The 57,671-nt window shown below is 49.7% G+C and carries 56 protein-coding genes; 18 read left to right on the forward strand and 38 right to left on the reverse strand.

From position 1 onward, the window contains the following. Positions 1-529: 529 nt before the first annotated feature. From AC4IE8_RS05315 to AC4IE8_RS05330, 4 genes are all read right to left on the reverse strand, one after another. Positions 530-796, reverse strand: coding sequence for an RNA recognition motif domain-containing protein (locus AC4IE8_RS05315; protein WP_068990257.1), 267 nt, complete (start codon positions 794-796; stop codon positions 530-532). A gap of 123 nt (positions 797-919) precedes the next feature. Next, on the reverse strand, positions 920-1,129 hold the full coding sequence (locus AC4IE8_RS05320; protein WP_068990254.1) for a cold-shock protein: 210 nt from the start codon (positions 1,127-1,129) through the stop codon (positions 920-922). 242 nt (positions 1,130-1,371) lie between these two features. Further along, positions 1,372-1,557: a hypothetical protein gene (locus AC4IE8_RS05325; protein ID WP_490790492.1), complete on the reverse strand. Its 186-nt coding sequence runs from the start codon at positions 1,555-1,557 to the stop codon at positions 1,372-1,374. Positions 1,558-1,877: 320 nt separating this feature from the next. Then, the gene (locus AC4IE8_RS05330; protein ID WP_490790493.1) at positions 1,878-2,336 is read right to left on the reverse strand and encodes an Lrp/AsnC family transcriptional regulator; all 459 of its coding nucleotides are present in this window, start codon (positions 2,334-2,336) and stop codon (positions 1,878-1,880) included. Positions 2,337-2,481: 145 nt separating this feature from the next. Here AC4IE8_RS05330 and ald point away from each other — a divergent pair, with 145 nt between their 5' ends. After that, complete coding sequence (ald, locus tag AC4IE8_RS05335) at positions 2,482-3,600, forward strand: alanine dehydrogenase (RefSeq protein ID WP_068990249.1); 1,119 nt, start codon at positions 2,482-2,484, stop codon at positions 3,598-3,600. Between the two features lie 209 nt (positions 3,601-3,809). Here ald and AC4IE8_RS05340 read toward each other — a convergent pair whose 3' ends face one another. Continuing rightward, the gene (locus tag AC4IE8_RS05340; RefSeq protein WP_068990247.1) at positions 3,810-4,193 is read right to left on the reverse strand and encodes a CBS domain-containing protein; all 384 of its coding nucleotides are present in this window, start codon (positions 4,191-4,193) and stop codon (positions 3,810-3,812) included. A 438-nt stretch (positions 4,194-4,631) separates the two neighbouring features. Between AC4IE8_RS05340 and AC4IE8_RS05345 the strand changes: the two genes are divergently transcribed. Beyond that, entirely contained in the window at positions 4,632-5,393 is a 762-nt protein-coding gene (locus AC4IE8_RS05345) for a TIGR02117 family protein (RefSeq protein ID WP_490790494.1), read from the forward strand. A 49-nt stretch (positions 5,394-5,442) separates the two neighbouring features. Here AC4IE8_RS05345 and AC4IE8_RS05350 read toward each other — a convergent pair whose 3' ends face one another. Next, positions 5,443-8,289: an AMP-binding protein gene (locus AC4IE8_RS05350; protein WP_490790495.1), complete on the reverse strand. Its 2,847-nt coding sequence runs from the start codon at positions 8,287-8,289 to the stop codon at positions 5,443-5,445. Positions 8,290-8,896: 607 nt separating this feature from the next. On the opposite strand from AC4IE8_RS05350, the gene AC4IE8_RS05355 reads away from it, so the two are divergent. Next, positions 8,897-10,120 (forward strand): winged helix-turn-helix domain-containing protein, encoded by a 1,224-nt coding sequence (locus AC4IE8_RS05355; protein WP_490790496.1) that lies wholly within the window; start codon positions 8,897-8,899, stop codon positions 10,118-10,120. A 254-nt stretch (positions 10,121-10,374) separates the two neighbouring features. On the opposite strand, the gene AC4IE8_RS05360 is transcribed toward AC4IE8_RS05355, so the two are convergent. Genes AC4IE8_RS05360 through imuA form a run of 3 tightly spaced genes read right to left on the reverse strand, consistent with a single transcriptional unit; the run spans position 10,375 to position 15,605 of the window. Next, positions 10,375-13,461, reverse strand: coding sequence for an error-prone DNA polymerase (locus AC4IE8_RS05360; RefSeq protein ID WP_068990244.1), 3,087 nt, complete (start codon positions 13,459-13,461; stop codon positions 10,375-10,377). An 11-nt stretch (positions 13,462-13,472) separates the two neighbouring features. Next, positions 13,473-14,981, reverse strand: a complete 1,509-nt coding sequence (locus AC4IE8_RS05365) for a Y-family DNA polymerase (protein WP_490790497.1) — start codon at positions 14,979-14,981, stop codon at positions 13,473-13,475. Positions 14,982-14,993: 12 nt separating this feature from the next. Further along, entirely contained in the window at positions 14,994-15,605 is a 612-nt protein-coding gene (gene imuA / locus AC4IE8_RS05370) for a translesion DNA synthesis-associated protein ImuA (RefSeq protein ID WP_490790498.1), read from the reverse strand. A 77-nt stretch (positions 15,606-15,682) separates the two neighbouring features. Between imuA and lexA the strand changes: the two genes are divergently transcribed. Further along, positions 15,683-16,270, forward strand: coding sequence for a transcriptional repressor LexA (gene lexA / locus AC4IE8_RS05375; protein ID WP_068990235.1), 588 nt, complete (start codon positions 15,683-15,685; stop codon positions 16,268-16,270). Here lexA and AC4IE8_RS05380 read toward each other — a convergent pair whose 3' ends face one another. After that, positions 16,271-17,731 carry an MbnB/TglH/ChrH family RiPP precursor modification enzyme gene (locus AC4IE8_RS05380; protein WP_068990232.1) on the reverse strand — a complete coding sequence of 487 codons (1,461 nt, stop codon included), beginning with the start codon at positions 17,729-17,731 and terminating at the stop codon, positions 16,271-16,273. It abuts the gene before it with no gap. Continuing rightward, entirely contained in the window at positions 17,728-17,973 is a 246-nt protein-coding gene (locus AC4IE8_RS05385) for a hypothetical protein (protein ID WP_068990229.1), read from the reverse strand. Before AC4IE8_RS05385 ends, AC4IE8_RS05380 begins: the two co-directional genes overlap by 4 nt. 332 nt (positions 17,974-18,305) lie before the next feature. On the opposite strand from AC4IE8_RS05385, the gene AC4IE8_RS05390 reads away from it, so the two are divergent. Continuing rightward, a complete protein-coding gene (locus AC4IE8_RS05390) occupies positions 18,306-18,620 on the forward strand; it encodes a hypothetical protein (protein ID WP_068990227.1) in 315 nt (104 codons plus the stop codon). Positions 18,621-18,815: 195 nt separating this feature from the next. Continuing rightward, complete coding sequence (locus tag AC4IE8_RS05395; RefSeq protein WP_068990224.1) at positions 18,816-19,265, forward strand: ABZJ_00895 family protein; 450 nt, start codon at positions 18,816-18,818, stop codon at positions 19,263-19,265. 214 nt (positions 19,266-19,479) lie between these two features. Here AC4IE8_RS05395 and AC4IE8_RS05400 read toward each other — a convergent pair whose 3' ends face one another. Then, entirely contained in the window at positions 19,480-20,373 is an 894-nt protein-coding gene (locus tag AC4IE8_RS05400; protein ID WP_068990221.1) for an AraC family transcriptional regulator, read from the reverse strand. Positions 20,374-20,573: 200 nt separating this feature from the next. On the opposite strand from AC4IE8_RS05400, the gene AC4IE8_RS05405 reads away from it, so the two are divergent. Further along, a complete protein-coding gene (locus tag AC4IE8_RS05405; protein ID WP_490790499.1) occupies positions 20,574-21,026 on the forward strand; it encodes a YHS domain-containing (seleno)protein in 453 nt (150 codons plus the stop codon). A 115-nt stretch (positions 21,027-21,141) separates the two neighbouring features. Here the strand turns inward: AC4IE8_RS05405 and AC4IE8_RS05410 are convergent, their stop codons facing one another. Then, a complete protein-coding gene (locus AC4IE8_RS05410) occupies positions 21,142-21,636 on the reverse strand; it encodes a thioredoxin family protein (RefSeq protein WP_490790500.1) in 495 nt (164 codons plus the stop codon). Between the two features lie 721 nt (positions 21,637-22,357). Here AC4IE8_RS05410 and msrA point away from each other — a divergent pair. After that, complete coding sequence (msrA, locus tag AC4IE8_RS05415; protein ID WP_490790501.1) at positions 22,358-22,954, forward strand: peptide-methionine (S)-S-oxide reductase MsrA; 597 nt, start codon at positions 22,358-22,360, stop codon at positions 22,952-22,954. A 399-nt stretch (positions 22,955-23,353) separates the two neighbouring features. Continuing rightward, positions 23,354-24,019 carry a c-type cytochrome gene (locus AC4IE8_RS05420; RefSeq protein WP_068990211.1) on the forward strand — a complete coding sequence of 222 codons (666 nt, stop codon included), beginning with the start codon at positions 23,354-23,356 and terminating at the stop codon, positions 24,017-24,019. Between the two features lie 5 nt (positions 24,020-24,024). On the opposite strand, the gene AC4IE8_RS05425 is transcribed toward AC4IE8_RS05420, so the two are convergent. The 15 genes from AC4IE8_RS05425 to AC4IE8_RS05495 form a co-directional block, all read right to left on the reverse strand. After that, a complete protein-coding gene (locus tag AC4IE8_RS05425) occupies positions 24,025-24,534 on the reverse strand; it encodes a hypothetical protein (protein ID WP_490790502.1) in 510 nt (169 codons plus the stop codon). A gap of 43 nt (positions 24,535-24,577) precedes the next feature. Next, positions 24,578-25,405 (reverse strand): ABC transporter permease, encoded by an 828-nt coding sequence (locus AC4IE8_RS05430; protein ID WP_068990204.1) that lies wholly within the window; start codon positions 25,403-25,405, stop codon positions 24,578-24,580. A 16-nt stretch (positions 25,406-25,421) separates the two neighbouring features. Then, positions 25,422-25,919 (reverse strand): nitrous oxide reductase accessory protein NosL, encoded by a 498-nt coding sequence (locus tag AC4IE8_RS05435; RefSeq protein ID WP_490790503.1) that lies wholly within the window; start codon positions 25,917-25,919, stop codon positions 25,422-25,424. A 37-nt stretch (positions 25,920-25,956) separates the two neighbouring features. Then, on the reverse strand, positions 25,957-26,838 hold the full coding sequence (locus AC4IE8_RS05440) for an ABC transporter ATP-binding protein (protein ID WP_068990198.1): 882 nt from the start codon (positions 26,836-26,838) through the stop codon (positions 25,957-25,959). A 4-nt stretch (positions 26,839-26,842) separates the two neighbouring features. After that, positions 26,843-27,817 (reverse strand): NapH/MauN family ferredoxin-type protein, encoded by a 975-nt coding sequence (locus AC4IE8_RS05445; protein WP_068990197.1) that lies wholly within the window; start codon positions 27,815-27,817, stop codon positions 26,843-26,845. Position 27,818: 1 nt separating this feature from the next. Continuing rightward, positions 27,819-28,709, reverse strand: a complete 891-nt coding sequence (locus AC4IE8_RS05450; protein WP_068990195.1) for a 4Fe-4S binding protein — start codon at positions 28,707-28,709, stop codon at positions 27,819-27,821. A 14-nt stretch (positions 28,710-28,723) separates the two neighbouring features. Next, positions 28,724-30,094 carry a nitrous oxide reductase family maturation protein NosD gene (gene nosD / locus AC4IE8_RS05455; RefSeq protein ID WP_490790504.1) on the reverse strand — a complete coding sequence of 457 codons (1,371 nt, stop codon included), beginning with the start codon at positions 30,092-30,094 and terminating at the stop codon, positions 28,724-28,726. Positions 30,095-30,209: 115 nt separating this feature from the next. Continuing rightward, entirely contained in the window at positions 30,210-31,403 is a 1,194-nt protein-coding gene (locus tag AC4IE8_RS05460; RefSeq protein ID WP_068990194.1) for a hypothetical protein, read from the reverse strand. Further along, positions 31,393-31,569, reverse strand: a complete 177-nt coding sequence (locus AC4IE8_RS05465; RefSeq protein WP_490790505.1) for a hypothetical protein — start codon at positions 31,567-31,569, stop codon at positions 31,393-31,395. The genes AC4IE8_RS05460 and AC4IE8_RS05465 overlap by 11 nt, the downstream gene beginning before the upstream one ends. A 4-nt stretch (positions 31,570-31,573) precedes the next feature. Continuing rightward, positions 31,574-32,323, reverse strand: coding sequence for a c-type cytochrome (locus tag AC4IE8_RS05470; RefSeq protein ID WP_490790506.1), 750 nt, complete (start codon positions 32,321-32,323; stop codon positions 31,574-31,576). A gap of 173 nt (positions 32,324-32,496) precedes the next feature. Then, positions 32,497-32,820, reverse strand: coding sequence for a c-type cytochrome (locus AC4IE8_RS05475; RefSeq protein ID WP_490790507.1), 324 nt, complete (start codon positions 32,818-32,820; stop codon positions 32,497-32,499). Positions 32,821-33,006: 186 nt separating this feature from the next. Continuing rightward, on the reverse strand, positions 33,007-35,304 hold the full coding sequence (nosZ, locus tag AC4IE8_RS05480; protein WP_068990190.1) for a Sec-dependent nitrous-oxide reductase: 2,298 nt from the start codon (positions 35,302-35,304) through the stop codon (positions 33,007-33,009). Between the two features lie 321 nt (positions 35,305-35,625). Beyond that, positions 35,626-37,077, reverse strand: a complete 1,452-nt coding sequence (locus tag AC4IE8_RS05485; protein ID WP_068990187.1) for a metal ABC transporter solute-binding protein, Zn/Mn family — start codon at positions 37,075-37,077, stop codon at positions 35,626-35,628. After that, positions 37,077-37,415 carry a hypothetical protein gene (locus AC4IE8_RS05490; RefSeq protein WP_490790508.1) on the reverse strand — a complete coding sequence of 113 codons (339 nt, stop codon included), beginning with the start codon at positions 37,413-37,415 and terminating at the stop codon, positions 37,077-37,079. Before AC4IE8_RS05490 ends, AC4IE8_RS05485 begins: the two co-directional genes overlap by 1 nt. A 251-nt stretch (positions 37,416-37,666) precedes the next feature. Continuing rightward, positions 37,667-38,419: a pentapeptide repeat-containing protein gene (locus AC4IE8_RS05495; protein ID WP_071891799.1), complete on the reverse strand. Its 753-nt coding sequence runs from the start codon at positions 38,417-38,419 to the stop codon at positions 37,667-37,669. 412 nt (positions 38,420-38,831) lie between these two features. On the opposite strand from AC4IE8_RS05495, the gene AC4IE8_RS05500 reads away from it, so the two are divergent. Then, complete coding sequence (locus AC4IE8_RS05500) at positions 38,832-39,671, forward strand: MipA/OmpV family protein (protein ID WP_068990185.1); 840 nt, start codon at positions 38,832-38,834, stop codon at positions 39,669-39,671. A gap of 818 nt (positions 39,672-40,489) precedes the next feature. After that, positions 40,490-41,389, forward strand: a complete 900-nt coding sequence (locus AC4IE8_RS05505) for a rhodanese-like domain-containing protein (RefSeq protein WP_068990179.1) — start codon at positions 40,490-40,492, stop codon at positions 41,387-41,389. An 83-nt stretch (positions 41,390-41,472) separates the two neighbouring features. On the opposite strand, the gene AC4IE8_RS05510 is transcribed toward AC4IE8_RS05505, so the two are convergent. Both AC4IE8_RS05510 and AC4IE8_RS05515 read right to left on the reverse strand, forming a co-directional pair. Then, positions 41,473-41,904: a hypothetical protein gene (locus AC4IE8_RS05510; RefSeq protein ID WP_490790509.1), complete on the reverse strand. Its 432-nt coding sequence runs from the start codon at positions 41,902-41,904 to the stop codon at positions 41,473-41,475. A 238-nt stretch (positions 41,905-42,142) separates the two neighbouring features. Then, positions 42,143-42,403, reverse strand: a complete 261-nt coding sequence (locus AC4IE8_RS05515; protein WP_490790510.1) for a hypothetical protein — start codon at positions 42,401-42,403, stop codon at positions 42,143-42,145. Between the two features lie 880 nt (positions 42,404-43,283). Here AC4IE8_RS05515 and AC4IE8_RS05520 point away from each other — a divergent pair. Next, complete coding sequence (locus AC4IE8_RS05520) at positions 43,284-44,516, forward strand: right-handed parallel beta-helix repeat-containing protein (protein WP_490790511.1); 1,233 nt, start codon at positions 43,284-43,286, stop codon at positions 44,514-44,516. A gap of 561 nt (positions 44,517-45,077) precedes the next feature. Continuing rightward, positions 45,078-45,989, forward strand: coding sequence for a sensor domain-containing diguanylate cyclase (locus AC4IE8_RS05525; RefSeq protein WP_068990164.1), 912 nt, complete (start codon positions 45,078-45,080; stop codon positions 45,987-45,989). A gap of 60 nt (positions 45,990-46,049) precedes the next feature. Here AC4IE8_RS05525 and AC4IE8_RS05530 read toward each other — a convergent pair whose 3' ends face one another. The 4 genes from AC4IE8_RS05530 to AC4IE8_RS05545 all read right to left on the reverse strand — a co-directional run bounded on the left by AC4IE8_RS05530 (position 46,050) and on the right by AC4IE8_RS05545 (position 49,735). Further along, on the reverse strand, positions 46,050-47,225 hold the full coding sequence (locus AC4IE8_RS05530; protein ID WP_083226008.1) for a mechanosensitive ion channel family protein: 1,176 nt from the start codon (positions 47,223-47,225) through the stop codon (positions 46,050-46,052). 222 nt (positions 47,226-47,447) lie between these two features. Next, positions 47,448-48,386: a DUF535 family protein gene (locus tag AC4IE8_RS05535; protein ID WP_490790512.1), complete on the reverse strand. Its 939-nt coding sequence runs from the start codon at positions 48,384-48,386 to the stop codon at positions 47,448-47,450. Positions 48,387-48,664: 278 nt separating this feature from the next. Beyond that, the gene (locus AC4IE8_RS05540; RefSeq protein ID WP_068990159.1) at positions 48,665-49,228 is read right to left on the reverse strand and encodes an outer membrane beta-barrel protein; all 564 of its coding nucleotides are present in this window, start codon (positions 49,226-49,228) and stop codon (positions 48,665-48,667) included. Positions 49,229-49,345: 117 nt separating this feature from the next. Beyond that, positions 49,346-49,735 carry a DUF302 domain-containing protein gene (locus AC4IE8_RS05545; RefSeq protein ID WP_068990155.1) on the reverse strand — a complete coding sequence of 130 codons (390 nt, stop codon included), beginning with the start codon at positions 49,733-49,735 and terminating at the stop codon, positions 49,346-49,348. A gap of 500 nt (positions 49,736-50,235) precedes the next feature. On the opposite strand from AC4IE8_RS05545, the gene AC4IE8_RS05550 reads away from it, so the two are divergent. Beyond that, positions 50,236-50,556, forward strand: coding sequence for a hypothetical protein (locus AC4IE8_RS05550; protein WP_068990154.1), 321 nt, complete (start codon positions 50,236-50,238; stop codon positions 50,554-50,556). Between the two features lie 15 nt (positions 50,557-50,571). Here AC4IE8_RS05550 and trhA read toward each other — a convergent pair whose 3' ends face one another. From trhA to AC4IE8_RS05565, 3 genes are read right to left on the reverse strand one after another with little or no spacing between them, the layout of a single operon-like run. Next, positions 50,572-51,240 carry a PAQR family membrane homeostasis protein TrhA gene (gene trhA / locus AC4IE8_RS05555; protein WP_068990151.1) on the reverse strand — a complete coding sequence of 223 codons (669 nt, stop codon included), beginning with the start codon at positions 51,238-51,240 and terminating at the stop codon, positions 50,572-50,574. Between the two features lie 56 nt (positions 51,241-51,296). Further along, positions 51,297-51,797, reverse strand: a complete 501-nt coding sequence (locus AC4IE8_RS05560; RefSeq protein WP_490790513.1) for a GlcG/HbpS family heme-binding protein — start codon at positions 51,795-51,797, stop codon at positions 51,297-51,299. 15 nt (positions 51,798-51,812) lie between these two features. Then, positions 51,813-52,220, reverse strand: a complete 408-nt coding sequence (locus AC4IE8_RS05565; RefSeq protein ID WP_068990149.1) for a PilZ domain-containing protein — start codon at positions 52,218-52,220, stop codon at positions 51,813-51,815. 301 nt (positions 52,221-52,521) lie between these two features. Between AC4IE8_RS05565 and argE the strand changes: the two genes are divergently transcribed. From argE to AC4IE8_RS05585, 4 genes are all read left to right on the forward strand, one after another. Continuing rightward, a complete protein-coding gene (gene argE / locus AC4IE8_RS05570; protein ID WP_490790514.1) occupies positions 52,522-53,667 on the forward strand; it encodes an acetylornithine deacetylase in 1,146 nt (381 codons plus the stop codon). Between the two features lie 27 nt (positions 53,668-53,694). Further along, the gene (gene argA / locus AC4IE8_RS05575; RefSeq protein WP_068990141.1) at positions 53,695-55,023 is read left to right on the forward strand and encodes an amino-acid N-acetyltransferase; all 1,329 of its coding nucleotides are present in this window, start codon (positions 53,695-53,697) and stop codon (positions 55,021-55,023) included. A 149-nt stretch (positions 55,024-55,172) separates the two neighbouring features. Next, entirely contained in the window at positions 55,173-55,313 is a 141-nt protein-coding gene (locus AC4IE8_RS05580; RefSeq protein ID WP_490790515.1) for a hypothetical protein, read from the forward strand. Between the two features lie 556 nt (positions 55,314-55,869). Next, a complete protein-coding gene (locus AC4IE8_RS05585) occupies positions 55,870-56,337 on the forward strand; it encodes a bacteriohemerythrin (RefSeq protein ID WP_068990138.1) in 468 nt (155 codons plus the stop codon). A 122-nt stretch (positions 56,338-56,459) separates the two neighbouring features. Here AC4IE8_RS05585 and AC4IE8_RS05590 read toward each other — a convergent pair whose 3' ends face one another. Then, a complete protein-coding gene (locus tag AC4IE8_RS05590) occupies positions 56,460-57,623 on the reverse strand; it encodes a GGDEF domain-containing protein (protein WP_068990135.1) in 1,164 nt (387 codons plus the stop codon). Positions 57,624-57,671: the final 48 nt, after the last annotated feature.

Raw genomic sequence — 57,671 nt, forward strand, 5'->3', positions numbered from 1 at the left:
CTTCTTTCAATATCCGGACAATCTGTGTCTCAGAATATTTTGATCGTTTCATTTTCATTCCCCCGTTGGTCATAGTTTAACCGGAGAACTCTAATTATCGATGGACCAATTATCGGGGAGGATTACAGTTTGTCTCTATATTGGGATGTATAACCCCAATTCCGAGTTCCTTCATCGTGGTAAATATTGGGGTTTATTAGCACATTGGCTGCGGAATATTACGCGGTAAACCGGTGGCGGATATACCGGGACAGGCATCATTTGGAAGGAGTAAGTACGGGGAGAGTAAGTGCGAAGTACGGGGACAGTCACCATTTTTATGTGCAAATATGGTTGTCCATTTTCCCACACTCAACGGTTTGATTGTTTAATCGAAGATCTGTCTTTTTGATGCCTCATTACGAAAGCGCTAAGCCAGCTATCATCGATAAATGACAAAACGATGTATTTAATTAAACTGAGGAATCAGATGTATTTTCTACCACAGGTGAATTGATAAAAGCCTCTTTTTTCGTCACTTCAGACAGAACTAACGTCGTTTACCGCCACGTCCTTTTTTACCTCGATCGGGTCCCACACGTAGTAGACTTCCATTGAGATCGCTGTTGTCGAGTGCGGCAATTGCTGCACGAGCCTCATGACCTTCCATGTCGAGGGTTGCGAAGCCTTTGCATTCGCCGGAGAAGAGGTCTTTTACCAGTTTGAGGGAACGAACGGTTCCGTATTCAGAAAAGAGGCTGGTGAGAGAGGCTTCGGTCGTCGATCTTGGCAGTCCGCGTACTGAGAGGGTGATCAATGTGCATGGCCTTTGTTGAATGAATATTGTTCAATCCAACTCGAAAAGAAGGGATTGATGGGATTCTGAGAGAGGAGGTTGAACTTGCCTCGTGAGTGAGGCAAGCTCTTTTAAGACAGCAGTTTACAGTGGGACGACGTTTTCCGCCTGTGGCCCTTTGGGACCCTGTGTCTCGGTAAATTCAACCTTCTGACCGTCCATCAGATTACGGTGGCCTTCGCCGACGATGGAGCGGAAATGGACGAACAGGTCTTTACCAGATTCCCGTTCAATAAATCCAAAACCTTTGCCACTATCGAACCACTTGACGGTTCCGGTTTGTTTTTCAGACATTACTATATACCTCAAATTTACTAAAATTTATCCGGCTTTAAGGCGGACGTTCACCACAAATCTTGGTAAAAACTGTACAACATGATTCGGGTGTATCTAACGAGGAGACAGCGAATATCAGGTTTTAAAGGAAGGACTAAGATCTTGCAGATCCTCACACCATATAGAACCTGACTGTAAAATGCAAATATTGCCGGTAAACTGCAGCAGGATGTCGGTAAACCGCGGTAAACCGGGAACAATTACCAAACACCATGACAGGCACCATTTGAAAGGATCAACACACCCCCTAAACTCCAGCCTCCATTTATTTCTGTTGGAATAAAATTATGGCCGCCACCGATTTTTCCAGGGGGCTTTGCCAAAAACAAATCAGGACACCCATCAATTATCGCAAAAGAAACTTTACTAACATCACCTTTTTCCACTGATTTCTTTATAGTTAATAGATACAGGAAACGAATACTCTAAAAAGAAATCGCCCATATTCGGGCCAAGTCAGTCAAAGCTCAGCTAAGCGGCTCTGCGGATGAAAGCCGAGAAGAGATTCTCACTGAAATCAATGATCGAGCAGAAATTAGTGGGAAATTATAGGCTTTCGAGCGAAACAAAAGCAGACTTCGAACGAATCTGCTTAGGCGGCCTTAGGGAGTATAGCTTGGAGCAAGCTGACCAATACTACGACGCACTCTTTAAATGATTTGAAGAGCTCTTTGAAAAGCCTTACCTCTTTCAAACCCTGCCCCAATCAAAACTCAAACGCTGTTTTCTTACAAATGGTACGCAGCGCAAAACTGGTCTTGATATGCGCCACGTGCGGCAGACGGCTCAGCTGGCTCTTATGAATACGCTCGTAATCTTTTGCATCGGCAACAGCCACTCTCACAAGATAGTCGAAATCCCCCGCCATCAGATGACACTCCTGGATGTCGGGGCTCTCGGCAGCCTGGCGCTCGAACGCTTCCAGTGCCTCCTCGCTCTGGCGATTGAGGGAAATCTCCACGAACACGTTGCTCGGCTTGCCCGCCGCTTCCTGGTTGACCAGTGCGGTGTAGCGTTCGATGACTCCACGATCTTGCAGTGCATGCACCCGGCGCAGACAAGCTGAGGGGGACAGATTGATCCGCTCCGCCAGCTGGGCATTGGTGATGCGTCCGTCCGCCTGGAGCTGGTTCAGGATGGCGCGATCTATACGGTCAAATGCCATTTTTCGAATATTCTTTCAATAATTAGAGTTGAAATAGTATTTTCTACGATTATTAAAGGTCTTCACCGGTGATTTTGCAATCCAATTCAATCGGTTTTTCACTACAGTTGCCATCATCAGCCCAACAATTGATGAGGAGAGTGAGATGCTTGTCGGTGTACCCAAAGAGATCAAGAACCATGAATACCGAGTCGGCATGACCCCTGCCAGCGTGCAGGAGATGGTGGCCCATGGACATCCGGTTATCGTAGAGACACAGGCCGGTGCAGGCATCGGCTGCAGTGATGAAGATTATGCAAAGGCAGGCGCCAGAGTGGTTGCGGATGCGGCCAAAGTGTTCGCCCAGGCGGATATGATCGTCAAGGTCAAGGAGCCCCAGGCCATCGAACGGCAGATGCTGCGTGAGGGTCAGATCCTCTTCACCTATCTGCATCTGGCACCCGATCCGGAGCAGACCCGTGACCTCATCGACAGCGGTGCAGTCTGCATCGCCTATGAAACTGTCCTCGATGGTCATGGTGGCCTGCCTCTCCTGGCTCCCATGTCCCAGGTGGCAGGTCGCATGTCGATCCAGGCCGGGGCCAGCGCTCTGGAGCGCGCCCATGGGGGTGAGGGTATTTTGCTGGGCGGTGTTCCCGGGGTAGCGCCAGCCAAGGTGGTTGTGATCGGCGGTGGTGTGGTAGGTGAGAACGCCATCCAGATGGCCCTGGGCATGGGTGCTGACGTGACGGTGCTGGATCGCAACATCGAGGTACTCAACCGCCTAGCAGGTCGCTTCGGCACGGCACTGAGGACCGTCTACTCCACCCGTGCCGCACTGAATGATCATGTACTTGGCGCCGACCTGGTTGTGGGTGGTGTGTTGGTCAAGGGTGCGGCGGCACCCAAGCTGGTAACCCGCAAGATGCTCAAGTCGATGAAAGCCGGTTCGGTGTTGGTGGATGTCGCCATCGACCAGGGTGGCTGTTTCGAAACCTCCAGACCCACCACCCACGCCGAACCCACCTATGTGGTGGATGGTGTGGTTCACTACTGTGTCGCCAATATGCCGGGGGCGGTACCGCGCACCTCCACCTATGCCCTCAACAACGTCACCCTGCCCTATGCCCTGTCACTGGCGGACAAGGGTTACAGTGCGGCGCTGCTGGAGAACCCCTCTTTCCTGGAAGGGCTCAACATCTATCGTGGCAAGGTGACTTGCGAGGCAGTGGCTCATGATCTGGGATACGACTATGCTGTCCCCACGGAGGCATTGGCCGCTTAAGCAGCAACATCTGGACGTTGAGGCTGTAACCACACCCCTGAAGACTCGACGACCGCATCTTGCGGTCGTCTCATTCCTCGAGTAATTGAATATTCAGGAGACCTATCATTGATAGATAGAAAGAATCAAAGAGATACGAACAAGTAGTACAACATGGTTCTGTTATCAAACATGAGACGCCCCAGGATTCGCATTTCTAACCTGGCTTTTTAGGTTTTCAATAGATCGGTCAATGCACGAAACAGATCCGTTTCAGTCAGCATGCCGGCTACATGCTGATCGTCGCTTAAAACCGGTAAGCAACCGATTCGATTGTCATTCATCTGCTGTGCTGCAATGGCAAGTGAAGTGCCTGCCGAGGTTGTTAATACAGGCGTATGCATGACTTCTGAAATTTCCACGGGCGCTTCTTTGAAATAACGTGCGGCCAACTGTAAATCGCGCCGGGTTACGATGCCAACGACCTGGTTTCCTTCATCGACAACCGGTAGATGATGCATGTTCTTTTTTTCCATGATCTCAAATGCCAGATCATAGTTGTCTTCCTGCTGAACTGTAACGGGCGATGAACTCATGTAGTCACTTACCAGCATTGGATTCTCCTCTGGGGAATAGTTATTTTGACTAGCCATAAACTATGGTTATTGAATTAGAATAAAAGCAACCTACCATCATATCAAGGGAGCAAAAAACAAGTTTAGAGAGTAATTTTTTAATAATTTTCTAATAACCTGTCCGGTATATCTCACAGAATTCTGCAGTATTACTCTTGGCCTCTATGATTATTTACAGCATATTTCATCTTTATCTTGTCGTTTTATATGACATTTACAGATTTCAGACGAAACGGATGCCATAAATCCACCTATGAAAACCCCATCTGTAATTGACACACTTCCGTGAAAAAACCGGATAGCCAATATTGAGTATTAATAACGTAACGATCATTAGCATGAACTCAATAATTAAAAAAGATATTTTAAATGATTATGATGTTGGTTATACCCAACTTTTTTCACTGTAAACCACTTATGATTAAAGCGACGGCAATCAGCGCAGACAAGCTGACTGGAGCATTGATCCACCAAGACATAGTGACATCGCTGTCACTTGCCTGTCTATTATTCCTGTCCGCCTGTTCAGATAAGCCCAATGTCATTCAACACGCTGATGACTATAGCTCAAGCGGACATCATCATGTCTATGTCGTAAGTCACGATTGGCATACCGGCTTTGTTATTCCTTCGACTAAAGTCTATGAGTCCATCCCCGCTTTACAGGAGCGTTTTGAACAAAGCAGAAATATCGAATTCGGCTGGGGTGATAAGAAGTTTTATCAGGCTGAGGAGATCACCACCAGTCTCGCACTAAGAGCAATCCTGTGGCCAACCGAAACCGTGGTTCATGCGGTGGCCGTGCCTGAAAACGTCAGAGGTTATTTCAGCAACAGCGAAGTAGAACGGCTCTGTTTGAATGACAAAGAGATCACCACATTGGTGGCGTTTATTTCAAACAGCTTCAGCAAGAGCAGTTTGGCTGAAGTGGAACCACTCAGCGAAGGCATTTATGGCGACAGTCAATTCTATAAAGGTGCCGGCACCTATCATCTGTTGAACACTTGCAACGAGTGGACAGCAAAAGGCTTGAAGAGCATCGGCATGGATATTGTGCCCACGAGCAAATTCACAGCAGAAAGCATTATGAATTACCTTCACGACAGGCAAATAACGAAGCGCGATCCATTAGCAACCATGGCAGATTCAAAGTGTTTGCCTGGTAGAGAGACACGATGAATAGTCAATAGAGGTTTACGGCTCTCATAGATGGCTTATTGGTAGAGTATTAGCCTTTCAAATCAACCTGATCCCCCAACCCAAGATTCCTCTCGCTACAATTACACGCAATCACCTCTCTGGCTGCATCTTTGAGGCGAACCGCCTCGGCCCAATCATCACTTCTTGGTTCAATTGTAGGTGCTATGATGATCCGCACTGCGCCGTGGTGAGGATATTTGGAATCGTCTTGTAATATGGCGCGGGTTCCTCTGATCGTAACCGGCACGACAGGTATCCCATTCTGGGTCGCAGCGACAAATGCCCCCATACGGAACGGCAACAGCCCCGGTTCAGCCCGGAAGGTACCTTCCGGGTAGAAGGCCAGCGACCGTCCGGCAGAGAGTTGGCTGGCAAATTCCTCAACGGCCATAACACTGCGCCGACTGTCGATGCGCTCGACAAACAGTGTATCAAGCCGTTTCAGGAATAGCCTGACATAGGATTTTCTTGCCAGCTCCTGTTTGGCCACATAGATAAAATCCCGTGGTAAGCCATCGATCAATGCCAGCGTATCGAGATAACTTGAGTGGTTGGCTACCAGAATGACAGGATGATTTGCTGATGGGAGGTTTTCAACCCCCTCCACACTGAGTGGTGTGGCAGTAAGCCCTCGCAGGATGCGAATTGCCTTACGCACCACAGCCCAACGCCAGGAGAGGCGTGGCAACAATATGACACTGGTCCATACCAGTGGCGCCAGGATATAAAACATCATCCAGGCATAGGTTGCGAAGAGGCGGCTTTTTGCACGGCGATAGAAACCGCCCAGCCCACGCGCCATGCTTGATATCAACAGACTCATCATCTGCAGCACCAGCGGACGTGGGCGACGCCCCAGGTCTCCCCGCTCATAAAGTTCACGCATCGCGCCTCGTCGCAATTTTCCGCTCGATGTCTTCAGCACAGTGTGCGGTGGCGCCAACAACAGATCATCCGGCGGCATCCCCAGTAGATCGGTCGAGTGTTCCAGGATTGCCTGTCGCAGGTGCGCTTTGCGTTCTGGGTCTGTCTCTCGAGTCTCTGCCAGAACGATCAGACGCTCACTTCCCGTGGTGGGGTCGTTACTGGGAAACAGTGCCACACACCCCTTACGGATGCCATCCAGCTCTCCCAACTGCTGCTCCAATTCATAGGGATAGATATTGCGTCCGCCACGGATGATCATCTCCTTGAGGCGTCCCGTAATAAAGATCTCCCCATCCGCAAGATAGGCACGATCCCCGGTATCCAGCCAGCCGTCGCGGTAGAGCTTGGCCGTGGCTGGCGGGTTGTCGAAGTAACCACTTGTGGCCGATGGCCCCTGAAACTCCAAGCGTCCCTCCATGCGGTCAGGCAGAGGCATGTTGTTACCATCAACAACCTGAGCCCGATAGCCATCAAGCACTCGACCACAGCCTACGACAGCCATAGGTTCAGGATCGTTTTCCGCCGCCGTAACCGCTTCCCCATCGAGCATAAATCGATCTCTGTTGATTCGATCGATGACCGGACCGCGTTGGGGTGGCGGGAAAGCCAAACCCACGGCCGACTCCGCCAAACCATACACCGGAGCCAGTGCGCCCGCATCAAAACCATAGGGTGCAAATCGCTCGGTAAATCCTTGCAAGGTCGCTGCAGTAACTGGCTCTGCACCATTGAATGCGAAGCGCCAGCTGCTGAGATCGAGACCGGCAATCTCTTCTTCCGACACCTTGTTGAGACAGAGTTCGTAACCAAAGTTAGGGGATGCGGAGAGAGTGCCCCGGTGATGGTGGATCGCCCACAACCAGCGGGAAGGCCGCGCCAGGAAGTGCAACGGGGACATGACTACCAGCGGTACACCGTAGTAGAGACTGCCGAGCCAGGCGCCGATCAGCCCCATATCGTGATAGAGGGGGAGCCAGCTGATGAACACATCATCAGGGGTGACCTTAACCGCCTCTCCCATGGCGCGGATGTTAGCGAGAAGATTGGCATGGGTGAGCATGACCCCTTTGGGATCACCTGTACTTCCCGAGGTGTATTGCAGAAAGGCAATGTCATCCGCCTGTCGGATTACGGATGGCGGCGTACTCGGCCCACTGTCGAGTTCGCTCCAGTCGACAATATGCCGCAAAGATGGCACTTGGATCTTGAGTAACCGCGCCACCTTATTTGCCGCTGGTATGGTAATCAGCAGGCGCACACCCGCATTCTCAAGTATGCGACTGTGGCGAGTCAGATGCTCTTCCAGTTGGGAGGGGCGAGTCGGTGGATAGATGGGTACCGGCACGGCGCCCGCCAGCAGGGTGCCTAAAAAACTGAAAAAATAGCTCTCTCCGGTCGGTAGCATCAAGGCGACCCGGTCGCCCGGCCTGATCGATCGTTGCCATAAACTGGATGCCACCCTCGCCGCACCCGACCAGAGAGCCTGATAGCTCAACTCAACGGGGTTTTCATCACTGCCGTAGTAGAGTATGTGAACACGCTGAGGCTGATGATCCAGATGCCATGACAATACCTCCATCAGGGTTGATGCTTTGATCGGAGCAGGAACATCGCTATCCGGGAGTGACGGTCTCGCCTCTATCACTTGGTTTCCCGGCAAACCAGCAACTTGCGTCGTCAGGATCAATAGGGCGCGGGGTGTTTCCGCAAGCAGCGCTTCATCAGGCATGACCAGGTTGAATTGCCCATTGATCCGGCCAATTAACTCAGTACGCGCCAGACTGTCCAATCCCAGGTCGCGCTCCAGTCGACAATCCAGATCCAACCTGGATCGTTGATGTCCGACAGTGGGCATTTCATCAATCAACCCTTGAATCACATCCAACAGAGCATCTGCCGTCACCTCGGCTTCACGCTGGACCATCTCATCGGGGAGTCTATTATTCATAGGCTTGAACCCTTTGATTCTGCCTTATAAAAGTTGCGATAACGTTGAGCCAACAGGTTTGGCAAACTCATCGCCATAAAGTTCTGAACCAGCCACCTGAGTGGCCACTAACTTACTCCTGACAATCAATTCTCCTTGATAACACAAGTATAGGAAGTCACTGCAGTCCCGTTAACTCAAAATTAGCCAAGATGATGCATAAAAGCCCCTCTACCTGGGTGGGAGGGGGGTTGGGAAGCGTGTGTGCATCTTGCGGCTAATAGAAATCCATTGGTTTCCGGGTTAATAATGCACCAATCCTTATATTGTGGATTAATTTAAGAACTATGAGGGTGTTGCTGGGTGCTCCCCCTCTACCGCAGGGGAGAGGGGAGCTACTGTTTCTGTCTATTTGGCACACTGATACTGGGTGCTTTTTCAGGTACAACAGAAGGTATTGAATTCGTATTAACAAGCCCTGGAGAAACCGGCTGAACTCACCAGTTTGTATCCTATCGATCAAAGTTAATGGGATAGAAATGAATAAGAAGTAATAAACCTGTCAACATAAATCGGGACAGTTAGCGTTTGATATTGATCTGCTGCTGATACGGTGGATTGGACAAGTATGACCATAATTGAAATTAAATCCTCACAAGCGTTGGCGCGTTTACGCCGACTTGCCTTAACTGCCCAAGGGTTACTGCAGGTTAAGCCCTATGGAAGCGGTTTGTCGGGCGCTCGTAATGCGATCAACCACATCGGCTATGTGCAGATCGACACCATATCGGTGGTGGAAAGAGCACACCACCACGTGGTTCACTCCAGAGTACCCAACTTCAAGCCGTCCATGACGAATCAAATGTTGATCGATGGCGACATTTTTGAGTATTGGGCACACGCCGCAGCTTTTTTCCCCATCTCCGATTTTCGCTTCTCTTTACCCTATAAACACGCCATTAAGAACGGTCAAACCCATTGGTATAAAGATCGTGATAATAAGCTCATGCGTGAACTGTTAGCCCGAATACGTTCAGATGGCCCGCTACGCTCCCGAGATATAAAATCGAATACCACAAAACGTGCAGGCTGGTGGGATTGGAAGCCCGCCAAAAAAGCACTCGAACAGTTGTATATGGAAGGCGACCTGATGGTAAGCAGTCGGGAAGGCTTTCAAAAAAGCTACGACCTAACCGAGCGAGTAGTGCCACCCAACGTAAACACGCAAATGCCCAGCATGGAAGAGTTTGCGGCACACGTTTTGGATAGACAGTTGCAATGCCATGGCTTGATTTCGCTCAAGGGGCTGACCTACCACCAGCGCCGAAATAGCGAATTACGCAAAACAGTACATGATCTGGTTAAGGAGAGGTTGGCACAGCACACTTTGGAACAAGTCAAACTAGCCAGTGGTGAAGACTATGTATTGGACAAGAGTAGGCTCGAACACCGCCCTCCCCGACTGAACAATCGCATGCTGATTCTTTCACCGTTTGACAACAGCGTCATCCAGCGTGAGCGTTTGAAAACACTGTTTCAGTACGACTATCAGTTGGAATGCTATCTACCCGCATCAAAACGGAGGTATGGCTACTTTTGCTTACCGCTACTTTTCCGCGATGAATTTATTGGACGAATGGATTGTAAAGCCCATAGAAAAACCGGTCAGTTGGAGATTAAATCACTCCATTTCGATCAGCACAATTTTGAGGAAGATTTAATCATTGCCGAATTTGTAAAAGCCATTAAAAAATTCTGTCATTTTCAACAATGTAACTCAGTGTTTTTGACGAAACCTCATCCAAAACATATAACACAGAATTTACGCCGTGCGTTAAAGGCTATCGAATGACGCCGAGTTCAAGTTAGTGAAATAAATCTAGGCCTCTAACATTGAGTTACCGTAGTTAAATAATAATAACGATCAGTACTTAATTGTCTTATAGCTTTGAATTGCTGAATTTTTTTTCAAACCGCACGTTTGCTCCTTTTCTAATCTGCTGGACGAATAAGGTATAGAGAGCGTGAGTAACCGTCAGTCTTTACCCCTATTCTTCCTGGCACAGGCTGCAACGGAAGTCTGAAAATTTTTATAATCACATACATTCAATGAAAATCTCTCGATTTTGTCTGCAGATCTCCCAGCCAGTCAGTACGATCCTCCAACCGCCCGGCGACTAAATGCAACACCCCATCTTGCTGTTGCACGATACCGCTGACGATCAATAATTGTGACTGCAATAACGGTTTACGTTGCGCTTCGGCGATCTTCGGCCAGACGATGACATTGGCTTGACCGGTTTCGTCTTCCAAGGTGACAAAGATGACACCGGAGGCCGTGCCGGGGCGTTGACGACCGATGACCAGTCCGGCGGTACGGGCGACGGCGCCGTTGCGCACCGACCAGAGTGCCTGTGCCGTATGCACGCGCCTTTTATTCAGGCGGGGCCTCAGCAAAGCAACAGGATGGCGCCGAAGGCTCACACCGCTACTGGCATAATCGGCAATGATCTCCTCCTGTTCGTCGGGTTTGGGCAGCATGACTTCGGCACTTTCGGCGTTGTACTCCTGGAACAGGGGCAAGGGTTCTTCCACACCACTGACCTGCCACTGGGCACGATAACGATCCCCTGAAAAACCCTGCAGCGCATCGGCACTGGCCAAGGCTTGCAGGTCGGTGCGATGGAGTTTGGCACGATTGGCGAGTTCACCCACATCGACAAAAGCTTTCCGCTTACGCGCATCGATCAGGTTTTGTATACCCTCCTCTGAGAGGCCTTTGACCATATTCAAACCCAGCCGCAAAGCAGGCTGGGGGCTGGGTTCTTCGCTCTGCTCCCTGGGGGTATCGTATTCAAGGGTAGAGTCCGCTTCACTAAATCGCACATCGATAGGCCGCACTTCCACGCCATGCCGTTTGGCATCCTGTATCAGTTGCGCCGGGGCATAGAATCCCATCGGTTGACTATTTAAGAGTGCGCAAACGAATACAGCCGGGTGATAGAGTTTCATCCAAGCCGAGGCATAGGCCAGCAACGCAAAGCTGGCTGAGTGGGACTCGGGAAAACCGTAATCGCTGAAACCGCGAATTTGGCGAAAGATCTGCCGCGCGAATTCATCGCTATAACCTCGTTTACGCATGCCGCTGTGCAGTTTTTCCTCGAAGGGCTCCAGCCCCCCTTTGCGTTTCCAGGCCGCCATAGCGCGACGTAACTGGTCTGCTTCACCGGCACTGAAACCGGCGGCTACCATGGCGATCTGCATCACTTGCTCTTGAAAAATCGGCACTCCCAGGGTGCGTTCTAATACCGAACGAATGGCCTCGCTGGGATAGGTGACAGGTGCCTTACCGCTGCGACGCAAGAGATAGGGATGCACCATATCACCCTGTATGGGGCCTGGACGAACAATGGCGATTTGAATCACCAGGTCATAGTAATTCCGGGGTCGCAACCGGGGCAGCATCGACATTTGTGCCCGTGATTCGATTTGAAACAGGCCCACGGTATCGGCACGACTGATCATTTCGTAGACTTTGGGATCTTCAGCGGGAATATCAGCCAGAGAGAGTTCGCATTTTTGCGGCGCGCCGATGTAACCCAATGCCTTGCGCAGTGCGGTCAGCATGCCAAGCGCCAATACATCCATTTTCAGTAGCCCAAGGGCTTCGACATCGTCTTTTTCCCACTGGATTATGGTTCTCTCCTGCATCGCCGCATTTTCAATGGGGACAAGTTGGGTCAACGGTCCGGCCGAGATGATAAAACCGCCGACATGCTGTGAGAGATGGCGAGGAAACCCGAGCAGCATCTCCACCAGGGTGATCAGTCGTTTGATCAAAGGGCTCTCCGCAGAAAAGCCCATTTCAGCCAGGTGGCCGGGGATCAAGACCTGACTGTCCCACCAGCGGGTGGATCTGGCCAGACGCTCTACCTGCACCCGGCTAAATCCCAACGCTTTGCCTACGTCGCGTATGGCGCTACGTGGCTGGTAGGTAATCACGGTGGCAACCAGGGCAGCTCGGTCACGTCCATATTTTCGATAGATGTATTGAATCACCTCTTCACGCCGGGCATTCTCAAAATCCACATCGATATCCGGCGGTTCGTTGCGCTCCTTGGAGATGAACCTTTCGAACAACAGCGCCATGCGGGCCGGGTCGACAGCGGTAATGCCGAGACAATAACAAACCGTGGAATTGGCCGCTGAGCCACGGCCCTGGCAAAGAATCTTCTGGCTGCGCGCAAAACAGACGATGTCGTAAATGGTGAGGAAATAGGGTTCGTATTTCAGTTCGGCGATCAATGCCAGCTCATGTTCGATCGCTTTTCTGACTTTATCCGGTACCCCTTGCGGCCAGCGCTCTTTGGCTCCGGCTTCAACCTGGATGCGCAACCAATCAGTGGCGTTGTAACCTTCGGGTACCAGTTCACTGGGGTATTCGTATTGCAACTCATCCAGCGAGAAGGTGCAACGATCGGCAATGGCCAGGGTTTCATGCAACAGGGCCTGAGGATAGATTTGTGTCAGGCGCTGGTAAGAGCGCAGGTGACCTTCTCCATTAGCGGCCAATCGATTACCCAGTTGTGCCAGGGGTATGTTCAAACGAATCGCAGTGAGGGTATCGTGCAGGATGCGACGATTGCGCTGGTGCATCTGAACATTACCGCTAGCCGTTAGGGGGATATCGTGGCGCTGAGACAGACACCGCAGATGTTCCAGGTGCGCCCCATCCTTGCCTGTCAGCGACAGCTCTGCAGCGATCCATAACCGCTTGGGGAAAAGCTCATTGAGAAAGACCACCTCCTGCGCTTCTCCCGGTAGCCACAAAGCAAGGCAGTCACTCAGGCAATGCCGGGTTAGATCGACTCGGGTCATATGGTAGTCGCCTTTATCGGCATTACGGCGTGCCTTTGAGATCAATGTGGATAGCTGACCATATCCCTTGCGGTTTGTCGCCAACAGTACAAACGACAGACCGTCCTCCAGCCTGAACCGGCTGCCGATGATGAGGTGGAGTTGCTGACGCTTGGCCTCGACATGGGCGCGCACAACACCGGCCAGGGAGCATTCGTCGGTGATGGCCAGGGCACGGTAGTTGAGCACCGCCGCGCGTGCGACGAGTTCCTCCGGGTGTGAGGCACCCTGTAAAAAGGTGAAGTTGCTGATGCAGTGGAGTTCGGCATAGGACATGTCCACACCCCTTACCCGAATAAACCCTGCAGATACCACGCTCCATCCTGTAGATTACGAAACAGCCACAATCGCCGGCCATGACGATCGCGTGCCTGATAATAATCGCGCCGGATATCAAAACCATCCCACCAGCCACCCTCGATACGTTCCGATTCGGATGTCAATTGAATCTCTTTCAATCTACTGCCTAATCGTTGTGGCTGTGACAACAGCCAAAGTGGGCGCCTCTTCAATAACCCGTGAGTCTGTGGCTCTGCATGATCGGTCAGGGTATAGGCCCAGGCGTATTCGGGTCGGTGTTCGTCCCGCAGTTGCAGATGGCACACCGCCTCTTCTCCCAAGCGGGTCTGTAGCTGATCCAACACCTGCTGCCAATCGGTGTCCTGTTCCTCACCCGGCGCAAACAGCGCTTGATTGCCGATAGCGGCGGGATGAAATTCAGCTGCGAGCAGCACCAACTCCAATACAGGTGCCGACAGTTTTTCCTGATTAAACCGTTCTCGTATCAGTGTCGATAGGTGCGTTTCGTCACGGCATAGCTGCCGTGTGCCCAGATGCAGACACGACGTCTCTTTGTCCGCATGATAAAAGATCACCTGTAGGCGGTTCAGCGCCAATTCCCGCAATCGCATGAAGTGCACCAAACGCGGCAGGAGCTGTTCAATGCCGTAGAGAATGAAGGTCAAGTTTTCTGTCTCTTGAGGGAAGTGCCAGGAGGCGGAAAAAATCGGTGCGCTCTTATGGGATAAGCGAAGTTCGGGTTTATCGCACAACAACCGATCAAGATAATCGATAAACTCCAGCCCTAAACGCTTTATCAATCCCGCTCTGGGAAGACGCCAAAGATCGCGCAGTTCGCGCAAACCCATTCTGACTAGCAGGCTTGCCTGTTTCTCAGAAACAGGCAGTACGGCAAGTGGCAGTTTACCCAGCTCTGCACGCAGGGCAGCGCTTTCGGTGATGCAGGCCTGCATACCGCAACGCGCCAGCAGCAAGGCCGCCTGTGGGGAAGGAGCAACAGCAATCTCCACCCGATAGGGTTGCTGTCGCAGATCCCCTGCCACGCGCGCGTGCAATGCCTGCAGGCCGCCAAACAACTTCAAGCTGGCGCCCACCTCCAGCAGTAACGCCTGCGGTTCCAGGCTGACCATGGAGCTGTACTGCATAGCCTCGTCGGCCAGATCGGTTAAGCGGGCCTGTTCAGTCGGGAGATCGCGCTGCTCGGTCGCCAACTCGGGACACAGGGCATAAGCTGCCGTAAGCGCCATGCCGGTCTCCACGCCCTTCTTTCGAGCCGGTTGCGACGCAGCGTGGATAATCTGTTTCCCATGCGCTTCATCGATGACCGCCCATGGCCTGGCATCCACATCAGCATCCAGTACTTCCAGGGACAAACGGGGGAAAAAGAGACTCATCCACAGTGAAGAGCGCCCCGTCGCAGACGGCTTGGGAGCCTGCGGTGACTGGGACGGAAACAGGGTATGCTGAAGGGGGGCGGCAGCGGCGGATTCGGACATGACAGCGAAGCATCAGTTAAGTGCAAGATCGACCGTCTGGCGGCCACGACTAGCGCGGCTTTTCAGAATGGTGACCTGTAAGCCAGACGTTCCTGGTGTGAGCAGCAGACGTGTTGCTGCAAAAGAGCTATCCTGATGTTCCGACCGAAACAGCACGCCCACCCCACCCCCTGCCTCGGCGGCTAATTGTAGGCGCCGCACTGTTTTCGCTAGCAATCGGCCAGGCCAGGCCAACACCATGGCACAACGACGCTGGCGCAGCACCGTCTCCATCGCCCAGGGGATCTCCTGATGCTGAGGTGGACGCAGCAGCAGCAGATGGCGTAATGAAATACCGCCGCTTACCAGGGCGGGTGGGTAAGGGATATAGGGTGGAGCGATCCATGCCAACTGCTTGTTCGCCTGCGTGGCAGCGGCCATGGCCGGCAGAAAGAGCTCTATTTCACCGATACCCCATTGAGGCGAGATCACCTCGATCAACGCGCCTCGCAGCCATCCGGCTTCAGGCAGAATGGCGTCCAATGCGGCATGGCCGGTAGACACACCCTGCCCAGGGGGAGCGCATCTTTCTCCACACCATATCAACTGATTGTTATTTAAAAGTTTTTTTAAGGATTCTTTCACAAAACAATCCCAAAAAGGAGTTGATGTTTCTCTAAATTTTCTCTATTCTAGGTTAGAGAAAATTCGGAGAAAGTCAAGTGCTGACGGAACTGGAAAAAAAGATCCTGCTCTTCATCGGGGACTACCTCAGGCGCCACAATGGTCAATCCCCCAAGCTGTCTGAGATCGGTGATGGCTGCGGTATCAAATCGGTGGGCACGGTGCACCGTTATGTCACTTCCATCAAAGAAAAGGGATTTCTCGAAAAGGCCCGTTCAGGCTGGCGCACGCTACGTTCACCCAATGAACTGCCCTACAAAGGTGTGATCGCGGCCGGGATGCCGATTGAGGCAGTGGAGCAGGATGAGACGATCGATCTCACAACGTTATTGATACAACCGGACTGTTTTCTGCTCAAAATAAAAGGCGACTCGATGATCAACAGCGGCATTCTGGATGGCGATCTGGTTGTCATAAAACCATCGAATACCGCGAGTAATGGACAAATTGTTGTGGCCTTGGTCGATAACCAAGAGGCATCCTTGAAGGAATTCCAAAAAATAGAGGGCGGAAAAAGCATTAAACTCATTCCACACAATGATGAGATGAAAGCCCAAATCTATGCTGCGGACAGGCTGCAAGTTCAGGGGATACTATTAGGCGTCGTGAGAACCTACCACAGATAGTTAATGGATCAGGCTTTGCGTTTCAAACGCCCGCTCTTCTGGCGGGGTGATCTCTGCCTCATAGTCAGCCGTCGGCAGCTCGATCGGCAACTCCCCCCGGCCAAGGATCTCAAGCAGTGTTTGAGGATCTGTGGTGAAAGGTACAGTACGAGCCTGTCCGTCGGCTATGACATCCATGGCGGTAATTTCGTAATTCAGGACTTCGTACAGATAGGGAATTTCCAGATCAAGTTTTCTAATGTATTCGGCGAAACGGTGTGACTCATTAACCGCGAATCGATCCGGTGTCTGACTGACACAGTAATCTGCCACAAGCCGATCAAACGAGGCCTCATCCAGACTGAGCATCAGCAATCTGATACTCATCCTGAGATTTGAAATGATGGCACTCAAACGGAATTTTCTATTCAGTTCCCGAATCAGGGCAACTGCCGGATCATTGGCAAGTTGCCTGCTCAACTCATCCTCATAGTCACTCGGGAAGAGTATCTGCGCGGAGAGCTTCCTCTCCCAGACCTCCGGGGTTAAGCGATTATCTCCGGATACCGTCTTAGGTTCCGTGTTTTTAAATGGGTTGTCACTCTCCTGAGCAGAGCAACGGCAACTCCAAAGGTCATGCATCTCATCTACAGCCCGTCGCACACCGTCCAATCCGAACCGGGGAAGATAGGCTGGAAGAATCTCGTAGATCACTGCGCCAAGATTGGGTAGATAGGGAATCAACCTTTGCGCCCATTCGATAACAGGACGCGGGATATCCCCCGAGTGGGCGTCGAGCCAGTAGTCCCCATATTTCAAGCCTCCGGCAAGATGAATCTCCCACACCCGGTCGAGCGGTATCTCACTGAGAAAAGCCTCCACGGATTGTCGGCCATTGCGCTCATTCGACCAGATATTGTGTAGATCGAGGAGAATGCCACAATCGGCCGTCTCGACCACAGCAGCCGTGAACGCTCCATCACTCATTTCACCCGGTATGGGTTTCAGATAGTTGGTTGGCGTCTCTACAGCAAAGGGTACAGGAATCTTAGCGGAGACCGCCTGAATGGTTCGACAGGCCGCATCGACACCGGATGGCATAGCCAGCGGTGGCAGGAAAAAACCGGTTTGAACCGGGTTGCCCTGTGCATCGACCGATTCATTGAACACCAGATGTTCGCTGGCCCAGGCCGCATTCAGGGTTTGAATCGCTTCGCGTAAAGGGGGGATATGCCTGGGATCCGGTATCCGCGAACCACCTACCGGAAAGCCGACCCCATGGACGGTCTTGGCCTGTGGCAGGGCTTGTAACCGTTTGAGAAATTCAAGTTGATTTTCGTAGGGCTGATCCCTATTGGGGAAGTAACGCCACAATACCTGTGGTTCAAGCTCCAATACCTGAACCGCAACATCCGGTGACTCGAACAGAGGTTCGAGCCCCGGAATGTAGACCAGGCCTACGCCCAGTGGTTCTGTTTTCAACGCCGCATCAATTCCATCTGGCTGTGGACTTTCAGCTTCTCATCAACAATAAACTGCTTCTCGATATCGAAACGGATATCGTGTCCCGAGTGACAATTGCCGCAGCCAAGCTGATCAAGCACCGATTCGGTGATTTTTTGCATTTTTTTAAGATCGAACATGGCTTTGGCGGGAATCGTAACGCGTACTACATTACTCCGCAGGGCATCTTTGTCGAGTGCGATGGCGGTTGGATACTCCATGGTTTTCTCCCTCTTGTGAACACACAGGCTGCATATAGCTGCCCGGTAATCGATTTATAGGATTGTTATTACAGCTAAAAGCCAGGCCAGACTAATGCCGAATAGCGGCAACGGCAACCAGAACAATGATTCGGCGTTTAGTTTGTTCTTCCCCGGAATAGGCTTAAGCCTGTCATTCACCCTAACTGAACAATGTAAATATTTCGCTACATCATTGCCCGGTTACAATTAACTGAAACTATCTTATTGATTTGATACTATTTTGAAATTGCAGGATCACATTTCTGGCTACACGGAATTAACCTGCGTTTGTATCACTCTGGAGAGTCATCATGAAACACCCGGCTTACAGAACATGGGGAGCTCTTCTCGCTGCTCTACTCTTTCCAGTGGCGAGCCTGGCCGATTCGTGGAGTTGTCATTTCGAGGATCTTACAAGGAGTGTTGTTATTCTCTACCCGAATGAACCCAGCAGACTACCTTGTAAAGTTTACTATGCAAAACCAAAAGAGAATGTCATCCCGCGTACCTTATGGGAAGCCCAGAATGAAGAGGGCTATTGTCAACGAAAGGCTGAAGGTTTCATCGAACAGCTGGAGTCCTGGGGCTGGCAGTGCACATTGGATAATCAATGGCAGGCGCCATAGATCATTAATCAACAGCAATACAAAGCCATGCAACTTTTCCTGAGTGTGAATCATTAGTTGTATGGTAAAATAGCTATGAATCTCTCTGGCAGCTTGGCACCTCATAGACCTTGAGAGTCAAACCGTCTGCTCGGGATCAGACCCTGGCAAGACGTGCCTTTGAGTAAGAGCGCGAGCTAAACAAGGAGTAATCTCATGGAAGAAAATGTCACGATCAGCAAGTATGTCATCTGGTTCACGGTTGTAAATCTGTCACTGACTATCTGCATCAGCATCGCACTTATCCTCTTGGAAATCGACTCAAGCACAAGCGCCACAATTGCCGCTCTGGTTGGCGCTGCCATGGTTGCGGGATCAAAGTTTATCCAAGACCACAAACGGGTTCCTAATCGATCGGAGAAGACAAAGCTGGTATGGCTATCCTATTTGACTACCTGGTTAGTCTCACTTCTACTGCTGGGTGGTTTCGTATTGGCCACCAACGAAGGAAGCCAGCTGTTGGAAGTGATGACATCGGTCAGTATGGGAATCATTGTTGGCGTATTTGTATTCTTCTCAATTGTGATCCTGGGCACCCTATCGCTCTCTTATGGGTTTCTGGCGAGAAAACAGCTAGAAGGCATGAAGAGAAAAGGAGCGATTTAAATAAGATTAGGACGGGGCCCTGCCCCGCCCTCCTTATCAAATGATATGGCAAGATCTGACATTTCAGGCTGCAAGTTCACTATGCGTAGCGACAATATCTCGCTAACAGACTTCTCATTACTCAATAGATAAAGACAGATATTTACAGCTTCAAATCGTTTGATGAGCTAGTTCAACCAACATCCAATTCAATTAGAATTTTGAGGATAACGGTTTAAAGCTTCTTCCTCACCTTCCCAGGTGACTCACCCGTATACTTTTTGAATGCCTTCGAAAAGGAGGCCTCACTCTCATACCCACAGCGTTTGGCAACATCGTAGATTGTAGCGTGCTCCTCACTCAACCATAACCAGGCATTCTGCATACGCCAGCGTCCAAGGTAGTTGATCGGTGTTTCACCCAACAGAGATTTGAAACGATCGGCAAAGGCCGAGCGTGACAGATTCGCCAGCACCGCCAGCTCATCGACACTCCACCCATATTCCGGTTTTGCGTGAATAGCATCCAGAGCTTTGGCTATACGACCATCTGTCAGCGCGGCAGACAGACCGGATAATGCTTCGTTCTCCAGCAGATGTTCACGAACCAGTACGACAAATAGGGATTCAGCCAAACGATTGATCAAGGCCTGGCTACCCGATTCCTGTGATAACGCTTCCCGTTTGATTATCGAAAGAATTTGTACAGGTATGGAATCCGCTTGGGCAAGAGCACTCTGAACAATTTTCACCGGTGGCAATAGATCGATGAGCGGACTGTTGGCCGCATGAGTAAAACGAAAATAACCGCAAAGTAGACCAACACCATCTAACTGCAGCCCTTCCGCATAGGGCAGTGAAGGGGCTATGTTGAGCTCTATCTCGCTATCCCTCTCGGAAGATATTCGATGACGGGTACGCTGTGGAAACATGATGAAATCACCTGCCTCCAATCTTGCCGGCGATTTCAGCTGTGACGACTCCGCATAGCATTGACCATGTGTAACAAGGTGGAAGCTGATATGCCCCGGCCCTGATGTATCCACCGCCCAATTTCCACAATACTGTGCATTGTGGATAATATCGACCTGCAGACGAAATGTGCTGAATATTGTGGACAGTGAGTCCATAAACAATCACCTGAATCATTTCAAAGCCAGGACAGCCTGTCTCGACGAAGAGATTATAGAGTATTGGACATACTCTTCGGCGTTTTGCGCATGCCAATCAGATTATCGGCCCACTAAGATCTATGTCAATGCTCATCCGCGACACAGTCTCGCAACTGAGGATTCATTTAAACAGATCATCACCCGATAGGAGAAATGCAATGATTCGTACCATATTCGCTTTTTTATTCACCGTTGTAACCACATCATTATGGGCTGGCGTTGATACCGGCACCGATATCAACGGTGTCATACTGGCTGGCCATGATGTGGTCGCTTATCACACACAAGGCACGGCCGTTGAAGGCAGTTCCAAGTATACCGCTGTTTACAATGATGCGATCTACCAGTTCAGCAGCTCAGACAATCGTGACCTGTTCCACAGCAATCCTGAAAAATACGCACCCGCTTATGGTGGTTTTTGTGCCTACGGCGCCACCTTAGGCAAAAAGTTTCAGGTAGATGGTAAGGCGTTTGAGGTTGTCGATGGAATACTCTATGTTAACAAGAATCAACAAGTCTATGATATTTGGCGCAAGGATATCCCTGGCAATCTGAGTAAGGCCGACACACAGTGGCCGAACATTGTAAATATTCCGGCAGATGAACTGTAGACCATAGCTTCAATGCTCAACCCAGTCCCCGCACTGCGGGGACGATTGATGTCAGCACTACTATTGCCTTGAGGCTAACTACAATATCCTTCCTACCAGTTAGGACCTGTTAACACTAATATATCTGATCATAGCCGGGTGCATCTCCCTGGATATCCTTGGTTGTAGGCGTGTAACTTCGATCTCCCCTTTTGACAGCACTCAATGCAGCTTGCAGGGACTCATCCAGATAGTGGCTATACATCTCAATTGTGTTGACTCCAAGCATACGTCTGTGAACCTCCCTGCCCGTATGATCCAGAAACAGCAAAGTTGGCGTTACCCATACATTATAGGCAGCGCCAACCTGACTAGGATGTACCAGCTTCCCTCCCAGGTCACGTATGGAGTCAGCGGAATCAAGCAGGATTTCAGCCATAATCACGCTATCCTGATAGTCACCACTGAGCTGCATCGGAAAAATGATCTCCTCTTTTAATCGAACACAGAAGGGACAATGGTGTTGGGATACGATCAGTAGTATTGGAAGTTTCGCTTTATTTGCCGCGTTGGCCAGCTTGTGTAGATCATTGTGCTGCAATCGGTCCGATGCACCGGCCTTGGTGAACATCGATAAAACCATACATATAATAGGAAAATAGCGAAATTTCATTGGTATTGATTTCCAAGCATCCGTGATGCCGCATGGTGAAACAGTGCCAATGTCTCTCAACTCAAACCCAATCTGCACTTATACAACACGTTAACAGGCTGCTGAACCCTAGCAGATATCGACTCAATAGCTGTTTGCCGAGCAAAGCACGACTCTACCCCAGAAGGTTAGTGTTGAGTGAATTTGTCTGACAGGAACCCGGAATAGATTGACTGGAGCGAGTCACCTGGCCATAACACAGAAGTTTAGCAGCCTGATAAACCCTCTACTAGCACACTGATTTAATTGTACTTTTAGAATGACCAAACAGACAGATTACCCAATTCAGTAAGCACCTTTGCTCAACCTACTCTGAACAACACAGGGATATTCGGTTAAAATCACCTGACAATTTATTGGGATTAACGGTCCGATTTCTAATCCATGGTATTCTGTCTGCCCCCCTTCTCCGACCGACTGCATCACTGGATATTCCTTAATATGTAGCAAGGTAGTCGATAAAATCTAACGGCACCTACTCTACTAAGCAGGATCAGGCTTAAGTTAGCCAAATCATTTATCACAAATCGATAACGTTTTAAGTATCAGGGTAGTAACCCTTGTCACAAATTAGTAGTGTTTTGATAAATACAAGTACAGTTCAATCTGTTCTTGACCAAGCGATATCTGGAGTAGGCAAGTGAAATACAGAATTCTTGTTGTACTAGCGCTCACTCTGCTGGGCATCTCAATGAATGCTTTTGCAGCCAAGGCCACCCTGGCCGGCGGCTGCTTCTGGTGCATGGAGTCCGATTTTGAAAAGCTAGAGGGTGTGAGCGACGTCATCTCGGGATTTACCGGCGGCACAGTGAAAAATCCCACCTACAACGGCAATCATGAAGGCCACTATGAAGCGGTTGAAATCACATACGACCCTGACAAGATTAGCTATCAACAGTTGATCGAGCACTACTGGTTGAATATCGACCCTTTTGATGACAGAGGACAGTTCTGCGATAAAGGCCATAGCTATCGAAGTGCAATCTTTGTGGCCAATCAGAAAGAGCGTGAGATTGCTGAGCAGACCAAAAAGGCTGTGGAACACCAATTTCCCAGTCGAATGGTTGCTACAAAAATCCTCGACCAATCGACCTTCTACCCCATACAGGGTGCTGAGAGTTATCATCAGGATTTCTATAAGAATAACCCTGTCAGGTACAAGCTCTACCGTTGGAATTGTAAACGTGATGAACGCCTACAGGAAATTTGGGGCGACATGGCGGACAACTCATATTGATATCTGTTGACTGCTGATCGTCCATAGGTGGTTCTTATCCTTTAAAGCCTGTTAAAGATTGATCACTGTTTTTGATTGAAATCTCACTATCTTTAACTAGCCATGATGAAAGAACCACCTAAGATCCACTCAGGCTGTTAAGGTTTCAAGTTGCCTAACCGATGAATCGGACACCCTACTGTTTATATCCACAAACAAGAGGAAACAGGACAGATACAGTTTGGTAGATAGAGATTTATCCCTACGACAATGGGATGCAGCTGAGGCTATACTCAATGTTTGACCAGCAGTGCTTTTAACCAACTTGATTGATATCAAACCCTTGATTGAAAAACATGCCAAGATTCTCTGCAGTGTGGTGGTTTCGGTTGAGCCCTGACTTTCTGAGAGAAAACGACTATGCATATCACCAAGCAACTGATTCTTGCGATGATTTTGCTACCAGCATCCAGTCTTGCCATCGATCTGGAAAATGGCGAGGAGATTAATGAAGTCTGTGCCGGTTGCCATGGTGAATATGGTCAGGGTGGTAAAGAGGGAGAATACCCCAGGCTTGCCGGTATGCCGAGCGCTTTCCTAGCCAAACAACTGCATCTGTTCAGGGACCGGCTACGCCCCAATCTCGCTATGGTGGAGTATGTCGACCACCGGCAGATGCCGGATGAAGATATTCGGGATATTTCCCACTTCCTTTCACAAATCGTGTTGAAAACAAAACTCCCCCCTGTGGATGAAACCGCTGAGGATTTCAATGCCTACGAACGTCTGTTGGCTTCAAAGCGCCTGATGCAGATCCCCCGTGCCCCGGGGGACATTCAGAAGGGCAAGAAACAGTACCGCAAAGAGTGCGCATCCTGCCATGGACGCGATGGCATGGGGGATAAGGAAAAGGCCGTGCCGATGTTGGCAGGACAATACACCAGCTACCTTTGGCGACAGGTCAAGAAATACCGTAATGGCATCCGCATCCACGATGAAGAGGCTCCGGATGATGAGTTACTGGCGGAATTCAGCGATCAGGAACTGACCAACATGTTCGCCTATCTCTCTATTCTGGATGATTAGCCAACCTATTCCTCACTCCCGGGCAGCGGAATCCCTGGCCTGACCGTAATGAAGCGATACGGCATGGAGATCAACCCCTGCCCGGTTGTTATCAGCACCTTGGCTTCCCACTCCATCGCATCCCAAACACAGACCGGTAACATACCGTCACCCTTGAATTCACCGGCTCCAGCGGCATTCAAGGTCACTCGGTTAAACCCCATATTCATATCCACGCCGGCAAAATCGACCTGAACCTTTTCAGCCTGCATACCTTCCAGAGAGACCTGCAGCTGCAGTGGTTTTACCGTAGGAATCTGCCGTGGTTCGATCGCAAAGCTGACACGCACAGCATCATTGAGTTGGGATACACAGGGGCCTGCACGAAGATCGCAGTCGGGATCAAGTTCCCCTGACCGGATCACTTCAGGAAACAGAATTGGCTGTGCCTTGTAGAGCGCAACAGCAGACACAGCAATCACCAACAGACCGACCAGGATCCACAATTGGTGTTGCCACTTATTCTCTACTGCCATTGTGCACTCACCTGTCATGTCATCGACTAAACGCACTCATGCTCTAGGGTAGATCACTGCGCTTGAAATATTGATATCCCAGGCCGGCACAAACTGTTCCCAGTGCGATGGGATAGAGCATGGCATAGGCGATATAGCCGGCCTGGCCGAAACTGTCCAGTATCACATAAGCTGTCGGACCCAGCAGCACCAACTGTGGATCAAACAGCATCATCGTTGCAGTACGAAACACTTGCATCGGATTTGCCAAGGCGATACCGACTGCGGTTTCCGGTGGCAATTGCTCCTGAATCAACACTCCCAACAGAATCAGGTCGAGAAACAGCAACAGGGTCAGCCAGACGACGAAGGCGGCCCCCTGGGCCACATCAGCACTGCGAGCCAAGGTGGAGATCAACATACCGATGCCGAGAAAACACCAGGCCAGAGCCATCAGCAGGCCGGTATAGTAGATCAGCAGATGCCAGGGAGCCGACACACCTTTGAGCAAACCCCAGGCCGTGGCGCCCAGCATCGCCACAAACACCGGCAGGAAGACCACAAAAAAGCGTCCAAATACCCTTCCCCAAAACCAGGCCCCGAGGGTTATCGGTAGGGAGAGCAGATACTCGAAGACCCCAGCCTCCCGATCACCAGCCACCGAGCGTACCGTGGTGATCAATACAAAAATCGGCAATATCGCCATCGAGAGTTGAATATAGGTAATCAACAGTCGCGATAGGCCGGTAAACCCCATAATCCGGGATTCCGCCAGGCCGAATGCGAACAGAATAACCACCAGGCCGCCGAACACCATGGCATAAACCATAAACCAGCGTGCCCGCAGTGACTCTATGATATCGGTATATGCTGCCAGCCAAAGGTATCGCATAGGATAGATTTCCTGTTCAGTCGACTGCCCCAGTCGGTGGTTGCCCTGTTGCACCCTGCCGTCGCTTTGCCTGTTGTTTCAGACGCTCCATCAGATGCACCCCATGGTGATCGAAACGCTTTTCCACCTGAATGATATGTTGTTTGGCCTGCTCGAAGCTGAGCCCACTGGGAGCAGTCTCCAACTGTGCGCCAAGACCAAACTCCATCGGCGTGAGGTTGCCTTTCACATAGGTGGCTTTGCGGGCATCGATCCAATCTCCGGTTCGATGATCGGTAACCCAGATCTCGGTTTTCGGATCATCTTCCCAGGGTTGCTTGGCCAGCCAGAGGGTGGCACAACCGATATCATCGAACATCGCCACCTCGGAACGTTTCTTATCGGGTGGGAAATATCGAATCTGTGCTGCGTGATAGCGATCGCTTACAACCATTCGGCACCTTTCACAGGCATCTCTGTCCCACTTGACCTCTTTGGGGCCAGTACCACTATCACCGGAGCAGGCAACAAGCATCAGCAGACATGCAGACAGGCAGATAGGCTTACAGCCTCTAAACCACATTGATTGATGCCTCCTGCTGCTCAACCTCATTGATCTCCATGGCGGAGAGCAGTGCCGCATAACGAGAGAGCAGGCCGAGAAAACGCAAACGGTCCGGACCGGCAATGTAGCCTTCCCACACCTGCCCGTTTTCTGATGCAGTGAACCTCCACTCACCGATCGCCTTTGCAAACGCCTCTTCCGCCTGTATCAGACGAATCCGGCAATAGAGACGGGATGAGAGATCCACCAGGTCGGCCACTCTGTCATCCAGCACGATCTCTCCCTGATCCATCTCAATCACCCGATTCACCAACGCAGCCACCTCATCGAGTCGGTGACTTGAAATCAACATCGCGGCGTGATCTTTTTTCTCGGCAAGTAACTTGAAAAAGATATGCCGCGCCTGGGGATCGAGATTTGCCGCGGGCTCATCCATCACCAACAGCTCACTCTCCCGACCCAAGGCAATGGCGATCAACAACTTCTGTTTCTGACCGCCGGAGAGTTTAACGAATGGCTGCTTGTGAAACTGTTGTGCATCAAAACCCAACTCCTCCGCAACCCTGAACATCCGTTGCGGGTCGGAGTCACACAAACTGGCGGCAAAGCGGATCAGTTGCCCGATAGGCATCCGCAGAGGCGGCGGCAATTGCGGTACAAAACCGACCTTGGAGAGCACCTCGCGACGATAGAGCCTGGGATCCCTGTGATCCACCAGAACCCGGCCCTGACAGGTGTATTCACCCAACAGGCAACGAATCAGGGTGGTTTTTCCGGCGCCGTTGGAACCCACAAGCGCGACACGCTGACCACGTTCAATGGTCAGGTTGATGCCCTTCAGCACCTGATGGCGACGAAAACTTTTGACGATGTTTTCAAATTGAATCATAGGTTCATTTCAACATCTTGCTGAGTCCCTTGACCTCGTAGGTCAGAGAGTCGGTTGGACAGACGTCGACACACATGCCGCATCGGGTGCAATCGGATGAGACATCCTGATTGACGTCCCGTGCACCGCTACGGATGGTCAGCTCCAGTACATGAGGCACCAGGCAGACCTTACGACAGTCACCCTCATGGTGACAGGCCTCAGCGTTGTATTTGACCCGAACGGGGGATAACAGCCCCACCGCACCGTAGGTCACCCCGATGGGACAGACGTAACGGCACCAGGCACGGCGGGAATAAAAGATTTCGAACAATAGCAGCAACCCCACCCAGATCAGGGCCACGCCGGGACCGTAGATCAGTGCGCGGCTCAGAATGCCGGTTGGTGAGATCGTCTCAAACACGGTATACCCGGTGAGCAATGCCAACAGAGCGAAGACCAGATAGAAGACAATGCGCACCTTGCGATTGAAGGTATGGTTCTTGACGAGTTGTTTTTTCACCAGCCACAGGTGCAGATATTCGGCCCACTCTGACAGCAAGTGGTAGGGACAGACCCAGGAGCAGAATGTCCGCCCTCCCAAAAGCAGCCACATCATAAATACCGTGACAATACCGATCACCAGGTTGAGCACAATATGTTTGTAGGCCAATGCAACCTGTAAGGCGGCATTCAGATCGGCAAAGTGAAAACCCATCACACGCGCACCGGTCAATGCACCTTCCACCAACTGCACATCGAAATAGAACGAGGCCACAAACAGCAGGTTGACCAGGATCAGGGTCGCCCATCGACGCTTTTGCCACTTACTGAGAAAGGTGCTCTTGTGTGCATGTCGTACCGCTTCCACATCCGCTTTGGAGAGTTTGCCTTTTTTACCTGCGTAGATAGCCTGAACTTCCGCACTCCTCTCCTCTTTCGAAGGGCGTGGAATCTTGTTACCTATCAGATGCGCGATCGAGTCTTTGATATAACTCATCTCAGGACTCCTTAACCGTATCGGCGTTGTTGTCCAAATCGATCACAATAGCCGCACTCTCCACCGGGCAGATCATTTCGCACACACCGCATCCGACACACCCTTCTTGTACTACCGGTTTCATCCGCAACACACCATCTCCCTGATCCATCGGTTCAAGTGTGATGGCGTGTTTTGGTGGGCAGGCATTACCCATCTGCTGTGCAACCCTTGCAACCGGCTGATCAGATTTTTCAGATTCTGCCGCTTCACATTGGGTGATGCGTATTTCGATCGGGCATTGGCGCACACACAGATCACAGATCTCCAGGTCATAGGGGTGCTCCGACACCGGGATGGGATTCCAACGATCGATCTCTTCGTAACGCAGCAATCCTCTGTAGTCGGCACCTCGCGCCTGGCCTTTGAAGCCTTTTCCCTGCATCGCCAGACAGGCCTTGGGTCTTGCCAGCCGGGCAAATCCCATGCGTGTATCGGCGGGATAATCCAGGTCATGGGTCAGTGCGCCGGTCGGGCAGGCCAATACACACTGCAGGCCGTCGCATGAAAAGTCACACGCCTGCTCCCTGGCGTCGATATAGGGTACACCAATACCGAATCCGTCAAGCAGATCGGCCAGCTTGATCGCCTCCACCGGACAGACCTGAACACACTGGCCACACTTGATACAGGAGGCATAGAACTGCTGCTCATCGTCTGGCGTCTTCAATGCGCCGGGGGGACGCAGACGTATCGAGGTCCCTTGCAAGACAGGAACATATCCCAACATTGAGACACCAATCATACCGGCAGCCAACACTGAGGAGCGCAGAAACTCCCGGCGGCTCTGCTCTTTGCGTCTAGGCGTCATCGGTCGCTTGTTTTTTTTCACGGGTTGTTTCTTGTCACTCATACTATGTTTCTCGTTTAACGCCCGAGCGACTCGCGCAGTGCACGATAGGCATCAAATGTCTTTTGTGTATCCGCTTGAATTTCCACCTCGGAGTCAGCTGAATCAGATGATTGACTGTCAGCAACATGATCTACCTGCTGAGTCACTTCAGCCGTCATCATCGGCTGCTTATCACGCACCAGCATATTGGGCTGAGTGAATGGTGCGAGACGCTCCAGGAAATCCATGACTTCGAGAACCGGAGAACCTTTGAAAAAACGTGCCGAGGGTACATCCATCCAGATTCGGTCGGCATAACTGAACAGTTCATAGGGCTTGTCACCGACCCTGTCTTGATCCTGATCAAAGCCCTCATAGTCGTCCCAGTAGTTTCCCTGCCAACTATTCCGGTTCGCTGTTTTTCCACCACCGGAAACCGCCACTTGAGTGATATTGCCTTTGAATCGATTGTTTTTCAGCGTATTGCCGGTCCAATCATTGAGAAAAAGCACCCCAATGCCACTGTAGGCGACCAGATTGTCTTCAAAAAGGTTGACGGTATCGGGCTGAAAGGGAGAGACATCCAGATAGAGCCCTGTGGCACAATAGAGAACCTGGTTACCGGTCACCACCACATCCGAGGTCTCCTTGAATCCAATACCCATTCCAGTAGCACCGGTGGCATGAGCGATGTAGTTGTTTTTCAAATGCACCCCATCGCTGTACATGACAAAGATACCGACGGAGTTATCCTCATAATGATTGCCAACCACTTCGTTGTATTGAGCATACATGAAGTGCAGGGAGTAACGACCTCCCCGGGCATCGTTACGTGCAATCAGATTATCCCGTGAGTACCAAACCACCATATCACGGGAGTCCCTGATGATATTGTCCGTGATCTTGTTATCGAAACTGTACCAAAGACGTATCGCATCGCCCCTGATGCCCAAATCGAAAGGCTTCGACGAGATTCGGTTGGCACGCACGATATTGTTTTTCGACTGTTGCAGATCGACGCCGAACAGACAATTATCGATCACATTGTCTTTGATTACATTAAAGTCGCCACGTACCTGCACCCCTGAATCGATCGTGTTATGCGACTCTCCGGAATTGGTCAGACGGAGATTCTTAATCGTGGCGCCGTCCGTATCCAATATGATAACTGATCCTTTTCCACCGGCATCGATGGTGACCTTACCCTGTCCATCCACCGTAATGGCATCACTAATGGTTACCGGCCCAGCATAGGTTCCGGGAGGCGGAATCAGAATACCGCCAGGCTCGGTATCATCGACCAGGGCCTGAAAAGAGGGGTAGCTCTCGGACGCCGCAAAAGCATGAGGCACAGTTGCAGGCAGGAGCAGCAGAAGTGCCGCCAATAAGAGGATCTGTCTGTACACTGCAAAAACAATAACCAATTTAACACCCGAAAACGGTTGGCCGTGAAAATTGATCTTCGACTGTGAATTCATCCGTTACAGAGACTAACCGATCAATTCACAATTCTAAATCAGATTAAGACTTCTCCTGCTCCTGTTTGAACTGCTTGAATCGTACCAATGCCGCGGCTGCCAGTACCAACGAAGTCAGCACCATCAAACCGAATCCCGTATAGGGATAGGAGTGAGTCGTAAACTGCGCAACCTTGCCGTCGCCAAATACTGTGGGCATGAACGGTTTTACGGAAAATGCCCCCATGTCATTCAGGGTATGTCCATACCACCAAAGCCAGGCTGAGTAATCTATGACGAAAATAACCGGCAATGCAATCGGCACCAACACCAGGAGCCAGTAAAACAGTCCACCATTCTTACGCGCACCGAATATCACCAGCAGCATAGCACCCAGCAAAGCGACAAAAACGACATGAATAGCCAGTTCGAGATTCTTCACCATCGGCACAATCTCTTCCTGGTTATTGAAATATCGACCAAGACTTTTCGCGTAGTGCCAGGACATGACCTGAAAGGCACTGCCATTCCACGGCGCCATTTCATCGGATTTCACCTGATCGATATCATAGGTCAGTTTAAGCTGCTCGATGAGATGAAGTTTTTCCACATCCCCCGAATTTGCCTGTTCCCGTTGCGCCCTTTCCACCTGAGACGGCAGGATCACCTCCACACCCGACTCCTCCAAAGAGTCCTTGAGCACCCCAGCAATACCGCCAATCACGATCTCAGGTTCACTGCTCTCAGAGGTCGCCTCCTGATCCAATGAAGTTACCAATGCGCTGATATAACCGGTATTCAGCAGTTTGAAACCACCATCCCCATATAAAGCAAGCCCCATCCATACCGCGATAACGGCAAAACCACTACTCAGTATCGCGACTCGTATCCTCGGCTTGATACAGATAAAACCCAACAGCATGACACCCATGAATACCATCAGAAACTGACCGAAGCCACGCTCAACAGGACCACCCGCCGCTATCGGATACATACCCACATAGTGGTTGATGGTGTCCATCTCATGTACACAGTCCAATGCTTCGTCTTCGACGATTTCCGCCTTCTCCTGCTTTTCACAACCGTTGAATACACCATTCATATGAAAATGAATTCTCACACCATCCGGAAAGGACTCGGCCGGATAGTTTGGAGCTGTCAACGATACCCACCAGATCGGGGTGTAGAAAACAACAGTCAGAAGCCCCAGTGCGGCCAGGGTGAGCACGGCAACTTGAAGCGTTTGCTTAGACGGCATAGTGGTTCTCTAGAAAAGAAAAAAGATTGTATGAGTAGTGGGTCTCTGTAAGCAGCTTCCAGGTTGGGCCGATCACCCAACCTGACTGCTGCCTGTCACTTACCACCAGAACACTGAGGGTGTCGGGTAAGCGCCGGCTCAGCTTGTAGCGAACTGCAGCGCTCACTGCGCTAGTCGTAATCCGGGTTCTGCCAATCCTTGGAAGGCGCAAGCAGCTCCTTGGGTACCGGCATACGCGATACATAGTTGATGACCATCTGCATGTCCTTGTCAGAAAAGTTCTTGATCTGCTCTACCATCTCCGGGTTGGCATTACGACGCTTGCCATCACGAATCCATTCAAACTGACGCAACATGTAAGCATAGTGTTGTCCGTGAATTTTCGGATAGAACTTTTCACCATCACCTTCACCAATCGCACCATGACACTGAACACAGTTGTCATCGTAGAGCTTCTTCCCTTGACTGAATTCAGGGAACAGCTGGTTCCAGGGACCCTTGCCGTTTTCAGGATTCATCGGCAATTTGGCGATGTATGCGGTGACATCGGCAACCAGTTGAGCGGGCTTGATCTCACCGGCATGATACCCGGATGCCGCCATAATCTGTTCATCCAAAGCAAATGGATACATGGTTGGGTTATCCCGGTTCTGTGCACGGATATCCGCCAACTGCTTGATCAAGACATTACGGTGCTGGCCCGCAAGCTGAGGAAAAGTGCCATCTGAAAGGCCCCAGCCTTCCAACAGATGACAGGCAGAACAGACCTCATACACAGCAATGCCCCGCTCACGATCGGGCGTCAACAGCATCGCCTCGTCCTTTTCGCCTCCTGCTTCGTTCCACCCAGCGCTAACACCGCCACAAGCAAGTAGACCCAAGGCGATGGTCACTGATTTGATCATCGGTTTAACATTCATGATTCGTTTCTCCACTCCCCTGAAAAGCATGGGGATCCGTTAGCTTCGTACCTGGGCGCCAGTATATAAAAAAGTATTACCTCAATAACGCACACAGTGTGTCACGGGGTATATTAGATTACTTTGATATACATCAAACTCTATCGCCCGGATAACGTATCTGAGTGGTCGGTTCAGAGTGTGCTCAACCAATCGGCTATTGCACGCATCTCCTCATCGGTGACCAAACCCATTACCCCTTTCATGGCGGCAGATTGACCATTGCTGCGAACGCCTGCCTTGATATCCTTCATCTGATTGTAAGCATAGTCAGCATTTTGTCCGGCAAGCTTGGGATAGACCGGCATAATCGGTGATTTGGCATCTTTACCATGGCACGACCAGCATGTTTTGGTTTTGTAGAGCTCCGCGCCATCAGCGGCTTGTGCATTCATGGAGACTGCGGAAACAACTAACAGGGTCATACCGATCAATGTGAGATTTACAATTTTCAACATACTGATTTCCTCATTTAGAATGAGTGGTTATGTTCCGATGAGGGAACTGAAAAAAGCACATGAAGCAAGCCATTTAAGTTCAGTTAGAGCCAAAATAAACCTTGCCATTTTTGTGCGTATTATTCGGTTAAACGCAGAAAGGGGCCCTAAGACCCCTTTCTTCTTCAATGCACAAAACCGTGCTGACTATTTGACCTTCTTAGCTCCATGCTCTTCCAGGAAGGTCTTGGCACGCAGCCCAAGATCTGCCGTCTTGACCTGATACTGCCACCACTGGCCTGCCCAAAGCGTGGCGTTCTGATAGTCACCCTTGCCGGCAAAGCCTTCAGACTTTTTCTTGGCCTCTTCGGCAAAACCGAGCTGGTCGGTCGCATCCTCCACCAGGGCAACGACTTCCGGGAAGTCTTTGTAGTTGTGGCTGGTGATGAAACCGACTACAGAATCGATAACCGCCTGGGTATCGATATTGGTCTTGACCTGCTTCTCATAGTCAGCCTGGGTATACTTGGTACCTTCCTGTATCTCGGTAGTTGTGGCCACATACCCTTTCGGCTTGACTAACAGATACCCCTGCATCTCCAGATGCAAGGCAGAGCAGAACTCGGTGCAGTAGTAGGGATAGACACCGGCCTTATCCGCTTTGAAGGTTGCCGAGACTGTTTTACCCGGTTCGATCGAGAGATTCACATTCTGACCGTAGAGCGCAAAACCATGGGTCTCATCCTCTGCACGTTCCAGATTGGTAAGATGAATGGATACCGTTTCGCCCTCTTCCACCTCGATGATCTCCGGAGTGATATGAGAACGGATCACAGTACCGTAGACATGCACGACACCATCATCACCACGTACCACCTTCTCACGCCCGGCGCGTGTCTTGTAAGGCGACTTCTTGTCAGAGCGACTATCCCAACCAGACTTGTAGCGTACGGCAGGTTTCAGTTTGTCCGCTTTAATGGCGACCACATAGTGAGGTTCACCCAAGGGTAGAGGCATATCGTAGAGTAACTGCATCTTGTCGCCGCTGATATCGATCAACTGGTGGTTCTGCGGATGCAGAGGGCCGACAGGATTGAAACGATCGATGGCAAGCTTATTCAGCGAGACGAGATATTTACCATCCGGTGATACGGAATCACCCTCCATCGCAACCAGATGGCCGATGTTGTAGTGGATGTGTATTTGATCCAGTACCTTGCCTTCACAGTAGTTCCACTTGGTTACCATGGAGTCGACATAGATCGAGGTATAAACGACACACTCTTTGGCATCATACTGGGTATGCAAAGGACCAAGTCCTACCTGCACCTGAGTGTGCAACGCATCTTTCATTGCAATGATCGGGATACCGTATGGATCTTTGCCTTCAAACTTTTTATCCTTGATCGCTTTTTGGATTTTCTCCCAACTATAGACCCAAGCATGACTGTCAAGCTTACCGGAAACGATAATATGACTGCCATCGGGACTGACATCAACCCCGTGCGGGCTTTTCGGTTCCGGGATCAGATAGAGCAAGCCCTCTTTCACTGCCTGCTCCATGGGGATCATGTATGCCCCCTTGGATTTTTTAACCTTACCGGCAGCAACCAATTCGGCAGCCTTCTTCCAATTGGTTACATGCAGAAAATCGGTATCTTTTTGTGAACAACCCGCCTCAAAGGGAGGACGTCCGCGTTCGATACCACCGACATAGCGTTCCGAACAGAAAGAGTTGGTGAAACCCCACCCCATGGATGGACCTTTACCCGCATCGGAGAGATCCTGACTGTAAGGGGGCAATTCGAAAGTAAACGATTGAGATGGATCGAGGCGACCCTTTTTATCATCGAATTTCCAATAGGTAACCGCACCGCGGTACTTATCGTTGAACTCTTCCAGCGGCACAAATTCATCTTCAAACGGTGCAGCATACTGGGAAGCTTCCATCACATATTCAGTATTCGGGGTAACGAATGCACCACCATGCTCTGATTTCATGAATGGATTGACCACGATCTGTTTGGTCTCAAAGTCATGCAGATCGATGACCGCCATACGTGGGTTGGCTTTATCGTTGATAAAGAGATAACGGCCGTTGTACTCACCCTTGGTCTCAGAAAAAGCCGGATGGTGAGTATCGCCGTAGTTGATATCCTTACCCTGTATCCTGCCTTGGGCCAAAACCGCTTTCGATTCATCATCAAAGCCGTAGCCCTGCCAGGGCTCAGGTGTAAAAACGGCAATATATTTGAGTATCCTCATGGAGGGGATACCGTAAACGATGACCTGTCCGCTCTGTCCACCGGAGCTGAAGGCCAGATATTCATCACGCCCTCCCGTTGGCGTATAGGTTTTTGCTGCTGCAAGCAGATCCTGCTGTGATAGTCCGCGCGCCTTCATGACCTCTTCAAGCGCCGACTGGGACCATGCATTGGTTGCGGCTAATAAGCCGATCCCCAAACCTATGCCCAATGCGGATATACGTTTCAAACTATTGTTCATCGTTCCCCGTCCCCATGATTATTAATGAGAAGTGCATATCAGACGATATGCCGACTGAAAGATATTCATCAAACGACCAAGTAATCTCTTTGATTTAGGTCAAATGACACACTATCGAAACTATATTAGGTGATATCACCCTATTCCGCTTGAAGCTTGCACGGCAAGTAACCACTAAGAGGTAAACGAGAGATACCTATTTATAAGTGGTCTCGATCAAAGTAAATTACCGAAAATCTACTATGCGTATTCAGTTGTCGGCCGTCAGGATAAATTTTATTTATTTAAACGAGAGGTGAGCGCTCAATTGAAGACGGCTGGTTACTCAAGCAGGTCGCGCATTTTTGCGGCAAGTTCCACAGGGGAAATCCCATGTGCGAATTTGGTAATGAATCGACCCTGCGGATCGAGCAGATAGAGACTGGCGGTATGATCCATAAGGTAGAGACCAGCCCCCCCTGACGCCTCCTCTACCCGCTCGTATCTCGCTTTGAACTGACTGGCAACCCGCTCAATCATTTCTGGGGAACCGGTAACGCCAATCAACCTTTCGTCGTAATACTCGACATAGTTTTTCATTACCGCAACAGTATCCCTCTGCGGATCGATGGTGATGAAATAGGGCTGAAAGTGGTCGGATTTAGCGCCCAGTTCATTCAGCGCCTGGAATAGAATCTGCAATGAGGTCGGACAGATATCCGGACAGTAGGTATAGCCAAAATAGACAACCGCAAACTTACCCAGCATGCTCTCATTACTCACCAACCTGCCCAGATGGTCAGTGAGCAGAAACGTCCCTCTACCGATGCCCTCGGTGGCGTGTAGCCTCTCCTGTTGCGCAGCACTCCTTGCCTGCTTCGCTCGCACCATGTCAGCATTCAGACAGCGTTTTATCTCATCCGTGTTATGTTCCATGAGTGTGAAATAGAGATCTGGACCAGGTGGCAAGCCAATTCCGAAGCTGTTCAGAATACCATGATTGATATCACTCTCCTGAGTCAGTAGTGCAAGGTGTTGATTTGGGAAACCAAGCTCCGATAACAGACAGACCGCCTCGCCGGCAACGATCCTCTCGCGTACCCGCAGCAACCCTTTGGCATCGGCGTGTTGTGTCGGCAAACCTGTCAGCCAATCCAGAACTTTAAGGGCATACGCCTGCTCAAAATATTGCAGGGTGTCATGATACTGAATGCCCAATCCCGCCTTCATCCCCCGATAGCCATACTCATACTCCCGATCGATGCGGGCCAGCCGGGCCAATACGGTCTGCCGGTTACGCTCATAGACATGTGCTCGTTTTGCGTCCATCTGCTGCAGCAGACTAGCCAGATCGTTCAACATAATCATCAGGTTACGATTATCCAGCCAGAAGTGGGGATCACGCTGTTGCGGCTGATGACGAGACGGCAATACCTTCAGACCTGAATGGGACAGCAGCTCGATGACCTCGGTATTGCTGCCCAACTGGCGTATGGTCTCGACAAGTGACGCCTCCAGCTCCGGACCGACCCAGAACAGCAGATCGGCTTGCTGCATACGTAACCGCTGATCCGGCGACGGGGTGAACTGATGGGGTAATTGGCTATCGTCGATCAGCAGTTCAGGTCTACCGACCCCAACCATCAGGCCCGCCACGATGGAATGCAGTGGCTTGATCGTCACCACAACCCGAAACTCATCCTGATCTTCTGCAGCCCCCCCCGTGAGCGGCCAGAAGACCGCGATAAGCAGTACCAACAATGGGATCAGGGGATATTTTTCGATATTACTCATTACCTTGGATATACCGCATTGAGATTATCCAGTGCCATATCAACCTGTTGATTGAAAGTATCCGTTGCAGGACAGGTACGCTTCTCGTTGATGAATGCCATAAAGCTCTTGTTGGTCTGGTAATCGAACAACTCTCCCAATTGCCGCTGTTTTGGCAGTGCCAGCACCAAGGCCTGTTTGATCCGTTGTGTCTGATCAAGCCTGCCGCAATGCAGAGCGACACCATTCAAACTCCCCAGTGCACGAATGGCAGTCAACTGGTCATCACTCGCCGCTTCCACCCGGACCACGCCGAACAGAATGGACAATAGCATCAGAATACGCGGAATCATGAGCATCTTTTCAGATCCTTAACTAGGGCCTGTTAACACGAATCCTACCTGGTGCAAGCAGAATTCAAACCATCCGTCTGTTGCCGGATCTTACAGAGTCTTGCCGGACGCAGGCACATCTCCGATTTGGACAGATTTTGCGTTGATGAACTATTAAACCTCAAGCTGAGGTATAGGGATTTGATAGATATCAAGCTACCGATAGTTCTGCCCCCCAGTGTTTGGGGATATTTTCAACTATTACAACCAGTTATGGTTCACTGAATAAAACCTGGGAAATCATCGCCAACCCCTGTGGCCCCGCTCAGATCGACAGACTGTACCCGGGCATTGACAAATCGTACACCCTTAAGGTTCGCTTCCCTGAAAAGTGTCTCGGTCAGGGCCACCCCATTCAGCAGCGAGCCGCTCAAATCCGCCTGGGAAAAATCCGCCTGCTCCAAAGCCGCGCCGGTCAACACAACCTGTCGTAACTTCGCCCTTCTGAGGGTACTGCCAATCAGAACGGCCCTCATCATAAACGCCCGGTCAAATAGAGAATCGTCCAGCTGGCTCTCCTCCATTGAAATATCTTTCATATTTGCATTGGAAAAATTGGCGCCAGAAGCATTCGCTTCATTGATACTGGCGCCAAAAAGATAGGCGTTGGTGAAATCCGCCTGTTTGAGCGAGGTTTCATCGAAATTGGTGTGGAATAGATCAGCATCTGAGAAATCGGCATTGTCTGCCTTGCAACCGGACAGCATCGCCCACTTCAGATCGGATTTGGCCAAGTCTGCCTGGGAAAGGTTGCAGTCAATCAGTTTGGCATTTTGAAAATTGACGCCACTCAACCGACTTCCCTGCAGATCGACACCGGTGAGATCCCGGCCGCTGAAATCACAATGGGTATAGTCATGCCGGGGGAGCGGCTTGTTGCAATTCCCCATTGGCATGGTCTGAGAGGTCTTCTCAGCGTGTGATTGTGATGACACGATCAACAGCAGGGAGAGCACGATATGCTTAATCACCTTTCCTCCAACAGAGAAGCGACAATGGTAATAGCCTACACTCATTCACCGACTATAGGCAGGCGGACGATTTTTGAAAAGGTAGAAGACAATGACAGGAAACCTGTACAACAGAGCGTAATCGAAGCTTATCCATTTCAAGCAATCCTGATTAACAATGGTTCAACCAGTTAATCCACAACCACCCGGCCACCCCATGATGATTCTCGATCACCTTAATTCGCAAATCCCTTGCTTGATGCCATGACGAAGAAAGAGAGTTACGCAAATCAATGCTACAGGATAGAATGGTGCCACTTTCGAGAAATGCTACCTCAGCGTCAGAATTTGGCATTGAGTTTTCTATAACATACAACAGCAACATCACTGGCTGACTTACTACAGGACATCAGTCTCTTTCGGGAATGTTTTAATGATAAACAGCACTGTTTTACGAACAATCATGCTCACTCTGCTGATAACCCCAGGGCTAAGCATCGCGGAGGAGAAACCTCTCTGGGAAGCCGGCATTGGCATAGGGGCGATGAGCTTTCCGGCCTATCGCGGTTCTGACAAGACGCACAACTTTCTACTGCCTGTTCCCTACTTCGTCTATCACGGTGATTTTCTCAAGGCTGACCGGCACGGCATCCGCGGTAGCCTGTTCGATTCGGAGCTGGTTGATCTGACACTGAGTTTTTCCGCTTCACCACCAACCAACAGCGACGATATCAATGCCCGCGAGGGAATGCCCGACCTCAAAACCACCTTTGAATTCGGCCCCCAGATCGACCTCACCCTATGGCGCAACGAGAACCGGACACGTTCACTTAGACTGCGTATGCCTGCCCGCGCCGCTTTTACAGTTGAACGCTCATCAGAGTCCATCGGCTGGGTCTTCTCACCCAGACTCAATCTGGATATCACCGACCTGCCGGCACTGCCGGGTTGGAATCTTGGCTTTGTCGCCGGGCCAATCTATGCCACTGAGGATCAACACGACTATTTCTACGGAGTCGATCCCCAATATGCGACCAGTGAGCGACCGGCCTATCAAACCAGTGGGGGTTACAGTGGCAGTCAGTTTCTATTCACCCTATCCAAACGCTTTGAGCGCACCTGGGTTGGCGCATTTGTCCGTTATGACACTCTGAGTGATGCCGTCTTCGAAGATAGCCCTCTGCTCACCGAGGATAGCTTTGCAGCAATCGGGGTAGCCGTGAGCTGGGTGATCAGTGAATCGAAGACGCGGGTCAATGTGGAAAACTACTGATAACCGGCCACTGGCACAACCCTTGTCTGCCAGAAATAATCTGATACCTTAGGCTCTCAGCTTGGGTAGATTTGCAGGCTCACCTTAACAGACCCTAGGCTCCATTAAATATAAGATAGAGGCGGATACAGACCATAGCGACAATAAGAAAGGATTTTGACTCCTACAAAATCTGGCAATACAGCGGTCATAAACATGAGGCCGTAATCTATTGTTTCCATGACAACGTCAGAATCGGCGAACTGATATTCCACAAGGATGACGTCAAACCACCTCAGAACAGACTGCAATCAGACAAACCAGTCATCCATTTTCCGATTAGTCGATTCAACGACATCATCTCAATCCTCAGACATGAAAAAACACTCTGCCTGTTTCTCAACCTGGAGAAACTGATCGGCATGGTCGCCACCTCTGAGCATGAGCCGATTGGTGATGAAGAGGGTTGATCAAGAATCCCGGCTGTGGCAAGGCCAAATATCGGCCAACTCTCTAACCCGAAAAATTTGCTATTAAGCTGTTAAGGCAGCAAACATCCGATCCTTCTGATCCATTCGACGGAACACGACGACACTGACTGCAAACGCCCCTATCGAAGGAACCTCCTGGATACTCACATCAAGAGTAGGTCTTTTGAAGACAAATAATTAAGCAGCTCTTAATAATCCTGAGCTAGCTTGACCATGTTGTCCCGCCACGCGGCCTCGTATGCGGATGGCAGTTTCAATCCACTCTATTGAGCTAGCCATCCATGCCACATACAGTCGCATCAACCTTAGGGATCAACCAAAAACAATCAATATAACAGGGAGATAAGGATGAGATCATATCCAAGTCAAAAAGCGGCAAAGCACATCATTGCCAGCCTATTCCTCTCTACCTCCATCACCGCGACCAATCTGGCGATCGCACAGGATGGGGAGCCTGATGGCAACAGATACTATCTGGAGCGTTTCTATCAACAGGACATCAGTGCTGCCAAAGCCTATTTAGGTATGCTGGGAAAACTTAAAGAGCAACGTGAAGATGATGATTCGGAAAAAGAGGATGAAGATGAAAAAATCACCATCATCGATGTCAGAGATGCCACTGAATATCGTATGGGTCATCCTAAAAAAGCCATTCACATGCCATACCCAAGGATCTACAGAGAGTGTGCCGACAACCTGAGGACGGAAGATGGTGCCTGCGCCAGTGGTACGGTCTATCAGGTACGACAGGATCCGGAGAGCCTGTTTTTACAGATTGAAGAGAAAATCGAAGACAAGCAAACACCGATCGCCACGCTGTGCCGAACCGGCTTTCGCAGCGTGCTTGTGGCAAACATTATCTCCAAGCCAACGACAATCTGCGATCTTAAAGGCTATACCGGTAGTGAATATGATGATTGCTTTGCCACTTACCAGGATAGAGGCTATGAAAATGTCTCTAATATCTGGCAGGGATTCGTCGGTCAACCCATGGCTGGGATCATCAGCTCCAGCGGCAGTCGCTACGTTGTCGGCGATGATCAGACATTAACAGATCTGACCCTTGCTGACGGTTCCATGGCAAAGGGCTTTATCGCCTATGACCTCGATTTGAATAATGACGGCACCATTAGCAGTGATGACAAGGATGGATGGCGCTACCACCAAAGCCTGCCATATACGACCAAGATGAAAAGAAAATTGATCAACGCAGAAGCTGACGCGATGGGCTATTACGACCTACCCTGACTAAAAAACCCACCTGGATCACCGTTCGATTCAGGTGGGTTGAAACTCGTGATCAAGACAGGCTGACCAGAGTATCAAAACCTTCAGTTATAACACTTGTATCTTCTTCCGGAACCAAGATACAGGTGACTGTCGTAACAGTTTTTACGACGCATCTTCTTTCTCATCTTTTTGCGTAACGAATCGATACTGCCCTGTTCATAACCATCTTCATAGCCATGACGATCACCCTTTCTGGTACCTTTTCTGTAGCCCTTTTCATAACCGACTTTGTAACCGCGTATGTACTCTTTTTCATCGAATGACCTTTTCGAGTGCGTGCCGTAGTATCTATCCTTGCCATCACGGTAGCCCTCACGATAGCTGCGTTTGTACGCCTTGACATAGCCATCTTCCAAACCATCGCTATAACCAGCGTCATAACCTTGTTCATAGGCATTGCTCATTGCCGAAGATGTGCCGACGTAAAAGAGAAGGATCAATGTTGAGAAAGTAATCGCTGCTGCATGTTTCATTGTTAGCTCCATCATTGTGTCTGTACTATGGAGCTTAAGGGAGGGCGTATTAACGGAAGCTGAACGAGATTTCGCACCCCGAAATGGAAAACAGACCTTCAGAATGAACCAACAAGGGGCTGTCAGCTGGCCTCATTGTACTGGTCAGCGATCAGACGAACACCGAGTTGTTGCAAATCCAATAGACACCAGCGGGGTCAATGCCCCTGGTGAGAACCGATACCTGACCAGAGACTGGTTAGAGAAAGACCCGTTTGAACGAATCAACAGCTACAACGCCGACAAGCATGACAAGCAATAGAACCGCCAGCTTGGAAAGACTGGGAATCGGCCGCGTAGCGCGCAGAAATCCCGGACCAGCCTGTCTGCAAACGCCAGCCACAAGAGAGGTCAAACCGGGTATATGGTAGTAGGCGGTGATATTGGAGATTTCACAGGGCAGGGTAAATTCCAGCAAGCCGTAGTGGTAAATGTAACCAAACAGCTCAGGTGCAGGCATTGAACCGATTGCCCCCCACGGCCTGGACAGTGACACAGCCTCCCCCAACCTCCAGGGTAAGATAGCCGCTCCCGGTCACCTCTGGCAGCAAGTTGACATTCAACCGGCGACTTTAGGCGGTACCATCATGATTGCCCATTGAAGTGACCTTCAATACCGGCGACGACGTGAAGTTAATAGTCACTATCTTAAAAATGGACAAACCGAGAGAATGTAATCTCCTATCACTCGTACAAAGGCCACACCGAACTACCTACCGAGAGTAGCTTAATATGAATTAATATCCTAATAAACAGGCTATTATGGATTCCAAGTCGAGTTACCAATCTCGTCTTGATAACTGAGGTGGTAAATGGATTACATACCCCCACAATGGGTAGTCAAAATTATCGAGCTATCTAACGACCACACAGCCTCTGAGCAAAACGATTTTCAGGAAGTGGTGTGTACTCATCCGAACAGAATGGTTGGAATCGTCAACCAGTCCGAGTGTTCTGAATAACCCCTAGCCCGAGAATCTGATGTAATGACTTTATATAGAGTCCATCTGTAGTACTGTAAGTAACTTGAGAACATTGTTGATTAATTCCTTCCATGCCTAACCCTTCCAATTGCCTGTGCGTGAGAATGAGTTCATTCGTCTCGATCCAACACGCTTATCTGAGATTGATATTTTACGATCTGAAAACGTTTGACGGTTGAACGGTTGTGGATTAAGGGTGAGAGGATAGACGGTAAATCATAATTCTGATTAGATAACCCGCTGATTTATGTGTACACATTAACTGATTACTGTTCAACTGAAATCTATCTGTCATATTAGCGTCATCCTCAACCATTATCGTTGATAGAATTATAATTATTTAGTATGGAAAACAATATGAACAAACTTACACTGCTATCTCTTCTGATTTGTACTTCTGTTAGCACACAGGTCTTAGGCGAATCTGTCATTGTTTATGATGAGAGTTCTCTTCAGGATGCATTTCAACAAGCCTCCTACAATCCGGAGATCGATGAGATCGTGTTTAAAAAATATTCCCACATCAGCTTGAGTGCTCCGGCCATCTATAGGGGAGAACAATCCATTACCCTGGTCGGTAAGGGATCTACCATCGATGGTTCAAACGCTGGAAGTTTTGTACTGGATTCCAATCTTACAGCCGCAACGGAAGACGCTACGTTGATATTCGATACTGCCGGTGAGGTGAAGATCAAGAACCTCAAGGTAATCAACAGCGCCACCAGAGGCATTGTGATAAACGTTCCTGCCGATGCTTCTGGTGATGATGTCTCAGTAAACCTTGACCGAGTCACCATTTCTCATTCCGCTCTCTATGGTTTACACGTCGATGATAATGCCGATGCCTTTGATGACGGTAGATCCGGTTCTGCATTGGGTATTGAGTTAAAGTTGACCCGTTGTACATTTGAGTACAATGGTACCGGCGCGATAGATTTTGATGGCGTTCGGGTCGATGAGAGAAGTCATGGTGATATCTACGCCTTTATCTCCAACACTACCATTGACAACAACGGTGGTGACGGCATTGAACTGGATGAAGCTGGAGATGGAAATGTAGAAGTTTACATGAATCGAGTCTCTCTCAACGACAATGGCTTCTACAACGAGGAAGATCTGGACGATGGATTTGATATCGACGAAGCTGATGATGGCAATATAGAGGCAATCTTGACCAACCTGGTCGTCAACAACAATAAGGACGAAGGTTTGGATTTTGATGAAGCCGGTGATGGCAATATTGAAGCCAAATTTAAACGCGTTAGCGCTTTTAACAATAATGATGAGGCAATCAAATTAGATGAAGAAGATGCCGGAGACATAGAAGCCAAACTCAAAAGAGTCGATGTTGACGCGAGTGGTGATGACGGTATTCAATTCACAGAACTTGGAGAAGGTAAAATAGAAACCGTCCTCAAATCCGTTAGCGCCACCAATAACAAAAAGTATGGCATCAAGATCGAGCAGTGGCTTGTGGAAGATGAGGAGGAACATGCCGAAGACGCAGGTTCAATGACACTGAAAAGAGTTGACATCACAGGAAATGGCAAGGGTGACGAAATAAAAACCAATAATATTGAAAGGAACTAATATCAATCTGAGCGATGCACAGTATTCAATAACATTTTGATGCTGTGCATCAATTTTAAATTCTTGACAGCTGACGCTAGCTGTTCTTGTCAAACTGCACTTTGTAAACCCAACCAAGGAGATTGAACGAAGTGCAACCCCCTCGCGTACATTGCTCTGGCATTTAAAGAGACACCACATATCGCTGCCAAACCTGACAAAGTCAGGATATGCCAACCGTATCATCACCCTCGGAACGCCAATCCAGTGTAGTAGTAAAACTACCCATATTTGTATAGGGTATCTGGTTATTTGATCGCCAGGCTCCCCTATACTTCATTTTTCAATAACTTAAGTACTATCTCAGTCGCGACTGCAGTAGTAACATAAGGCTCATCGTGCTATTACTAGTGATCAAGACCCCGATTTGACTGACATTGAATAGAGGCAAGACGCTTTCCCAATGGTCTTGAATATTAACCTGTAGCTGGCCGGGCACCGGTGTCGGTTATTATGCTAGAACAATTTCTCTGTACCCATTTAGAACAACTGGCCTGGTTTCTCAGCTGAAGTATTATCGACATGTTTAACACTTTTGATTTTTTGAAGTTAGTCCTTGATACAATAACTGACCATATCGCTGTTATTGATGATCAGGGAACCATTGTTTACGTCAATAAATCATGGATCGATTTTGGATTATCAAATGGAATATCTCAGGATACCGAGTGGATAGGCGTCAACTATTTTGACGCTTGTACTCCCCTGGAGGAATCCGAGGAAATGAGCGTAAGAAGCGGCATTGAAGATGTAATCACTGAAAAAAGCCGGTCTTTTTACCATGAATACCCGTGTCATTCCTCCGCTGAAAAACGCTGGTTTCAGATGCGGGTCCACGCACTTGAATTTAATAACTCGCGAATTGTCATCATTGATCATAGCAATATAACGGAACGCAAAATTGCTGAGGATCAGGCCTTATATCTCTCAAGAACCGATAGCTTGACCGGTCTTTCCAACCGCCGTCATTTCGATGATTTCCTGAGTGATGAGTGGAAGCGCTGTATTCGCTCACAAATGCCCATCACATTGGCCATGATCGATATCGACTTCTTTAAACACCTCAACGATTCACTCGGGCATCATGCCGGTGACGAGAGCCTTGAAACCATAAGCGAGATATTGAAAGAGTTCGCCAAGAGACCCAGTGATGTTTGTGCTCGCTATGGCGGGGATGAATTTGTGATTGCTTATGGAAACTCAGCCATGGATGAATCTCTGGTATTGATGCTGAAGTTGATGGACACAATTCGTAAAAAAGAGATTCCAAACCCCGATTCACCTATCAGCAGCACTATTACGGTATCCATCGGCCTGGCTACAGCATATCCAGGCATAGACTCCACCGAAGAAGAGATAATCAAAGCCGCTGACACGCTACTCTATAAAGCCAAGGATGGTGGTCGAGACCATATTGAATTTGCCACTATCTGATCAACAGCGTGAGTCTACGTATCGAGCAGACAGTGTATTTATTCAGCATTCAGAAGTCACTCAATCAGTCTGGCCTGGATACTCTTTGATATACAGATCCTGTTTCGAGTAAGGTATCTCAATACCCTCCTCGAGAAACATTTTATAGATTGTACTATTCAGGCTGTCGATGACTCTGCCTCTCAACTCAGGGTTGTCAACCCAACACAACAGCTCAAAATCCAAGGATGAAGCCCCGAAAGTGCGGAATCTCACTCTGGGATCCGGGTCATCACAAACTGCATCGTTTTCATCCGCAATTTTGAGTAGAATTCTTTTCACCTCGTCAATATCGACACCATAGGCAACTCCGACTGACACCCTTATTCTGTATTTGGGATAGGGACCACCAGACTCATTGACCACTTTTGAGTTCCCCATAATTGCATTGGGAATGGTCACCTCAACATCATCCCTGGTTAACAATCGGGTACTTCGGATACCAATACTCGTCACCTTCCCTCTTAGCCCTGTCCCATCATCCAGAACAATGTAGTCACCTATTTTATAAGGCGTATCCGCCATGATAAAAACCCCGGAAAAGAGATTCGCCAAGGTATCCTTAGCCGCAAAACCAACGGCTATACCGATGATACCAGCGGATGCCAACCAGGCTGTCATATCGATATGCCAGGCCTGAAAGATGAAATAGACCGCAAAGATGAAAAAAGTAATCGCGAATAGATTAGTAAAAAGCGGAAGTGTTTGAGGTCGAATCACAGCATGATCACTAGCCCGACTACTGGCAACCTGGAGCAGCAGTTTTGACAATCGTATTGCAAACAGCATCCAGAGAAAAACCAGTACCGAAGTAACCGCTGACAACAGTATACTGTTTATTTGATCTCCCAGCGAAGAAACCGTCGTTGCCACCAGCAAACCAATAAGCGTTACTGTCCAGAACAGCGGCGCTTTTAGCATGATGATAATTTTATCGTCAACATGGCTCGTGGTTTTTGCCGCCAACCGACGTATGATCGGTAGAAAAACCCAGGTGAGGAGTTTTGCAATGAGGATAAAAAAAAGAAAGATCAGGATACCCTTTACCCAGGGGTAACCTCCAAAGATCGCCATTACCGGATCAAGAATCTCTGGTGCGTCGATAATATCAACCAACCCCTCGACGCTGTCATTAATCGGTGAATCCGCGATTCCTATCTCTTCCGCTTCAGAGGCTTGTTGATCGTTCTCTGGCATTTCATCACCTTATCCACTCTATGTAATTAAGGTGAAGTTATATACAGGTTTAGTCGGTTTTTCAAATAACCGAAACGCTTCAGCTTTCTAGGTTGGAGACTGAAAACATTGCAAAATCAGGACATTTTAACCCATTCCCAATGAGAATCTTGCATTATTCCTAAATCCTGGTGAGTGTAAAAAATCGTAACTTGTTCGATCCAGAGCTGCAGTCTGTGTAACTCATGATAATCCCTGCTTGCAGTTGATCGCCAATGACATTTTTTCTTCGATAGCCGTTAACAGCGCATACCTTTTTCTGTACATGGATCGTTTTCTGGCAACGATCAGATGATACGGCTTTCTCGCCGGACGCACAGAGAGCTTATAAAAGCCGTCTTGACAGCAATGCCCACCCCGCTCCTCCCATACCTGATCGTACTCCAGGCTCCTTACTTCCGCTTTGTTTTTCAAAAGATAAAAATAGTGATTATGCTGATGCTCATCTCCCTGCACGGCATATATCCAATCAATGCCAAACTGCTTGCAAAACATTTGAAATAGCTCAACCATCAGGTCACGAGGCCTTACACCATAGAGTTTTTTTGTTATATGCCTATAGATGTCTGTCACATGATTCATCCGCCTACCCTGGATCGCACCAACAAAAGCGACCAACCTATTGGATTGAAACTTTGATAGGGAGAAGGCGATTGAAAATAGCCGCTCTTCACGAATGTAAATATTCAATACCAACATCCCCTCTCTCAGGAATAGTCCTCCTTTATCGAGCACAAGCCGCATACCCGGATAGTGCTCATCCAAATCAACCACCTCTTTTCGCTCATACCTACCAAAATCCAAAAAGCCGGCTGCTTCTCCAATCGAGGTAAAGTGACTGTGCAAGGCTTCCAAACGTTTGACCAACCCCCAGCTGGCACACTGATAGGGCCAAAAGACACTGGGAAAGGCTTCCGGATGATTCTTCAACAGGAACTTCAATTGATCGTAATTTTTTTTTGACAGCCGCATAACTTCCTTAAGGTTAAGAATAACCATCAGGAAATAGGCGATGCGGGATTTGAAGTAGCCATATTTAAGTGGACTCAACTGCGATTTACGCTTCGCAGAGTCTATCGTCATAGCATTCGACAACGTGTACAGAAACACAATCTTATCCATAAGAATCATCCCTATTAGCTTCAATTGAATTTGAGGCTTTTGTCGAACAGGAATAATCTGGTTAGTGCAAACAGTTCCTGTCAAACACTAACTAATATTCTGATCCCAACTGACAACCAGATCGATACAATCAAGCTTGATATCGATGCTGTAAAACTAGAGAGACCGGCCCGGTTACCGAATGGATCTGCAGACTTACACTGTAGAGGTGATAAAACATGCCGATGCTCTGGTTAGCCGCCCAAGTAGCTCAATCCCTGAAGATCAACAACAAATGACTAAAAACGGTAACCTAACTTGCCGAACAGACGGGCATTTTTCAGGTCATCATTGATATCATCCAACTCTTGAGTCCACTGATACCTTGCTTCTGCACCAAAGAATAGTTGTTCACTCATTTTGTAGTGAAGACTCACCCCACCCTGTAGAGCAAAGGCACCCTCATTGACATTACGCCCATCAGCATCGATATAACCAATTCCTGGTCCAAATCCGATTGAGAAGCGATTATCCACACGATAGAGGTAGTGCGGATTCATCTCGAAGCTCGTAATCTCGAGCCCACTGTCATCGTAGTGCGAGTAGCTGAATTGTTGGCGAATTGTGGCGTTGGGTGGCTCAACCAAGAGGCAGTCGAAGGATATCTCCAAGCCAAAGACAAGGTCCGTATCCAATCCATGGGTCTGCGGATCCATAATACCACCGGTGACTGACAAAGTAAGATCCGGATCAAAGCCATCACTCTTAACCGGGAGGAAGCTCCAGTCTTGACCGGCCCGGAGTGCGGAAGTGGTCGAGATCAAACCAGCGCTTAAAATCAGTCCTATAACCGTTTTCTTCATAATTTCTTCCTGAAATATGTCCTAAAACTCAAGTGCGCTGAATGATATCGAACTAAGCTCCGCTAATTTGTGATTTAATGTCAACTATTAGCAAGTTGCACAACAACTCATATCCATCTACCGTTCGATAGCGTCGCGTACCCGCTCCAGTCTTTGCCGGACATCCATCGCCATATCGCCGATTTCAGGTTTCTCAACCAGCTTCAGCACAGCAACCGGATCCATAAATGCCACCGTTATAGAACCATCCTCCTCCTGACGCACCACCACATTGCATGGCAGCAGCAATCCAATATCCGGTTCGGCATCAATCGCCTGATTGGCCAACGGGGGGTTACAGGCACCCAGAATCTTGTAGGGTCTTTTTTCGATTCCGAGCTTCTCTTTCAGTGTTGCCTTGACATCGATTTCGGTCAGCACCCCGAAACCTTCAACTTTCAATGCTGCTACTACACGCTGCTCAATTTCATCGATATCCCCATCAAGGCGAGACTTAAAGCTGTACATTGGATGATCTCCTCGTTGTTCTTATTACCCGGCATCAAACCAGTTCGATTTCTGACCCACTTCGGCCAGTCTTTGAATGATCAAGCGTTGGATAATCCTCATCATCCTGATCAAATCAGGCTTCTATTTTGACATATCCATGCGGAAATTGAGTATCCCGAATAGGGGGGGCAGAACAAATCACTGTATCACTTAACCCGCCAACTAAATGGATTAGGTTCAGCCGAAGCGTGCCTGCCTTTTAAATTCAAACAGTTAGGAGTTCAGAAATACCCTTGCTCTGTGTAGTGACTGTTGACAAGGAAGCAACCGCTCTCTTCGTCGCACACCCTGATCAGGGGGGTTCTCGAAACCCTGAACTTAACCTGTCATGGCGCCGGGTTAAGAACAAGGTGAATCTCATCAAATTCAATAAATTCAATGAGCTGCCGCTAAACTAAGAATACACCCCATGAAGTGAGGCTCTTCGCCAGGGCCGCTAAAATTGAGAGGCCAGAGCAATGAAATCAAAACTGACAGTCGCGTTACCCTGGGTTCTATCCGTCCTGGCTTTCGCCCTGTTGACATTGAGCGAACCATCGATGGCGAATAAATTTGAGACCATTGGCGGCGGCGTCCAAGGCTCAACTAAAATCAAGGTTGAGTATCTGATCACGATCGCTTACGTGGCCAGCGCCATTTTCATGATTGCCGGCATATTGGCTATTGCACTGCACAATCACAATGCGCAAACCCTGAACTATACAATGTGGAAATCTTCAGCGGCGATGTTCTTTATACTGGGCATCGGCATGGCGGTTGCCGGCTACTACATGTCCTAGGGTTTACCGCATCGATCAGATTGAACCATTCGCCGGAGGCACGACATAGAAAAATACAGAGAAAAAGTGCAACACACTACCCGCCAGCACAAACAGATGCCATACCGCATGATGGTAGGCCAGACGTCGCCAGATATAGAAAATCACCCCAAGGGAGTAACATAGGCCGCCTGCCAGCAACAGAACGATCCCACCAGCTTCAACAGCATCTATTAAGGGCTTAATCGCAATCACCACCAGCCATCCAAGCCCCAGATAGAGTGACAGAGAGAGCCATTTCAGGCGCACATCCCTGAACAGCTCCAGCAGCACGCCGACGATGGCAAAACCCCAGACCAGACCAAACAGGGTCCAGCCCCAGCTGCCACGCAAATTGACCAACGTGAAAGGGGTATAGGTACCGGCGATCAGTAAAAAAATTGCTGCATGATCGAAACGCTGCAGCAGTTTTTTTGCCCTCGGCATGGGGATGCCGTGATAGAGCGTGGAGGCAGTATAGAGCAATATCAGGGTTGCGCCGTAGATACTGCAACTGGTGATATGCCAGACATCACCATACAGCACCGCGTAGGTTACCAGTATTGCCAATCCGGCAATACTCAGCAGAATACCGATCCCGTGGGTGACGGCATGAGCGATCTCTTCGCCCAATGTGTACTGGCTTCCTGTAATCTCGGTCTGCATAGCAGGCCTCCTTTCGAGCTGTTGCAAGCGAGAATATCACAGATGCCATTTGGCCACTATTCAGCAAAATCGAGGCGTTCCTGGATTTTCTCCAACCCTTTTGCCGCACACAGCTCATCCTTTTCACCACCCGGCGCGCCACTGACACCAAGCGCTCCTAACTGGTAACCACCTGATTCAATTGGCAGTCCACCCTGTAACACCAAAACACCCGATACGTGATTCATCTCCTGCTGGATATCCCGGCGGTTGTCACGAAACTCCCCGGAGGATATCCCCGAGAGTAAGACTGCATTGGCTTTGTCCCTGGCAATCTGAAGGGTGAATCGACTGGCATGCACATCCCTGAAAACGGCCGTTTCAGCGCCATCCCGATCCACCACCACGGCGGTTACCTGATAACCTTCAGCGCGACAGGCGTCAACCGTATGCTTGACCAGCTGCCAGGCCAGATCAGGATGAAGCCTTTTTACCGTAACCACATCCCCCCCGGCGACCATACTGGGTAACAGCATCAGGCTACAGATGCCTGCATGGAGAAATGATCTGATCATCATCGACAGCATACCCCTTTAGGTTGGAAACTCTCCGGCAAACTTATCAATCCACTCGATGGCAGCCTCCTCCCCGCTGAGAGAGCGACCTTCACTGGTTTTCACCGTCTGCTTGTAGTGCTCGATATAGCACAACTGCTCAACCATACGTACGGCATAGGCGGTCTCTTCTTCAATAAACTTCACCCCGATCAGATAGCAATCCTCCTCCTGCCTGGACCAGACCACCACTCCGGTAGCATGAAACTGAGGTGGTGTGATCGGGATGGCAATGTGAATTTCCGTACCCGGTTCTATATGATCATCCGTCAGAAAACAGAGCCCACCCTCACTGTAGTTTGTCAGTTTTTTACGGTGTGCAGATGCCCTACCGCCCAATTGAAAATCGATGGGCACATCGGTGGGGTGTCTGATATATAGGCGCATGGCGATATAGATTGCTCAGAAGATGGTTACCATCAGGCTTTGTTGAGTCAAGCCATTCGATTCAATACACAATCCCGGTGATAGATACTTTCTCATTATAAACACATGCTGGTCGCTGCTGAACGGTAATCAGCTCCGCTGAAGGATTATTGAGGCCAACCACTTTAACAAAAGCAAAGGTCGGATATTTTTTCAAGGTCGCCAGGGATATTATCCGCATGCAAGGGTCGTAAACTGTCAACCGATAAGCGCCTGAAGCCCAGACTTGCATGTTGATAAGCATCCCCACAAAATCACTGCTATGAAATTTCCCAATTATATTGAAATGATGAGCCGGCTGATCGGCGCTGCTTCGATCAGCAGCGTCAATCCCGAATGGGATATGGGTAACGGTGCCGTGATCGAACTACTGGATAGCTGGTTTGGCTCTCTGGGTTTCGAGACCGAGATCCTGGCCGTTCCCGGCCGTCCCGGAAAACTGAACCTGATCGCCTCATACGGCCGAGGCAGCGATGGACTGGTACTCTCCGGTCATACGGATACAGTCCCATTCGATGAGGACAAATGGCGCTCGGATCCACTTAAGCTGAGTGAAAGGGAGCAACGACTGTACGGCATCGGCACGGCGGATATGAAAGGTTTTTTCGCCGTCATCCTTGAGGCTGTCAGAGAGCTCCCGCTCGATCAACTGAAGAAGCCCTTGGTAATACTGGCCACAGCCGACGAAGAGAGTGACATGTGCGGCGCAAAGTCATTGCTTGAGCTGCATCGCCAGTTGGGCCGCCATGCCGTCATCGGTGAACCCACCGGCCTGAAGCCGGTGCGTATGCATAAGGGGGTGTCTATGGAGTCGATCGTACTCACCGGACAATCCGGTCACTCCAGCAATCCACGGCTTGGCAGAAATGCATTGGATGGCATGCAACTGGTACTTGGTGAGGTGCTGAATTGGCGTACGGACCTTCAGTGTCGTTTTACAAATCCAGCATTCGAAATCGATGTACCCACCCTCAATCTGGGCCATATTCATGGTGGAGACAATCCAAACCGGATCTGCGGTAAGTGCGAACTTCAATTCGATCTTAGATCCCTACCCGGCATGGATTTGCAATTACTCAGAGCGGAACTGAGCGATCGCATCGAATCCTGTCTATCCGATACCGGCCTGGAGTGGCGCTACAAACCACTGTTCGATGGGATACCGGCGGTAGAAACTTCGGCAGAGGCAGCCATTGTCAAAGCGGTGGAGAAATTCACCGACAGCCAGGCGGGCGCCGTGGCATTTGGCACCGAAGCACCCTATCTGAACAGCATGGGCATGGAGACGGTGATCTGTGGTCCGGGAAGTATCGATCAGGCTCACCAGCCGGATGAATACATCCCCCTCGAACATATTCAACCTGCGATTAACCTGATACAGTCACTGATCAGGAAGTTTTGTTTATAGACAGCGGCTTAGGGCTATTCACACAAGATGAAAAAACGCGATCAAAAACTGCAAGACATGTTTGTCGGCTGGTTTCGTGGTTCATCCCCCTATATCCACGCGCATCGCGGACGAACATTTGTAATCACCTTTGGCGGCGAGGCGGTCACTGACAGTGGTTTTGCCAACCTGATTCACGATATTGCACTACTGCACGGTCTGGGTATCAGACTGGTGTTGGTGCATGGCGCCAGGCCGCAAATCGAAGAGCGTCTACAAACCAGAGGCGTTGAAACCCAGTTTGTCGATGGTTTGAGAATCACCGATGATCCGGCGCTGACCTGTGTCAAAGAGGCGGCCGGTGCCGCACGGGTTGAGATAGAGGCCCTGCTCTCAATGGGGCTTGCCAACTCCCCCATGGCCGGGGTAAGGATTCGCGCCGCCTCAGGGAATTTTGTCACCGCCAAACCGCTGGGTGTTAAAGACGGCATCGACTATGGCCATACCGGCGTGGTGCGCAGGGTGGATGCCACTGGTATTGAACAACGGCTTGAATCCGGAGCAATCGCAATCGTGCCCCCGCTGGGGTACTCACCCACCGGCGAAGTCTTCAACCTCAGTTACGCCGATGTGGCCGCCTCGGTAGCCACGGCCCTTGGCGCGGACAAACTGATCGCACTGGTCGAGGTCAAGGGTGTCACAGATTCACGCAAACGCCTGATCACCAGCCTCTCGCCTCGTGAAGTGGATAAATTGCTAACCACCAGGAAAAAGCTCTCCGAAGACCTGAAGCAGAACCTGAAAGCCGCTGTCTCTGCCTGTCGCAGCGGTGTCAAACGTTGCCACCTGATCGACAGACAGCTGGATGGGGGGCTACTCAAGGAGCTGTTTACCAGAGATGGTATCGGCACCCTGATATCGGCAGAACCTTATGAGGAGACCCGTACTGCCCGTATCGACGATGTGGTGGGCCTGCTTGGGCTGATCGAACCCCTGGAAGAGAAGGGTATCCTGGTAAGACGCTCCAGAGAGCTGATCGAGACTGAAATTGACCGTTTCACACTCATGGAGAGGGACGGCATGGTGGTCGCCTGCGCCGCTCTGTACCCCTACCAGCAGGAGTCGATGGCTGAGTTGGCCTGCGTCGTGGTTCACCCTGAATACCGGGGTAGTGACCGGGGTGAACGTTTGCTTGCTCACATGGAGGCAGTCGCCGCCAAACAGGGTATCCGCAGACTGTTCATACTCACCACCCAATCGGCGCAATGGTTCAAGGAGCGGGGCTACGCACCAGGCACCCTGAAGGAGCTGCCGATGCTGAAACGTAAACTCTATAATTATCAGAGAAAATCCAAGGTTTTCATCAAGTCCCTTTAAGACGACAGCGGGCGTTTCGTAGCCGGAATATAAGGGTTTTTCTGGCCCATACAGGGAGATCCCTTATTTCCTTACTATTTTACTCTGTTATACCTCTCATCCAGCTGCTAAAAAGTAGAACATATTCAATTCCTGCTTAGGAGCGGACAATGGAAGATGACCATCTGGATGTGCTGCAGTTATGCGGATATAGCTTGGTCGTGCTCGGGTTTCTCGCCCTGCTAATCAACCATGTCAGCATACTCATGGGTAATCCCTGGCTGATACCCGATTTTATGCGTTTGTATTGAAGTCACTACCATTCAGAATCTGACTCTCCCGTCTGGCGCTATGCCTGGAAAATGACGTGCATGCTGATCATGCCTTGACAACGACCTGTGCTCACCAGTTCAGCATCCGACCCCATCTACTGACACCAGGCTCAGTCGTGACGCTGCCGATTCACTCCATAAACAGTAGAGGTTAGATGGATTGAATGACTACGGTAATAGACAGCTATCCTGAAACCAGCGCCTAGAATTGATTCTCTACTACTCTCATGCGATGAATGAGCTACGGCGCTTAAACAGCAAATTATTTCAATGGACATCCAACTCAGGATAGTAAAGTTCTATTATCTTAAATATGCCGACATGGGGCTATCGATGCTAGGGCCTGTGTCCCCACTCCTTAATCAACACGATTTCCCGGCGTCTGCGACAAACAGTTGCTGCTTAAACTATTAATTCCTGGAATACTGACAGAACGGTCACACTGATTAGGGCTTACTGGCTTTTTTACCCGAAGTATGATTAATTTGATCGCTGCTTAAATATATTCAGGATATTATTAACAGGGAGCTGATAGATGGGATATTTGGTTTGGACTAGGGAACTCGAAACAGGAATCGAAGTCATCGATGGACAACATGAGCGTATCGTCGACTATATCAACAAACTCCATGATGCCAGACTGAACAATGATCTGAATGCGATTGGCGATATCATTGCAGCAACTGTTGATTACACTATGTCTCACTTCAGTTTTGAAGAAGCACTGATCGAAGATGCCGGATATGAATTTGTGAGGCCTCACAAAAAAGTTCATGAGCTGTTTATTCGCAGGGTTTCTGAATTTCAGGATCGTTTCAAAAACGGCGAAGATATCTCTGCGGAACTACACGACCTATTGGCCCGCTGGTTGTTCAATCACATACGCAATGATGATGCCGCGTATGTTAAAGCGGTAAAAAACAACATGCTTGAGATTGCTGCCGACAAGGAGAAACAAGGTGGGTTTGCGAAATCTTTTAGGCGACTCTTCAGTGGAAAATAGTACATCTATGGATTGAGCACAGGCTCAACCAACTTAAGATTTGAAGATAAACCACTGCATAGAATTTTACCGGACTCCTGAAAACACCGGGCAGAGCGGAGCATTCGCGATGGCTTCCGGGATTAATGCTGGACGATTTTATCCCCACAAAGAAAATAGCGGTCCTTACCCTCATGCTTTGCATTGTCGCGGCGCGCGTTCACCACTTCCAGCATTTGTGACCACTCCTCGATATTATCGGCTACGCGTTCACAAACACTGATACTGGCGGTAACCGGACTGCCGTCAGGCAGTGTACCCAATCCTTTGCTGTGTATGCGTTTCACCGTGATTGCAGCCCCGTCGCAGTCGGTACCGGGTAGCAACAACAGAAACACCTTTTCACCCCATCGCACCAGCATATCGCTATGCCTGAGATCATCGTGCAGAATATCGGCGGCCTCAACGACCACATGGTCGTACGTGGCATAATCGAATTCAGCAATGATGTTCTCCGCATTATCCAGATCGACCAAGGCGATACTCAGGTTCCCCCCATGGACATAAGCCTGCTCGAACGCCTTGACCAGGCTCTGCATTCCGGATTTTCTCGTTTGCGCCCCGGTTACCGGGTCATGATCCGCTCGGGTGATCAGCGCAATCATGTATTGCAGCTGCAGAGTCGCGGCAAACAGTACCACACCCAGAATGATGCAAAGCAACCACAGCATTGCAAAAATCTGATCCACTGGCACCGTGGCATAGTAACTCCAGCCGGTTATTGTCAGCAGTACCAATAACAGCGAAATGACCATGCCCTCAATAACCGATAGCGGGAATAATCCAATCAGACCAATCGCCACATAAGGCAGTATGGTATAGAGCTGAAGCGCCAGTTGCCCCATTTCCTGATCGGTTACCGGAGTTAAAAAATGCGCGGAGGCAAAAAAAGTCAGCGGCAGGTTGATCAACAATCCCCCCAACACCAACAAATTCTTCTTTAGATCATTCTCTGCTGTTTTGTAACGGGATAGGTAATAAAAATGGCCTGTTGAGATCAATCTGATCACCACGATGGGTAACAAGACATCCAATGGCAGCAGTAGATAGTCGACAATGATCCACAGGGGTATCAGAAGGGTAAATAACGACGCCACGAAACGAACCCGATCACCGATCAGAATCGCTCTGTGTTTTTTCATATAATCGGGGTGATCTTCCGCAGAGAGCAGATCGTCCAGCTCCTGCATCGAATAGATACGTGAATTGACACCGAGATGTTTGATATATGAGTGCACCAATGACATTTGATTAAATCACCCCAAGCCCCGAATTCTGCATAGTATACACCACCC

The organism is Candidatus Thiodiazotropha sp. AKAK2 (assembly GCF_058244685.1).

What these genes read in the sequence shown, in the direction of transcription:
- AC4IE8_RS05540 (WP_068990159.1), bottom strand. Translation starts at nt 49,228, where the DNA reads ATGAAGAAAACGGTTATAGGACTGATTTTAAGCGCTGGTTTGATCTCG.
- AC4IE8_RS05565 (WP_068990149.1), bottom strand. Translation starts at nt 52,220, where the DNA reads ATGCGCCTATATATCAGACACCCCACCGATGTGCCCATCGATTTTCAA.
- AC4IE8_RS05530 (WP_083226008.1), bottom strand. Translation starts at nt 47,225, where the DNA reads ATGCCAGAGAACGATCAACAAGCCTCTGAAGCGGAAGAGATAGGAATC.
- AC4IE8_RS05360 (WP_068990244.1), bottom strand. Translation starts at nt 13,461, where the DNA reads ATGTCCTATGCCGAACTCCACTGCATCAGCAACTTCACCTTTTTACAG.
- AC4IE8_RS05485 (WP_068990187.1), bottom strand. Translation starts at nt 37,077, where the DNA reads ATGAGTAATATCGAAAAATATCCCCTGATCCCATTGTTGGTACTGCTT.
- AC4IE8_RS05425 (WP_490790502.1), bottom strand. Translation starts at nt 24,534, where the DNA reads ATGGCAGTAGAGAATAAGTGGCAACACCAATTGTGGATCCTGGTCGGT.
- AC4IE8_RS05320 (WP_068990254.1), bottom strand. Translation starts at nt 1,129, where the DNA reads ATGTCTGAAAAACAAACCGGAACCGTCAAGTGGTTCGATAGTGGCAAA.
- argA (WP_068990141.1), top strand. Translation starts at nt 53,695, where the DNA reads ATGAAAAAACGCGATCAAAAACTGCAAGACATGTTTGTCGGCTGGTTT.
- AC4IE8_RS05500 (WP_068990185.1), top strand. Translation starts at nt 38,832, where the DNA reads ATGATAAACAGCACTGTTTTACGAACAATCATGCTCACTCTGCTGATA.
- AC4IE8_RS05435 (WP_490790503.1), bottom strand. Translation starts at nt 25,919, where the DNA reads ATGCTTGTTGCCTGCTCCGGTGATAGTGGTACTGGCCCCAAAGAGGTC.
- ald (WP_068990249.1), top strand. Translation starts at nt 2,482, where the DNA reads ATGCTTGTCGGTGTACCCAAAGAGATCAAGAACCATGAATACCGAGTC.
- AC4IE8_RS05525 (WP_068990164.1), top strand. Translation starts at nt 45,078, where the DNA reads ATGTTTAACACTTTTGATTTTTTGAAGTTAGTCCTTGATACAATAACT.
- AC4IE8_RS05460 (WP_068990194.1), bottom strand. Translation starts at nt 31,403, where the DNA reads ATGCCGTCTAAGCAAACGCTTCAAGTTGCCGTGCTCACCCTGGCCGCA.
- AC4IE8_RS05390 (WP_068990227.1), top strand. Translation starts at nt 18,306, where the DNA reads ATGAAACACCCGGCTTACAGAACATGGGGAGCTCTTCTCGCTGCTCTA.
- AC4IE8_RS05505 (WP_068990179.1), top strand. Translation starts at nt 40,490, where the DNA reads ATGAGATCATATCCAAGTCAAAAAGCGGCAAAGCACATCATTGCCAGC.
- nosZ (WP_068990190.1), bottom strand. Translation starts at nt 35,304, where the DNA reads ATGAACAATAGTTTGAAACGTATATCCGCATTGGGCATAGGTTTGGGG.
- AC4IE8_RS05420 (WP_068990211.1), top strand. Translation starts at nt 23,354, where the DNA reads ATGCATATCACCAAGCAACTGATTCTTGCGATGATTTTGCTACCAGCA.
- AC4IE8_RS05400 (WP_068990221.1), bottom strand. Translation starts at nt 20,373, where the DNA reads ATGGACTCACTGTCCACAATATTCAGCACATTTCGTCTGCAGGTCGAT.
- AC4IE8_RS05395 (WP_068990224.1), top strand. Translation starts at nt 18,816, where the DNA reads ATGGAAGAAAATGTCACGATCAGCAAGTATGTCATCTGGTTCACGGTT.
- AC4IE8_RS05580 (WP_490790515.1), top strand. Translation starts at nt 55,173, where the DNA reads ATGGAAGATGACCATCTGGATGTGCTGCAGTTATGCGGATATAGCTTG.
- AC4IE8_RS05545 (WP_068990155.1), bottom strand. Translation starts at nt 49,735, where the DNA reads ATGTACAGCTTTAAGTCTCGCCTTGATGGGGATATCGATGAAATTGAG.
- AC4IE8_RS05550 (WP_068990154.1), top strand. Translation starts at nt 50,236, where the DNA reads ATGAAATCAAAACTGACAGTCGCGTTACCCTGGGTTCTATCCGTCCTG.
- AC4IE8_RS05490 (WP_490790508.1), bottom strand. Translation starts at nt 37,415, where the DNA reads ATGCTCATGATTCCGCGTATTCTGATGCTATTGTCCATTCTGTTCGGC.
- AC4IE8_RS05510 (WP_490790509.1), bottom strand. Translation starts at nt 41,904, where the DNA reads ATGAAACATGCAGCAGCGATTACTTTCTCAACATTGATCCTTCTCTTT.
- AC4IE8_RS05560 (WP_490790513.1), bottom strand. Translation starts at nt 51,797, where the DNA reads ATGATGATCAGATCATTTCTCCATGCAGGCATCTGTAGCCTGATGCTG.
- trhA (WP_068990151.1), bottom strand. Translation starts at nt 51,240, where the DNA reads ATGCAGACCGAGATTACAGGAAGCCAGTACACATTGGGCGAAGAGATC.
- AC4IE8_RS05340 (WP_068990247.1), bottom strand. Translation starts at nt 4,193, where the DNA reads ATGCTGGTAAGTGACTACATGAGTTCATCGCCCGTTACAGTTCAGCAG.
- argE (WP_490790514.1), top strand. Translation starts at nt 52,522, where the DNA reads ATGAAATTTCCCAATTATATTGAAATGATGAGCCGGCTGATCGGCGCT.
- AC4IE8_RS05590 (WP_068990135.1), bottom strand. Translation starts at nt 57,623, where the DNA reads ATGTCATTGGTGCACTCATATATCAAACATCTCGGTGTCAATTCACGT.
- AC4IE8_RS05410 (WP_490790500.1), bottom strand. Translation starts at nt 21,636, where the DNA reads ATGTTCACCAAGGCCGGTGCATCGGACCGATTGCAGCACAATGATCTA.
- AC4IE8_RS05470 (WP_490790506.1), bottom strand. Translation starts at nt 32,323, where the DNA reads ATGAATGTTAAACCGATGATCAAATCAGTGACCATCGCCTTGGGTCTA.
- AC4IE8_RS05450 (WP_068990195.1), bottom strand. Translation starts at nt 28,709, where the DNA reads ATGAGTGACAAGAAACAACCCGTGAAAAAAAACAAGCGACCGATGACG.
- AC4IE8_RS05515 (WP_490790510.1), bottom strand. Translation starts at nt 42,403, where the DNA reads ATGCCTGCACCTGAGCTGTTTGGTTACATTTACCACTACGGCTTGCTG.
- AC4IE8_RS05430 (WP_068990204.1), bottom strand. Translation starts at nt 25,405, where the DNA reads ATGCGATACCTTTGGCTGGCAGCATATACCGATATCATAGAGTCACTG.
- AC4IE8_RS05440 (WP_068990198.1), bottom strand. Translation starts at nt 26,838, where the DNA reads ATGATTCAATTTGAAAACATCGTCAAAAGTTTTCGTCGCCATCAGGTG.
- AC4IE8_RS05475 (WP_490790507.1), bottom strand. Translation starts at nt 32,820, where the DNA reads ATGTTGAAAATTGTAAATCTCACATTGATCGGTATGACCCTGTTAGTT.
- AC4IE8_RS05405 (WP_490790499.1), top strand. Translation starts at nt 20,574, where the DNA reads ATGATTCGTACCATATTCGCTTTTTTATTCACCGTTGTAACCACATCA.
- AC4IE8_RS05585 (WP_068990138.1), top strand. Translation starts at nt 55,870, where the DNA reads ATGGGATATTTGGTTTGGACTAGGGAACTCGAAACAGGAATCGAAGTC.
- AC4IE8_RS05350 (WP_490790495.1), bottom strand. Translation starts at nt 8,289, where the DNA reads ATGAATAATAGACTCCCCGATGAGATGGTCCAGCGTGAAGCCGAGGTG.
- AC4IE8_RS05345 (WP_490790494.1), top strand. Translation starts at nt 4,632, where the DNA reads ATGATTAAAGCGACGGCAATCAGCGCAGACAAGCTGACTGGAGCATTG.
- AC4IE8_RS05365 (WP_490790497.1), bottom strand. Translation starts at nt 14,981, where the DNA reads ATGTCCGAATCCGCCGCTGCCGCCCCCCTTCAGCATACCCTGTTTCCG.
- AC4IE8_RS05330 (WP_490790493.1), bottom strand. Translation starts at nt 2,336, where the DNA reads ATGGCATTTGACCGTATAGATCGCGCCATCCTGAACCAGCTCCAGGCG.
- AC4IE8_RS05355 (WP_490790496.1), top strand. Translation starts at nt 8,897, where the DNA reads ATGACCATAATTGAAATTAAATCCTCACAAGCGTTGGCGCGTTTACGC.
- AC4IE8_RS05445 (WP_068990197.1), bottom strand. Translation starts at nt 27,817, where the DNA reads ATGAGTTATATCAAAGACTCGATCGCGCATCTGATAGGTAACAAGATT.
- AC4IE8_RS05535 (WP_490790512.1), bottom strand. Translation starts at nt 48,386, where the DNA reads ATGGATAAGATTGTGTTTCTGTACACGTTGTCGAATGCTATGACGATA.
- AC4IE8_RS05385 (WP_068990229.1), bottom strand. Translation starts at nt 17,973, where the DNA reads ATGGAGTATCCAACCGCCATCGCACTCGACAAAGATGCCCTGCGGAGT.
- AC4IE8_RS05520 (WP_490790511.1), top strand. Translation starts at nt 43,284, where the DNA reads ATGAACAAACTTACACTGCTATCTCTTCTGATTTGTACTTCTGTTAGC.